This is a genomic window from Trichocoleus sp. FACHB-90, assembly GCF_014695505.1.
Classification (GTDB): Bacteria; Cyanobacteriota; Cyanobacteriia; order Cyanobacteriales; family FACHB-T130; genus Funiculus; species Funiculus sociatus.
In genome coordinates, this window is sequence record NZ_JACJOK010000073.1 from 172397 (window position 1) to 222477 (window position 50081).

Annotated in this window: 38 protein-coding genes; 22 read left to right on the plus strand and 16 right to left on the minus strand. The window is 45.8% G+C overall.

What is annotated here, in order from left to right; translation table 11 throughout:
- Positions 1 to 51 precede the first annotated feature (51 nt).
- Together H6F74_RS22110 and H6F74_RS22115 are read left to right on the plus strand one after the other, a co-directional pair.
- Entirely contained in the window at positions 52 to 747 is a 696-nt protein-coding gene (locus H6F74_RS22110) for a Uma2 family endonuclease (RefSeq protein ID WP_190444306.1), read from the plus strand.
- Entirely contained in the window at positions 744 to 1673 is a 930-nt protein-coding gene (locus tag H6F74_RS22115) for an RluA family pseudouridine synthase (RefSeq protein ID WP_190444307.1), read from the plus strand. The genes H6F74_RS22110 and H6F74_RS22115 overlap by 4 nt, the downstream gene beginning before the upstream one ends.
- A 65-nt stretch (positions 1674 to 1738) precedes the next feature.
- On the opposite strand, the gene H6F74_RS22120 is transcribed toward H6F74_RS22115, so the two are convergent.
- On the minus strand, positions 1739 to 2146 hold the full coding sequence (locus H6F74_RS22120; RefSeq protein ID WP_190444308.1) for a hypothetical protein: 408 nt from the start codon (positions 2144 to 2146) through the stop codon (positions 1739 to 1741).
- A gap of 472 nt (positions 2147 to 2618) precedes the next feature.
- Between H6F74_RS22120 and H6F74_RS22125 the strand changes: the two genes are divergently transcribed.
- The 9 genes from H6F74_RS22125 to H6F74_RS22165 all read left to right on the plus strand — a co-directional run bounded on the left by H6F74_RS22125 (position 2619) and on the right by H6F74_RS22165 (position 9311).
- On the plus strand, positions 2619 to 3137 hold the full coding sequence (locus H6F74_RS22125; RefSeq protein WP_190424722.1) for a phycocyanin subunit beta: 519 nt from the start codon (positions 2619 to 2621) through the stop codon (positions 3135 to 3137).
- An 86-nt stretch (positions 3138 to 3223) separates the two neighbouring features.
- Positions 3224 to 3712, plus strand: coding sequence for a phycocyanin subunit alpha (gene cpcA, locus H6F74_RS22130; protein WP_190424724.1), 489 nt, complete (start codon positions 3224 to 3226; stop codon positions 3710 to 3712).
- A gap of 131 nt (positions 3713 to 3843) precedes the next feature.
- Complete coding sequence (locus tag H6F74_RS22135; RefSeq protein ID WP_190444309.1) at positions 3844 to 4719, plus strand: phycobilisome linker polypeptide; 876 nt, start codon at positions 3844 to 3846, stop codon at positions 4717 to 4719.
- A gap of 125 nt (positions 4720 to 4844) precedes the next feature.
- The gene (locus tag H6F74_RS22140; protein WP_190444310.1) at positions 4845 to 5123 is read left to right on the plus strand and encodes a phycobilisome linker polypeptide; all 279 of its coding nucleotides are present in this window, start codon (positions 4845 to 4847) and stop codon (positions 5121 to 5123) included.
- Positions 5124 to 5234: 111 nt separating this feature from the next.
- Positions 5235 to 6020, plus strand: a complete 786-nt coding sequence (locus tag H6F74_RS22145; RefSeq protein WP_190444353.1) for a HEAT repeat domain-containing protein — start codon at positions 5235 to 5237, stop codon at positions 6018 to 6020.
- Positions 6021 to 6101: 81 nt separating this feature from the next.
- The gene (locus H6F74_RS22150; protein WP_190444311.1) at positions 6102 to 6719 is read left to right on the plus strand and encodes a HEAT repeat domain-containing protein; all 618 of its coding nucleotides are present in this window, start codon (positions 6102 to 6104) and stop codon (positions 6717 to 6719) included.
- A 96-nt stretch (positions 6720 to 6815) separates the two neighbouring features.
- Positions 6816 to 7649 carry a phycobilisome rod-core linker polypeptide gene (locus H6F74_RS22155; protein ID WP_190444312.1) on the plus strand — a complete coding sequence of 278 codons (834 nt, stop codon included), beginning with the start codon at positions 6816 to 6818 and terminating at the stop codon, positions 7647 to 7649.
- 71 nt (positions 7650 to 7720) lie between these two features.
- Positions 7721 to 8467 carry a phycobilisome rod-core linker polypeptide gene (locus H6F74_RS22160; protein ID WP_190444313.1) on the plus strand — a complete coding sequence of 249 codons (747 nt, stop codon included), beginning with the start codon at positions 7721 to 7723 and terminating at the stop codon, positions 8465 to 8467.
- A gap of 82 nt (positions 8468 to 8549) precedes the next feature.
- Positions 8550 to 9311 carry a phycobilisome rod-core linker polypeptide gene (locus H6F74_RS22165; protein ID WP_190444314.1) on the plus strand — a complete coding sequence of 254 codons (762 nt, stop codon included), beginning with the start codon at positions 8550 to 8552 and terminating at the stop codon, positions 9309 to 9311.
- A gap of 133 nt (positions 9312 to 9444) precedes the next feature.
- On the opposite strand, the gene H6F74_RS22170 is transcribed toward H6F74_RS22165, so the two are convergent.
- Positions 9445 to 10146: a Uma2 family endonuclease gene (locus H6F74_RS22170; protein WP_190444315.1), complete on the minus strand. Its 702-nt coding sequence runs from the start codon at positions 10144 to 10146 to the stop codon at positions 9445 to 9447.
- 926 nt (positions 10147 to 11072) lie between these two features.
- Positions 11073 to 12953, minus strand: coding sequence for a response regulator (locus H6F74_RS22175; RefSeq protein WP_190444316.1), 1881 nt, complete (start codon positions 12951 to 12953; stop codon positions 11073 to 11075).
- A gap of 810 nt (positions 12954 to 13763) precedes the next feature.
- On the opposite strand from H6F74_RS22175, the gene H6F74_RS22180 reads away from it, so the two are divergent.
- Positions 13764 to 18173, plus strand: a complete 4410-nt coding sequence (locus H6F74_RS22180; protein ID WP_190444317.1) for a GAF domain-containing protein — start codon at positions 13764 to 13766, stop codon at positions 18171 to 18173.
- A gap of 28 nt (positions 18174 to 18201) precedes the next feature.
- On the opposite strand, the gene H6F74_RS22185 is transcribed toward H6F74_RS22180, so the two are convergent.
- The 7 genes from H6F74_RS22185 to H6F74_RS22215 all read right to left on the minus strand — a co-directional run bounded on the left by H6F74_RS22185 (position 18202) and on the right by H6F74_RS22215 (position 25295).
- Positions 18202 to 19977 (minus strand): PAS domain-containing protein, encoded by a 1776-nt coding sequence (locus tag H6F74_RS22185; RefSeq protein WP_190444318.1) that lies wholly within the window; start codon positions 19975 to 19977, stop codon positions 18202 to 18204.
- A gap of 553 nt (positions 19978 to 20530) precedes the next feature.
- A complete protein-coding gene (locus tag H6F74_RS22190) occupies positions 20531 to 21232 on the minus strand; it encodes an iron-containing redox enzyme family protein (protein ID WP_190444319.1) in 702 nt (233 codons plus the stop codon).
- A gap of 707 nt (positions 21233 to 21939) precedes the next feature.
- On the minus strand, positions 21940 to 22908 hold the full coding sequence (locus tag H6F74_RS22195; RefSeq protein ID WP_190444320.1) for an NADPH:quinone oxidoreductase family protein: 969 nt from the start codon (positions 22906 to 22908) through the stop codon (positions 21940 to 21942).
- Positions 22909 to 23348: 440 nt separating this feature from the next.
- Positions 23349 to 23711, minus strand: a complete 363-nt coding sequence (locus tag H6F74_RS22200) for a hypothetical protein (protein WP_190444321.1) — start codon at positions 23709 to 23711, stop codon at positions 23349 to 23351.
- A 176-nt stretch (positions 23712 to 23887) separates the two neighbouring features.
- Positions 23888 to 24325, minus strand: coding sequence for a DUF4079 family protein (locus H6F74_RS22205; protein ID WP_190444322.1), 438 nt, complete (start codon positions 24323 to 24325; stop codon positions 23888 to 23890).
- 216 nt (positions 24326 to 24541) lie between these two features.
- A complete protein-coding gene (locus H6F74_RS22210; protein ID WP_190444323.1) occupies positions 24542 to 24931 on the minus strand; it encodes a DUF1830 domain-containing protein in 390 nt (129 codons plus the stop codon).
- Between the two features lie 136 nt (positions 24932 to 25067).
- Positions 25068 to 25295 carry a hypothetical protein gene (locus tag H6F74_RS22215; RefSeq protein ID WP_190444324.1) on the minus strand — a complete coding sequence of 76 codons (228 nt, stop codon included), beginning with the start codon at positions 25293 to 25295 and terminating at the stop codon, positions 25068 to 25070.
- A 253-nt stretch (positions 25296 to 25548) separates the two neighbouring features.
- Between H6F74_RS22215 and H6F74_RS22220 the strand changes: the two genes are divergently transcribed.
- The 3 genes from H6F74_RS22220 to H6F74_RS22230 all read left to right on the plus strand — a co-directional run bounded on the left by H6F74_RS22220 (position 25549) and on the right by H6F74_RS22230 (position 29391).
- Positions 25549 to 27120, plus strand: a complete 1572-nt coding sequence (locus H6F74_RS22220) for a photosystem II high light acclimation radical SAM protein (RefSeq protein WP_190444325.1) — start codon at positions 25549 to 25551, stop codon at positions 27118 to 27120.
- A gap of 117 nt (positions 27121 to 27237) precedes the next feature.
- The gene (locus H6F74_RS22225; protein ID WP_190444326.1) at positions 27238 to 28656 is read left to right on the plus strand and encodes a DICT sensory domain-containing protein; all 1419 of its coding nucleotides are present in this window, start codon (positions 27238 to 27240) and stop codon (positions 28654 to 28656) included.
- Between the two features lie 93 nt (positions 28657 to 28749).
- Positions 28750 to 29391, plus strand: coding sequence for a pentapeptide repeat-containing protein (locus H6F74_RS22230; protein WP_190444327.1), 642 nt, complete (start codon positions 28750 to 28752; stop codon positions 29389 to 29391).
- Positions 29392 to 29538: 147 nt separating this feature from the next.
- On the opposite strand, the gene H6F74_RS22235 is transcribed toward H6F74_RS22230, so the two are convergent.
- Positions 29539 to 30378 (minus strand): type II CAAX endopeptidase family protein, encoded by an 840-nt coding sequence (locus H6F74_RS22235; protein ID WP_199301497.1) that lies wholly within the window; start codon positions 30376 to 30378, stop codon positions 29539 to 29541.
- A gap of 18 nt (positions 30379 to 30396) precedes the next feature.
- Complete coding sequence (gene clpS / locus H6F74_RS22240; RefSeq protein ID WP_190424767.1) at positions 30397 to 30678, minus strand: ATP-dependent Clp protease adapter ClpS; 282 nt, start codon at positions 30676 to 30678, stop codon at positions 30397 to 30399.
- 287 nt (positions 30679 to 30965) lie between these two features.
- Between clpS and H6F74_RS22245 the strand changes: the two genes are divergently transcribed.
- On the plus strand, positions 30966 to 31868 hold the full coding sequence (locus tag H6F74_RS22245; RefSeq protein ID WP_190444355.1) for an alpha/beta fold hydrolase: 903 nt from the start codon (positions 30966 to 30968) through the stop codon (positions 31866 to 31868).
- Positions 31869 to 31930: 62 nt separating this feature from the next.
- Here the strand turns inward: H6F74_RS22245 and H6F74_RS22250 are convergent, their stop codons facing one another.
- Positions 31931 to 36448 carry a CHAT domain-containing protein gene (locus H6F74_RS22250; RefSeq protein ID WP_190444328.1) on the minus strand — a complete coding sequence of 1506 codons (4518 nt, stop codon included), beginning with the start codon at positions 36446 to 36448 and terminating at the stop codon, positions 31931 to 31933.
- A gap of 526 nt (positions 36449 to 36974) precedes the next feature.
- Between H6F74_RS22250 and H6F74_RS22255 the strand changes: the two genes are divergently transcribed.
- Positions 36975 to 37139, plus strand: a complete 165-nt coding sequence (locus tag H6F74_RS22255; RefSeq protein WP_190444329.1) for a hypothetical protein — start codon at positions 36975 to 36977, stop codon at positions 37137 to 37139.
- Between the two features lie 41 nt (positions 37140 to 37180).
- Here H6F74_RS22255 and H6F74_RS22260 read toward each other — a convergent pair whose 3' ends face one another.
- Positions 37181 to 41728: a CHAT domain-containing protein gene (locus tag H6F74_RS22260; protein ID WP_190444330.1), complete on the minus strand. Its 4548-nt coding sequence runs from the start codon at positions 41726 to 41728 to the stop codon at positions 37181 to 37183.
- Positions 41729 to 41840: 112 nt separating this feature from the next.
- Positions 41841 to 43610: a tetratricopeptide repeat protein gene (locus H6F74_RS22265; RefSeq protein WP_190444331.1), complete on the minus strand. Its 1770-nt coding sequence runs from the start codon at positions 43608 to 43610 to the stop codon at positions 41841 to 41843.
- 680 nt (positions 43611 to 44290) lie between these two features.
- Here H6F74_RS22265 and H6F74_RS22270 point away from each other — a divergent pair.
- The 3 genes from H6F74_RS22270 (at position 44291) to H6F74_RS22280 (ending at position 46173) form a co-directional block, all read left to right on the plus strand.
- Entirely contained in the window at positions 44291 to 45085 is a 795-nt protein-coding gene (locus H6F74_RS22270) for a DUF2993 domain-containing protein (protein ID WP_190444332.1), read from the plus strand.
- Between the two features lie 65 nt (positions 45086 to 45150).
- Entirely contained in the window at positions 45151 to 45795 is a 645-nt protein-coding gene (locus H6F74_RS22275; protein ID WP_190444333.1) for a MotA/TolQ/ExbB proton channel family protein, read from the plus strand.
- A 30-nt stretch (positions 45796 to 45825) separates the two neighbouring features.
- Positions 45826 to 46173 carry a VOC family protein gene (locus H6F74_RS22280; protein WP_190444334.1) on the plus strand — a complete coding sequence of 116 codons (348 nt, stop codon included), beginning with the start codon at positions 45826 to 45828 and terminating at the stop codon, positions 46171 to 46173.
- A gap of 20 nt (positions 46174 to 46193) precedes the next feature.
- On the opposite strand, the gene H6F74_RS22285 is transcribed toward H6F74_RS22280, so the two are convergent.
- Positions 46194 to 46754, minus strand: coding sequence for a Uma2 family endonuclease (locus H6F74_RS22285; RefSeq protein WP_190444335.1), 561 nt, complete (start codon positions 46752 to 46754; stop codon positions 46194 to 46196).
- Positions 46755 to 46866: 112 nt separating this feature from the next.
- Between H6F74_RS22285 and H6F74_RS22290 the strand changes: the two genes are divergently transcribed.
- Together H6F74_RS22290 and H6F74_RS22295 are read left to right on the plus strand one after the other, a co-directional pair.
- Positions 46867 to 48144: an amino acid permease gene (locus H6F74_RS22290; protein WP_190444336.1), complete on the plus strand. Its 1278-nt coding sequence runs from the start codon at positions 46867 to 46869 to the stop codon at positions 48142 to 48144.
- A 131-nt stretch (positions 48145 to 48275) separates the two neighbouring features.
- On the plus strand, positions 48276 to 49940 hold the full coding sequence (locus tag H6F74_RS22295) for an IS1182 family transposase (RefSeq protein ID WP_190444337.1): 1665 nt from the start codon (positions 48276 to 48278) through the stop codon (positions 49938 to 49940).
- Positions 49941 to 50081: the final 141 nt, after the last annotated feature.

Sequence of the window (50081 nt, forward strand, 5' to 3'; positions counted from 1 at the left end):
GCGCTTCAAAAAAGATACACTCCAAAACATACCAACAACAAAGGTAAAGTTATGGTTACACAGCCGCAATCTCTTCTCAAAGAAGAAATTATCTATCCCGACAGCGACGGACAGCCAATGTCAGATAATACCAAGCAGTTTCGCTACATTGTCACCACTCAGGGGGGATTAGATGCGTTATTCCAAACTGATCCCAATGTATTCGTTGCTGGGGACTTACTTTGGTATCCCATTCAAGGCGACAACAAGACCAGAATAGCTCCAGATGTTATGGTGGTTTTTGGAAGACCAAAAGGCGATCGCGGCTCCTATCAACAGTGGCGGGAAAATAATATTCCTCCGCAAGTAGTGTTTGAAATACTATCTCCAGGCAATACTGCAAAGGAGATGATCAAGAAATACAAATTTTATGAACGCTATGGGGCGGAAGAATACTATTTATATGACCCAGATAGCGGTGAATTGACAGGCTGGCTGCGCTCTGGGGAGGAATTAGAAGAGATTGAGGAAATGTTAGGTTGGGTAAGTCCGCGATTGGGAATAAGATTTGAGCTATATAACACCGAACTCGTTCTTTATTATCCTGATGGACAGCGGTTTGCTACTTATGTAGAACTAGCTCAACAACGAGAAATTGAGCGACAACGAGCCGAAGAAGCTGAAGCTAGAGCCGAAGAAGCCCAAACCCAGTTACAAGCTTTACGTGCTTTACTTCAAGAAAGAGGAATTGATCCAACGCAACTGTGACAGAAATTAATTTAGAAGTTCAAGAAACCAACACCCGTATCGACCGCTATCTTTCTCAAGAATTATCAGATTTATCGCGATCGCGCATCCAAAAGCTGATCGAAGAAGGCAACGTGCAGATTAACGATACTGTTTGCACTTCTAAAAAAGCAGCTGTGCAAGCAGGCGATCGCATCTCCCTAGCTATCCCAGAAGCTATTCCCCTCGACCTGGAAGCAGAAGCTATCCCCCTGGATATTCTTTACGAAGACGATTCCCTGATTATTATCAACAAACCTGCTGGTTTAGTTGTTCACCCCTCCGCCGGACACGAAGCCGGAACCCTCGTCAACGCCCTTTTATCCCATTGTCCCCTCGCGGAAATTGGTGGCGTGCAGCGTCCGGGAATTGTCCACCGTCTCGATAAAGATACCACTGGGGCGATGGTTGTTGCCAAAACCGACCAAGCGCACAAACATCTGCAAGCGCAACTGAAAGCTAAAACTGCACGTCGGGAATATTTAGGCGTTGCCTATGGTTCGCCGCGCACCGAAAGCGGCACCATTGACCAACCCATCGGTCGTCATCCGGTAGACCGCAAGAAAATGGCTGTTGTCCCAGAAGAGAAGGGAGGACGACCTTCAGTGACTCACTGGCGGGTGCAGGAACGCCTGGGAAACTACACTTTGATGCTTTACCAACTGGAAACTGGTCGCACCCACCAAATTCGCGTTCACAGCCCTTACATCGGTCATCCCATCGTTGGAGATCGCGTTTACAGTTCTGGTCATTCAGTGGGAGTTAATTTACCCGGTCAAGCACTGCACGCTTGGCGACTCAGGTTGGAACATCCCCTATCAGGGGATTTAGTAGAGGTGACTGCCCCTTTGCCTGATAGCTTCAGTACTCTGCTGGAAGTTCTCCGACGGCGATTTCCCTCTTTCTAAAGAAAAATCTATTGCAAAGGTATTGGACAAAACCGCTTCGGCAAGCCAGTAAATTTGGAGTTGGGTTATGCAGTTGTGGTTTCTCTACAAGAAATTGCCACGAATAGCGCGATCGCGTTATTCGCCCTATTGCAAGCACTCACCCAAGAGCAACATGAAGTTGTGTAACTTCTCATGGAAACTGCTCTTGGGGCTAGTTTTTTCTGGGGCGGGTGAGCGATCGCGCTATTTTTAGGTGCGTTACTCAGTAGCGGTGTATTACGGCTACTGAGTAACGCACCTAAATTTTTATGCTTTTTACATAATTGCCTTTTACCTTTTTCCCCTCCCCCGGCATTTTTGACTTTTTTCCCGGTGGTGCGGCGACAGATTGCTGCATCTGAACTCAAAATCCGAGAGGTTTTTTTTAAAATATCTTTACAAATCGACTCTAGAGAAAATATGATATCTTTCTGTAAAAATGATTGCTCCATCTAGTTCCTAGCCGAATATTAAAAAAGTATAAAGATAGTAATTTTATAAGTCTTAAGTATAAAGACTTAAGGTTTTTGTAACGATATGTGTGTATTATAGGCAAGAATTAGCAGCTAGAAGCCTTATGTATAAAGGATTTGAACTTTTATTCATTGGTCTTGAAATAAATTCACAAATCTTAAAAACACAAAGTCCCAAAGGCGTTGTATAAAAATAACCGGAGGGATCAATAAAAGACAAACGTTAAACAAAACACCGATTTAGCAAGGCAAGCCTACCTCTCATAAAAGGACGAACTTTTCTCATATTTCCATGACAACCGTTTTGTTGCCCACGTGTGAAGTGACAAGCGGGATGAGAGAGCAACTTGAAAGGTGTATTTTGGCTGATGTCTGATTTTGACCTTTCCGCATCGACTAAAACCGTGTTTTAAAAATCACACTCAACGAATATCAGTAGGAGATTGAGTTCATGTTAGATGCATTCGCCAAGGTGGTTTCTCAGGCTGACTCTAAAGGTGAATTCCTGAGCACCGAGCAACTGGATGCCCTGACCAACATGGTCAAAGATGGCAACAAGCGTCTGGATACCGTTAACCGCATCACCAGCAACGCTTCCACCATCGTTGCCAACGCAGCTCGTGCTTTGTTTGAAGAGCAGCCCCAACTGATCTCCCCCGGCGGCAACGCATACACCAACCGTCGCATGGCTGCTTGCTTGCGCGATATGGAAATCATCCTGCGCTACGTCACCTATGCCACCCTGGCTGGTGATTCCAGCGTGTTGGATGACCGCTGCTTGAACGGTCTTCGCGAAACCTACCAAGCACTGGGTGTACCCGGTGGTTCGGTTGCCGCAGGCGTTCAAAAGATGAAGGATGCAGCGATCAAGATCGCCAACGACCCCAGTGGTATCAGCCAAGGCGATTGCAGCCAGTTGATGTCTGAAGTGTCCAGCTACTTCGATCGTGCTGCTTCTGCTGTTGCTTAATAACAACTAGCAAGCTTGCTGTGGGATAACGCGATAAATCGCGTTTCTTGGAAAAATCTGTAAACCATTAGGGAGATAAATCAACAATGAAAACCCCAATCACCGAAGCGATCGGAGCTGCTGATACCCAAGGTCGTTTCCTGGGCAATACCGAACTGCAAGCCGTTAACGGTCGCTTTGATCGTGCCACCGCCAGCATGGAAGCTGCTCGTGCGCTGACCCAAAAGGCTCAGCAACTGATCGACGGTGCTGCCCAAGCTGTGTACCAAAAGTTCCCCTACACCACCCAAATGCAGGGGCCTCAGTACGCTTCTGATTCTCGCGGCAAATCCAAGTGCGCTCGTGACATCGGTCACTACCTGCGGATGGTCACATACTGCTGTGTGGCTGGTGGTACTGGTCCTATGGACGAGTATCTAATTGCTGGTTTGGATGAAATCAACCGCACATTCGAGCTGTCCAACAGCTGGTATGTGGAAGCCCTGAAGCACATCAAGGCAAATCACGGTCTTTCCGGTCAAGCTGCTAACGAAGCTAACACCTACATCGATTACGCCATCAACGCCCTGAGCTAGTATTCAGGTGCTATGCCCGGAAGAATCAGCGAGTGTTGGCGGTTAGGCTAGCAGTTGCTAATTTTTCCGGGCATTGTTTTTCTCATTTTCCATAAAAAAAACTTAAAAATTGTTGCGTTGGGAGAGAAAAGATGAGCGGTTTAGTGGCGTCAAATCTAGCAGCAGCAGGCCGGTTGGGCCTTTCTGCATTTGATGATACAAAAGTCGAACTGCGACCTGACTGGACAGAAGACGATCTGCAAGCGGTGTTCCGAGCCGCATATCGTCAGGTATTAGGCAACGACTATGTGATGAAATCCGAACGCCTCACGGTAGCAGAATCTTTACTGCGACAAGGAAACATCACAGTCCGGGAGTTTATCCGGGCGATCGCTAAGTCGGATGTATACAAATCTAAGTTTTTCTATCCAAATTCAAATCAACGCTTTGTTGAACTCAATTTCAAACATTTGTTGGGTCGTCCTCCTTATGATGAGGCAGAGTTAAGCCGCCATACCCAACTGTGTGAAGATGAAGGCTACGATGCGGAAATTGATTCAATCATCGACAGCAACGAGTATGAAGGCAATTTTGGCAACAACGTAGTCCCCTATTACCGGGGATTTTTGGTAGAGCCGGGGGTGAGAACCGTGGGCTTTAGCCGGATGTTCCGCCTGTATCGCGGTTATGCAAATAGCGATCGCTCCCAAGTAGAAGGGAAAGCACCCCGCCTCACCCGCGAACTAGGTCGCAACCAAGCTTCCACAATTGTCAAACCCTCTGGCGGTTCAGGTGGCTGGAATTACGGAACTCTCTCCAAAGATGCACCTCCGAAAAAAGCTCTCGGTGGTACTCAGGAAGAAAGCGGACGGGTATATCGCATTGAAGTAACTGGTATCCTGTCTCCAGGCTTCCCGAAAGTTCGCCGCAGTACAAACGCCTTCTTGGTGCCTTACGAGCAGCTATCCCAAAAACTCCAAGAAATCACCAAAAAAGGTGGCAAAATCGTCAACGTGTCGCCAGCGTAAGGGGATTGGGGATTGGGGATTGGGAAAAAATCTTACCTAGTCCCCAGTCCCCAGCCCCCAGCCCCTAGTCCCCAGCCCCCAGTCCCTAGCCCCCAGCCCCCATAACTACAGGAGCTATATCAACAATGTTTGGACAAACTACACTAGGTAGCGGTACTCTCAGCGACGCCAGCAACCGGATGTTTCGCTACGAAGTCGAGGGTATGCGTCAGACTTACGAATCTGACAAACTCAGCTATCCCATTCGTCGCAGTGGCAGCATTTATGTCACAGTGCCATACAGCCGCATGAATGAAGAAATGCAGCGGATTAACCGTATGGGTGGCAGAATCGTCAGCATTGAGCCTTTGACGCTGGAAAATAATAGTGAAGCGAAAAGCGAAGCCACAGCAGCCCACTCCTAAAGCTTAATCTAGCAATCCTCTGTCCTTTGCATTATCCTGTCCTACGATGCTGGAGTCTACTCAAGAGTGCAGTATTCCGATCCGCCTGGTAGCGAACCGCTAACGGTGGAGATGGCGATCGCCAATCTCCACCATGAAGATTTAAGTCTCCGCTATTATGCTGCTTGGTGGCTGGGCAAATTCCGTGTTAATGAGCCTGCTGCTGTGGAAGCCTTGATTGCAGCTTTGGAGGATGAAGCAGATCGGACAGAGCTTGGTGGATACCCCCTCCGCCGTAATGCTGCACGCGCACTGGGGAAACTGGGCGATCGCCGCGCTGTACCAGGACTGATTCGTTGTCTGGAGTGTTCCGACTTCTACGTTCGGGAAGCTGCCGCACAGTCTTTGGGAATGCTAGGCGATTTGTCCTGCGTTCCAGCGCTGATGAAACTGCTCGACGGTGGTGTAGCCGCAGCCATGCGGGTACCAGGACGACCCCATTTAGAGCAACCTTCCGAAGCAGTGATGGAAGCATTGGGAACGCTGCAAGCTACCCAAGCAACAGCCCTAATTCAACCATTTCTGGAGCATCCCGTAGCGCGAGTGCAGTATGCAGCGGCGAGAGCAATGTACCAGTTAACAAAAGAGCCAGTTTATGGTGAACGCCTGGTGCAAGCCTTGCAGGAAAGCGATCTGCAACTGCGCCGGGTAATTTTGTCAGATTTGGGTGCAATAGGTTATCTGCCAGCAGCAGAAGCGATCGCATCTGCTGCAACCGAAAACAGCTTCAAGCTGATCGCCCTCAAAGGGCTGTTGGAACAGGTACAGACGGGAGCCTCGTCTGTAGACCCCCAAGATCCGCGATCGCTATCTAGGGATGCCATCCGGGTAATGACCCTGATGGACGCTTTGTTATAGTCACTGGCTAATAGCTAATACCAGTTAGCAATTAGCCATTAGCTATTAGCAATTGACAATTAGCAATCCTTCCACTGACCAATGACTGACTCATCCCAAGAACTGATTGATGCTATTGAGCAGGCGAATTCCCCCGAACGTTTAGTAGCATCAGTCCAAGCCTTAGCAGCTACTCGGCAGACCGCAGGGATTTCCACGCTAATTGCCGTTTTGGGCTACAACAACCCAACAGCAGCAGTGGCAGCAGTTGAAGGGCTGATTCAGATAGGGGAAGCAGCAGTGCAGCCGTTGTTGGAACAGCTGGACGATTACAACTACGGAGCTAGGGCTTACGCGATTCGAGCATTAGCTGCGATCGCATCTCCCAGAGCCTTAGATGCTTTAGTCGCAGCAGCCACCGACTTTGCGCCCAGTGTCCGCCGCGCCGCTGCCAAAGGGCTAGGAAACCTGCACTGGCACGAGTTAAGTCAAGAACAAATTCCCTCCGCTCAACTCTTAGCACTCTCAACCCTGCTTTCCATCTCTCAAGACCCAGACTGGGCAATTCGCTACGCAGCAGTTGTGGGCTTGCAAGGTCTGGCAACCCAGTTAGAAGTCCGTCAGCCCATCCAAAAACGTCTAGAGGAAATGACTCAAGACCCAGACATAGCTGTTCGCGCCAGAGTTCAGCTAGCTAACCAATTAGTTATTAGTCATTAGTCCTTGGTCAGTGAAGAGTTGGAATGTTAAACGTTCCCTCCTTCTAACGTCTACGGGCAGCTAACAACTAACAAGTAACAACTAACAACTAAAAATATGTCAATTCCACTTCTTGAAATTACACCCAAAACCCAGAATCAGCGCGTAGCTGGTTATGAAGTACCCGATGAGGACGACCCGCAGATTTATCGGTTAGTAGATGCAACATCTGACTCCGATATTGATGCCATAATTTGGGCTGGCTATCGGCAAATCTTCAGCGAACATTTGATTTTAGAAAGCTACCGTCAATCCTTCCTAGAATCTCAGCTGCGAAATCGCGCCATTTCCGTGCGCGAGTTTATCCGGGGACTGGGCAAATCGGAAGTTTACCGAAACTTAATAGCAGAAACTAACTCCAACTATCGGTTAGTTGACATCAGCTTCAAACGGTTTCTCGGACGCGCCACCTACGGCAAAGATGAGCAGATCGCTTGGTCAATTGTAATCGCTTCCAAGGGATTGCATGGTTTTATCGATGCCGTTGTCGATAGCGAAGAATACCGCCAAAACTTCGGCGATGACATCGTACCTTATCAGCGCCGACGGTATAATGAGCGACCATTTAACCTGGTAAACCCCCGGTATAGTGATTACTGGCGCGGTCGTTTGATTGCCCTAGATAATCGTAGCTACCATCAAGCATCACCCCAAAAAGATATGAAATCAGCAGCGGCTCGTCAAGGCATTCCTGATTCTTTCCTAGCAATGGCACGGAGTATTTCTCCCGGCGGAATGAACTACCAGCGATCGCGCGATCGGGCAATTTCTCAAGCTAATAACATGGAACTTCCAGACACAACCCGCAAAGTTGCTAACCCGCAACCTATTGTAGGTCGCACCGAGGTGGCGCTACCCTATCGCTATCTTTACCAAACGCCAAAAGTCTAGAAGCTAATCGCTAATGGTTCATCGCAATTAGCAATACTTCAATTAGCAACCCTTTAACGAACAATTTAACTATGGCAATTCCTCTGCTTGCATATAAACCCTCCTCGCAGAATCAGCGAGTAGCGGGTTACGAAGTGCCGAATGAAGACACTCCTTACATCTATCGCATTGAAGACTGCATTGATGAAACGGACATTGAAGAATTAATCTGGTCAGCTTATCGTCAGGTTTTCAGCGAACACGAAATTCTCAATTCTTTTCGTCAGGAAACCTTGGAATCTCAACTGAGAAATCGCTCCATTACAGTGCGCGATTTCATCCGGGGTTTGGCGAAAACACCAGGGTTCTACCGCTTGGTTGTGGAGAAAAACTCCAACTATCGAGTCGTAGAAATTTGCCTCAAGCGCATCTTGGGACGTGCGCCTTACAATAAAGACGAAGAAATTGCTTGGTCAATTAAGATTGCTACTCTGGGACTAGGCGGCTTTATTGATGCCCTCGTAAATAGTGAGGAGTATCAAACTAACTTTGGCGACAATACAGTGCCTTATCAGCGCCGTCGCTTCAAAGACCGTCCCTTTAACTTGGTGACACCCAGCTACGCCGACTACTGGCGCGACAAGGAAGAAAGCGATCGCTACAAGTGGGGCGATGTCAACAACTTCTTGGCAATGGCTCGGTTAATCAAGCCGAAAGCTGTAACTAATAATGTTACCGTTAATACGGCTAACATTAAAATTCCCGACATGACGCGGGATAATAAACCTCAAGAGGCACGGGTTTCAATTAATCCATCCGCGAGTTTCCCCGTCCGGTAACACAGATATCTGAATAACTCAGAAGATGTCGTGATACGGGAAAATAAGAAAGTCTCAACTACTTAAAGCAGGAGATTTTTAAATGGCACTGCCATTACTTGAATACAAACCAACAACCCAAAATCAACGGGTCAAAAGCTTTGGAAAGGCGGATCTTAACGAAGATACCCCTTACATTTATCGCCTGGAAGATGCCAATTCTCCGGCAGAAATGCAAGATTTGATTTGGGCAGCTTATCGCCAAATCTTCAGTGAACATGAAGTCCTCAGATTCAACCGTCAAATTCAGCTAGAATCTCTGCTGAAAAATGGCAATGTCAATGTGCGCGAATTCATCCGAGGATTGGCGAAATCTGAAGCATTTTACCGCATCGTTGTCTCGGTCAATAATAACTATCGCCTTGTAGACATCTGCCTGAAGCGCTTCTTAGGTCGCGCCGCTTATAACAAAGACGAAGAAATCGCTTGGTCAATTAAAATTGCTACCTTGGGTTTCAGCGGCTTTGTGGATGCCTTGCTTGACAGCCAAGAGTATATCGATGCTTTTGGGGATTTCACCGTTCCCTACCAGCGCAAGCGAATGGAAGGTCGTCCGTTTAACTTGGTGACTCCTCGCTACGGCGAAGACTTCCGCGAAACAGCTGGCACTGTCAAGACCGACTGGCGCTTTACGCTGGAGAAAATCTACACCCGCAAGTACCAGGATCAGCAACTACCAGAAGGCGACCCCCGCAAGTACCGCGATATGGCAATTTCAGTCAGCACCAAGCGCAATTACGCTCAAGGCGTGTCAGCGTTTAGTATTGACTACCTGAACAAAGTGCCTAATCGCAACAAGCGCTAAGGGTAAGACCCTAGTTTCTTAAATTACTTGCACCTGCAAGCTTAAATTGTGGCTCTGGTTGCCGCTCATCAGACATTTGGTTGTCAATTTGAGCGGTAGCCAGAGCCACAAATTTTTTGGAAGGATGCGATCGCTACCCTGAAACCTCATCAGGATTAATACCCATTGACCGTAATCTTTCTGCCAACTGCTCTACTCTAGCTTGAGCCAATTCTTTTTCTTTTCTCTCCGTTTCGGCTTGTTGCTGCGCTAATTCTCTTTGCGTTTCTAATTCCACATAAGACAAAAATTTCTGTCCATCGGGACGATAGAGTTCTAACGCGCCTGACTTAATTTCAAAGCGTATCCCTAAACGAGGACTCACCCAACCCACCATTGACTCAATCTCATCGAATCCTTCATCAGAATGCAACCAACCAGCTAAATCGCCGTCATCCGGGTCATAGATATAATATTCTTCAACTCCATAGCGTTCGTAAAACCTGAACTTCCTCAGCATTTCTGCTTTGCGATTCCCAGGGGAAAGGATCTCAAAGACAACTTGAGGGGGAATATTATCCTCTAACCACTGTCTATAAGAACCGCGATCGCCCTTCGGTCTACCAAACACTATCATCACATCAGGTGCTTGGCGAATTTTATTATCTCCCTCGACTGGATACCAGAGCAAATCGCCTGCTACAAAAACACTTTTATCGCTTTTAAATAAAGCATCTATCCCAAGTTTGATTTTCACAATATAATCAAACTGCTTGGTATTATCAGCCATCGGTTGACCATCGCTATCTGGGTAAAAAATCTCTTCTTTAGTCAGAAGTTGAATTGGTGCAGTCATGGGATATCTCCGTTTTTTCCTGCTAGCATCATGCAAATATTCTTACTGAATGCGATCGCGCACTATCTCTCCCACTTCCATTAAAAACTCCTACTCACCACAGCCCCAATAGTAATCAATCGGTTAATTCTCAACAATGGGAGCATCGCCTGATGCACCAGATTCTTTGGATCTTTGCCTCAGTGACAACTTTTTTGTTTAATATAGCAATTCAAGGGTTGGGTGCCATACGTCTGTAGGGACATGGCAATGCCATGTCCTTACCAAGGTGACGAAAACAAAACAACCGCGATATCTTCCACCCAACTGAGAAACCCTATAGCAACAGGTAGAGCCTTGTAAAATACTTGTTTGCCAAACTAAGAACGAAAACCTGAGATTTCTTTAGTTTTTGGTCTATTGCAATATCGCTCTAAGATTTCGCCTCAAAGTCATCTGCTTTATCTGGCAAATTCGTCGGATTCAGCGTAGCATTCTTGTAGAATAACTCTTTGTATTCTTCTTTCTGCCGGAAAATTTAAAAAATTTCTCTAACAGAATAACTAAGGATTATTTCAGGAATGAACACTGGTTTAGCTTCCGCACTTGGCGCTAACAAAGAACTGATTTGAGTAGTTGTATAGTCTCATCTCTTGCTTGGTCTGCTCAAGTTCCTTAGACAAAGCAGCCCCACTAACGACAATTTTACAGATAAAAACTAGGGATAGAAATAAGGTAAACTTGGTGTCAAGCTTGAATTTACTCAACATTAGTATTTATTGTGTTCTATTATAATTAGAGATTAGTGTCTTGATTATAGGTATTATTTAGTGAGGTAAAACTGAAATTCACACTATTTGTTAACAGTTTTATTTTGCTTTTTCTTGATGCAGTGACGTTTATGGGTGCTTGGTATTGAATGGACACGATAATGCCCAGAGTACCCTTTAAACATGGTCTAAATCAAACATATTTTCCCACGCTGAAAATATTTTCAGGCAATTTCTACCTTCATGTTTAGCTTTATAAAGCGCTTGATCCGCTTGATGTAATAGCTCTTTAGAGTCAACTAAATTTACGGCGCTGGCGATCGCGCCGCCGATACTGATAGTAATTGATAAAACTAGGTCGTCAGAAATTTTGAAGGGAGCGTTAGCTACACATCCGCGCAAAGATTCGCCATATTCTAAAGCAGCTTGCATACTTAAACCCAGCGTGATGCAGACAAACTCTTCGCCACCATAGCGATACAGCAAACTTGAAGGGCGGGAAGAAGATTGTAATCTGGCAGCGATCGCTTGCAGCACACAGTCTCCCACCGTGTGACCATAAGTATCATTAATCCGCTTAAAATGATCTACATCGAGCAGAAATAAACACAAATAGCGATAGCGAGTATTAGCATCGCGGTTGCCTACCTGTCGCAGCATATGAGGCAATGCTTGATCCATTGCGCGGCGATTCAACACACCCGTTAGCTGATCTGTCAGAGAGAGAGATTCTAATAATTCAGTCCGCGCCGTCAGTTGCTGATTCACTTGTCTGAGTGCCTGATTAGTTTCGCTCAATTCTTGCGTTAACCGTTGCAACCGCAATCCAGCTCCCACTCTTGCCCGCAATTCACTCATATCAATCGGCTTTGGTAGATACTCATCTGCTCCTGTATCTAAACCCTCAACTCTGTCTTTTATATCGCCACGAATCGTTAGTAAAATAAAAAATGCCAGCGATAATTCTGGATCTGATTTGACCTGGCGACACACTTCTAGCCCATTTATTACTGGCATCATCCAATCGCAGATAATTAGATGAGGGCGTTCTGAGTGTGCTTTCATTAATCCCTCTTCACCATCACTGGCTACCGTGACCTCGTGCCCCATAAGCTGAAGAGAATTCTTTATTACTAATCGAACGCTCGGATCGTCATCAATAATTAAAATTCTTGCCATAGAGCCGACCTGCATCCTTACAGTTTTATCGGCAGGAATAATTAATGGAGTTTCAGGGTCCATATTTTCACACTCAATTATTTTATCCAAAAAAGATTGGATACGTTGCAAATAATTTTCTATTTTGTGCAATAACTGACTAGCTGCCTCTGGCATTTCTTGTTGAGCTTGAAGTTCTAACTGACCGGCTAGAAATTGCAGGTGTTTGACACCTACATTTGCACTGGCACCCCTAATTTGATGAGCACTATGCGCTATAGTTACAAAATCATTGGCCAATAGTGCTGTTTTTACAGTTACTAAATTATTTTGGGTGTCTTGCACAAAAGCTTGTAATATTTCTCTCTGCAATACCCTATCGCCAAGAGCTATATCGTTTAATCGGTTTAAATCCACCAACAGATTTGCGTTTGACTCATCTGTGACGATAGCAGTCGTAGGGATATCTTTAATTGCCTCTGGCAATTGGAATGCCAACTCTTGTTTATTTTTAAAAATTACCCCAATCCAAGTTTCTAACTTAGCGGCTAATTCTTCTTCACTAACAGGCTTAATCAGGCAATCATCCATGCCAACACTCAGACATTTTGTTCGGTTGGCTGTCGTTCCATTCGCAGTCATAGCGATCGCAATTATCTTTCGCTTCGCACCTTCTAAATGACGAATTCTTTTAGTCGTTTCATAACCGTCTAGCACTGGCATCTGACAATCGATTAGCACAAGCTCATAATTAACTTGTGATATCATCCATAAGGCTTCTTGACCATTCGCGGCTACATTGGCTTCATAGCCTAACTTTTTTAACTGTTTTAGGACAACCTTTCGGCTCACAAGGCTATCTTCTACTAACAGAATTTTTATGGCTGTATGCTTTGTCATATAAATGTTTAAGAATTTAACTCTTGATATGGGCAATATGCCGATATGGGTTGTATAATATTTTACATAAAATGGCAGGATTTAATATTTATTATTGTGGTTAATTTATTAACTTACCTGTTTTTGCTCCGCGTGTAGAAACTTGGCATCTAACGTTTCTTTACTAGCATGGCAAAAAAAATTAATTTTTAGAATAAATTTCTATGGCACCTACATTTACACTATTTTTATATAAATTAAAAGTAAGATGCCCATAAACTGTGCTGGCAACAAAGCATGGAAGAGCATGAGAACACTCCTTGCCCTTATACCATTTTGGATTTTAGATTTTGCTCCCGGCGAAGGAGTTTGTTGGCCTCCGATGATTTTAGATTTTGAAAATCTTACCCGTAGGTAGTTTCAGAAATTGAAGTGTTGCACGTATAACAGCAAGTGGTATTACCCCTCTTCTTGTAAAGCAACATAAGTGCTTCCTTATTTACACTGGACTCACCACTTTCAAGATAGACACCCAAACGCGATCGCGCACAACAAAACATGAAAATCTCTTTTCTCGGACTCTCACCCCCTGCCAAGAACTCTTCCCAATTAGTCCACCAAGCTCAAGCGCCCCAAATTTTAAGATAGAAGTTTCCGTTTATTAGGTATTTTTATGGGGGATTAGGATCTAAAAAATAGGAACCAGCCCGCTTGAAGGTGCTATTAGGTAGCTTTTCTGAGGGCGGCCGCTCTTTATTTCAGTAACTTTATAATATCGCGCGTTTTCACTACACCAGTACAAATGAAGATGCCATCATCAGAGCAAGAGAAATGAAAGCACCTTTACCAGATAACGAACAAGAACGGATAGAAGCGCTGCGGCAGTATGAAATCCTCGACACAGAGGCCGAAGAAGCATTTGACGATCTCACACGGTTAGCGGCATACATCTGCGGCACACCAATTGCTGTAGTCAGCTTAGTTGATACAGATCGGCAGTGGTTTAAATCAAAATTTGGTCTAACAGCACCAGAAACTTCCCGCGATATTGCATTTTGCGCCCATGCTATCCTGCAAACCGAACTATTCGTGATTCAGGATGCAACCCGCGACTCGCGGTTTGCTGATAATCCCCTAGTGACCAACGACCCCAACATCAGATTTTACGCGGGTACTAATCTGACAACACCAGAGGGATTGCCAATAGGAACCTTATGTGTAATAGACTCTGTAGCGCGAGATTTGAATCCCGAACAGAGGCTGGCATTAGAAGCCCTGGGTCGCCAAGTAATGACGCAGATAAACTTGCGGCGAAATAATCGCGATTTGATACAGCTACAGGAGCAGTTGCGTAAGAGTAAAGAACGCTACGAGATATCAGTCCAAGGCTCCAGAGACGGATTATGGGATTGGGATATTGAAACTAATCAAGTTTATTTCTCGCCTGCTTGGAAAAGTATGCTGGGTTTTACAGAGCATGAAATCGAAAATAATTTTTCTGAGTGGGAAGCACGCCTGCACCCCGAAGATCGCGATCGCGCTCTTGCAACCATTCAAGCTCATTTCGAGGGCTTAACACCATATTACGAATTAGAACACCGCTTGCTGCATAAAGATGGCACCTATCGCTGGATTCTAGCTCGTGCATTATTGCGAAGAGATGCCAACGGCAAACCCTCTCGCATGGCGGGTTCCCATACCGATATTACTGAGCGCAAGCAGTCGCAGGACAAGTTGCGAACAAGCGAAGAGTCTTTCCGGTTATTGGTAGATGGAGTTAAAGATTATGCAATCTATATGCTCGACACCACCGGACACATCGTCAGTTGGAATGCGGGAGCAGAACGTATTAGTGGTTTCAGCACCGAAGAAGCCATTGGTAAGCACGTTAGTTTTCTTTATGAGCCTGGAGAAAACCAGGAAAGTAAAGTACAACAAGAATTAGAGATAGCGATCGCCAACGGTCGTTTTGAATCAGAAGGCTGGCGCATCCGGAAAGATAGAACGCGGTTTTGGGCAAATGTTGTAGTCACCCCATTACACGATCAAGCAGGACTTGTGTGCGGCTTCTCCAAAGTGACGCGAGACGTCAGCGAGAGAAAGCGCCAAGAAGAATCACTGGCTCTAAGCGCCCGGCTTGCCAACTTTCGTGCCGATATCGATTCTGCCCTCGCCCAGAGCGACACGTTTGCAGGCATTTTGCACCGCTCTAGCGAAGCAATGGTACAGCATCTGGATGCAGCCTCAGCTCGGATCTGGACACTCAACCGGGAAGAAAACGTCCTGAAACTGCAAGCCAGTGCTGGGATAGACGTACAAATTGATAGTTTCTCTAGCCGTGTTATTGTTGGCAAATCACAAATAGGCGCGATCGCTAAAAGTGGCAAACCCTACTTGACCAATTACGTCATCCACGATCCTCTTCTAGGCGATCAAGATTGGGCAATTCAGGAGGGAATAGTCGCCTTTGCTGGATATCCCCTCATAGTCACGGGAACTCTAGTGGGCGTGCTGGCAATGTTTTCCCGCCAACCGCTCAGCGAATTTGTTCTCAAAGCCTTAGAATTTGCCGCCGACGAGATTGCACTGTGGATAGAGCGCAAACAAGCACAAGAAGAAGTCAGACGGCAGAATTTGCGAAGTCAAATCTTCGCGGAAATCACCCTAAAAATCCGCCAGTCCTTACAACTAGAAGAAATTCTCCAAACCACAGTCAGCGAAGTGCGACAATCCCTGCAAGCCGACCGAGTAGTGATTTATCGGCTTTGGACAGATAAAACTGGAAAAGTCGTAACCGAGGACGTAGTTCCTGGCTGCTCTGCGATCTTGGGGCAAGATATCGCCGACAATTGCTTTCAAGCAGATTACTACCCTTTATATCGTCAGGGAAGAATTCGCGCGATCGCAGACTTAGAAGATTCTGACATCCAACCTTGCCATCTCGAACTACTGCAAAAATTTCAAGTCAAAGCCAATCTTGTCGTACCCATCTTGCAAAAAGATGAACTCTGGGGACTGCTAATTGCCCACCAATGCGCCCGCCCCCGAAAATGGTCTAGCTTTGAAATTGATCTTTTACAACAACTAGCCGACCAACTTAGCATTGCCCTAGCTCAGTCCCAACTCTTAGAAGAAGAAACCCGCCAGCGTCAAGAGCTAGAAATCGCCCGTCGGCAAGCCGAATTAGCAAGCCATGCCAAAAGTACCTTTTTGGCAAATATGAGCCACGAAATCCGCACCCCCATGAACGCCGTCCTGGGAATGACCGGGCTGCTTTTAGACACCCCCTTGAACCCAGAACAAAAGGATTTTGTGGAAACGATTCGCATCAGCGGAGATGCGCTTTTGTGCTTAATTAATGAAATTTTGGACTTGTCTAAACTGGAGGCTGGCGAGATGGATCTTGAAGTTCTAGACTTTGACCTTTCCACCTGTGTCGAAGAAGTATTAGACTTACTCGCTCCCCAAGCCCATGCTAAGGGGTTGGAAATTGCCGCCTTAATCTACCGCAATGTTCCCACCCAACTTCAGGGCGATGTCGGTCGTCTGCGGCAAATTCTCACCAACCTGATTGGCAACAGCATTAAGTTTACCAGCATCGGGGAAATAGTCGTGCGGGCAGAACTCCAATCAGAAGCCCCCACCCCAGCCACCATCCGCTTTTCTGTAACCGATACCGGAATTGGCATTGCCACAGAAGACCAAAACGAACTGTTTCAACCCTTTTCTCAGGTAGACTCCTCCGCCACCCGCAAGTATGGCGGTACTGGCTTAGGGTTAGCCATCTGCAAACAGCTTGTTACCCTCATGGGAGGAGAAATTGGCGTTGAGAGTCAGCCTGGAGGAGGCAGCAAGTTTTGGTTTACCATTCCCTTCACAACCCAGAGTAAACCAATCGCAACCCTTCCATCTTCTACAAGTCTTATGGGGCGGCGGCTGTTAGTTGTGGATGACAATGCCACTAACCGCAAAGTTGTCCGCTCCCAAGCGGCGAACTGGGGGATGCAAGTAGATGAGGCGGATGGTGCAGCTACCGCCATCAAAGCTTTGCAGGAGTCTGTGGAATGGGGAATGCCCTATGACGTTGCTGTGATTGATATGCAGATGCCTGTAATTGACGGCATCACCTTAGGAGAAAGAATCAAAGCAAATCCCACCTTCGCTAAATTACCCTTAATTATGCTGACTTCCGCTGACGGGCGGGGAGAGGCACAACGGGCAACACAGGCAGGATTTGCCGCCCATTTGATTAAGCCAGTCAAGCCATCTCGTTTATTAGATATCATCCTAAACATCTTAGAGAAGCAAGAGGTCGCGGTTACACAGTTATTAGCTAATGACCTAGCACTAAAAACTCCGGACTTTTCTGCAACAGGCCATAAACAACTGGCAATAGGGGCGCATAGCAGTACATCCCTACCAACGAACAACAAACAAGGGACAACAGAGAAAAAATTAAGAATTCTCCTAGCTGAGGACAACCTGATTAATCAAAAAGTGGCACTCAAGCAGCTAGGAACTTTAGGTTACGAAGCTGATGTCGCTGCCAATGGTCAAGAAGTCTTGGATTTATTAGCAAAAATTCCCTACGACTTAATTTTGATGGACTGCCAAATGCCCATCCTTGACGGTTATGAGGCAACGCGAGAGATTCGGCGGTGGCAACAAAATGGTTTTCGTCGCACTGCGATCATTGCTCTGACGGCTAACGCGATGAAGCAAGACCGAGAACGGTGTCTCAATGCTGGGATGGATGACTATCTCAGCAAGCCTGTATCGCGGGAACAGTTAGCCGGACGGCTTGAGCATTGGAAACAAGAGATTTTTCAGAAGCTAAATCCCAAGGTAAATCCCAGCAATGCGGATGTTGTCACACCTGAAAAAAGTGAAAATTTGCCAAATTTAATTGACTGGGAGCATTTGCATCATCTCTCTGAGGGTAGCGAGGAGTTCGAGATGGAACTTTTGCAAATGTTTGTTGAGGAAGTTCAGAGTCATATAGAGATCGGGAAAAGAGCGATCGCTATTAATGACTTTACCAGCATTCAGCAAGAAGCCCACCACATCAAAGGTGCCAGCGCTAACGTCGGCGTAAAACAGATGCGGCTTTGTGCAGAAAAGCTGGAACAACTAGCTTTCCAGAAGCAGATTCAGGAAGCGGCTGACACAGCATCCGAGTTAGAAACATTGCTGTGGCATCTTCAATCGCTTGTGGATGCAAAACTGAAATCAAGTTTTTGATATTTTCTCGTCATGAATTATCAAAAAGTTACTGAGAGCATCGAACTGGAATTTCAATCCAAAACTCAGTTCCTTGCTCTGGTTCTGAAAAACACTTCAACACTCCACCATGCTTTTCAATAACAATTTGGTAGCTGATAGATAGTCCCAAACCTGTACCTTGACCAACTGGCTTAGTCGTGAAGAAAGGGTCAAAAAGACGGTTTCTAACATCTTCCGTCATTCCTAGCCCATTGTCTTTTATTTTTATTACCACCCGTTCAGCGTTCAAAACCTCAGTCTGAATCCAGATAGTAGGTGGTTGTCTGCTGTCAGTTGTCCGTTGTTCCTTGCTGGAGGACTGACAACTGACAACTGACGCTTCCACAGCATCAATCGCATTATTGAGAATATTCATAAATACCTGGTTCATCTGTCCAGCATAACAATCTATGCTGGGCAAATTGCCATACTCTTTAATGACTTGAATCGCCGGATGTCCGGCTTTCTCTTTCAGCCGATTCTGCAAAATTAATAAAGTGCTATCTAATCCTTCGTGAATGTCAACTATCTTCATTTCCGCTTCATCCAAGCGGGAAAAGTTGCGTAGAGATAGAACAATTTGGCGAATGCGGTCAGCTCCCATTTTCATCGAAGACAGCATCTTGGGTAAATCTTCCATGAGAAATTCAAGGTCGATAATTTCAATTTCCTCTTGAATCTCAGGAACCGGATGGGGATAGTGCTTAGCATACAGTTGCAGGAGGTTTAGCAAATCTTGAGCATATTGATTGGCGTGAACCAGATTACCGTAGATAAAGTTGACAGGATTGTTAACTTCATGGGCCACACCAGCAACCAATTGACCCAAACTGGACATTTTTTCAGTTTGAATTAATTGACCTTGTGTATGTTGCAATTTTTGCAAGGTTTGCTCCAGCTGGTTTGTTTTTTCTCTCAACTGGCTTTCCGATTTTTGCATTGCTTCTTCGGCAAGTTTGCGCTCGGTAATATCAGTAGAAATACCGCAGACTGCATATGCAAAACCAGCAGAATCATATAAAGGAAACTTGAGTGAAATGTAGGTATGTAAGCCGTCTTCGTGAATAATATTTTCTTCCCAGGAAATTTCACTTCCAGCTTTCAATACTTCTTGATCATTTGCTGTAACTATATCAGCTGCCTCTTTGTCAATTATATTGTAGTCAGTCTTACCTTTTATCTGCTCTCTGGTGATGTTGGATAAGGTTTCAAATCGGCTGTTAATCAGAGTATATTTGCCCTCAGTGTCTTTAACGTAAATAACTGCTGTGGAGTTATCGATAATATCTTGTAGCTGCTTTTGGCTTTCCCGCAGTGCTTGCTCCGAATGCTTACGGCTAGTGATTTCAGTATTCAAACCAGCTATACGATAAGGCTTTCCCAGTGCATCTCGAAACAAGCTACCGCGAGAAATAACCCACCGATAAGAGCCATCCTTGTGTCGTAAGCGGTGTTCTGATTCGTAATAAGGATTTATTCCATCCAAATGAGCTTGGAGGGTGCCTAATACCCGTTCGCAATCGTCGGGATGCAGGCTTTTTTTCCACTCGTCAAAGTTATTAGGAAATTCATGTTCCAAGAAGCCAAGCATCCTTTTCCAAGAAGCTGAAAAAAAGACTTGGTTGGTTTCGAGATTCCAGTCCCACACTCCATCTTTAGACCCTGTAACAGCCAGCTCCAAACGCTCTTTGTCTTCAGGCGATAACGCTTCCGTTTCTTTGGGTGCTATTATTTCACCTTTTAATTTTTTAGGGTGCAATAGCTCATTTGTAAGATTTGTCATTAGGAACTCCAGCTCAGTTTTTGTTATCAGTTGGAACCATTTTGTATCACTTGATACTGCAAATTTAATTAAAATCTGTTCTTGTTGTTAATAAAAAAGACGCGATTATTATTGATATGAAAGTTAAGCGATCGCATACTCACCCATTTGACTTAACTTGTTTGGATAAACAAGTGACAGAATCATATTTATTGTCATGCCATCAACGTACAAAAATTTGGGGCGGCTATATTTTATGCACCCCATGAATGTAGCACTCTGAAATTAGGAATCTACTATATATTAGTGCATTATTATATCTAAACATATCTTTTTTGGCAAGATAAATATTACTAGCTTCTGGAAGCTCCCTGTGGAAAAACTTATGCACTATTCTATTCTCTATTTAATTCCTCAAGTTAGGTCTTTATTTAGAATTCCCGAAATGAAGAGCGCGATCGCTATCTCAAAGAAAAATTTTATAAATTGCATAAAAAATAGGAAGCGAATTTGCAACTATCGCCTCCTATCTTCTCACTATTACTACTGAATTATAAAATTGTGTGCATGAAATCTAAGGAAAAGAAACGCGGTAAACCCCATCTAAGAAAGCTATGATTGCATCCCGCATCTCTTGTGCGCCTCGCCATACAGCTTCTAACTTTTCTCCGGAAGTCGGTACTAAACGAGCAAGTTCAACAACTTCTCCAACATGATCGACTTCAAGTTCTTCGTGAAGGATAATCCAAGTCAGTTTCTCAGATGCGATCGCATTTTGTCTGCGAATTTCCTGCCCCAAACATTGGTCAATTTGCAGTGCGCTGACTTCACTAGCAATAAAACCCCCAAGTCCTTCGTAAGGATCTTGGATGAAGAAAAGCTTTTCACCGCGTTGACCGAATTCGCGACCAGGTGCCAGAAGTTCTTCAGTATAATCACCTAAACACCAAGGTTCCAGACCATCAACCATACGCTGTAGCATGACGCTGTGAATGCGAGAAAAGTCTCCCTCGCCAAGTTCCTCGTTCAACTGTTTGGCAATGATACTACGCATATAATTGTCATCTATCCGAGCAGCCAAATTGGCAAGCCAACGCACGAAATTTTTGGATACTCCCCCTTCTACATTCATATTCATGGTGAAGATCCAAATCGCAGTAAGATTGACTGGTTCTTGCTTAAGCCTTTGGAAAATCGGGTGTTCCGCAAGAGTTTGCTGTTCGTAAAGGCGAACAATTTCTTCTGCTGGAGGTAAGGTGCGCTCTAGTATTTGCATTATTTACCCTGACAATAGGACTCGGAATTTGACAACGAGCAAACTTCAAGGTTTAGTCAAAATTTCCACACAGTCTCTTAAACTTATGTAGTTTTAGATTGCCCGTACCTTTATAATTACTTTGTATTAGAGTTATGTCATCCGAAATTTCACTGAGAGTAAATTTATTGATATTAATTACTGACAGTGCAAATAATCTCAGTAATCTTCCTTAATGTGGGCTTAATGTGGAGCGATCGCACTAATTAATGGGAGCATCCCGTTTTTGCAAATATAAGCGCACAGGCTAGAAGCCTACGGCTAGACAAACAAAGCGTTTGCGTTGGCAGGATTTGTGTATTTAGCCGCGACTTTACTCGTCGGACATTTTTACAAAATTGCGATGCTTCCCTAATTAATCGCGTAGCGCTCCTTTTTTAGCCTGCTTACCCCAGATAAGTTGTCTGCCTTACGGATATTGTAAAAAGCTGCAAATCGTACACCCTTAAACGATTAAGCAATTAATACTGTTCACGAAAAGCTAAAAAGCCAAAACCTGCGTAGGTTGGACATCCCTAAGAAAAGCGAGTGAAACAGAAAACTTCAATTAGGCGCTCCAACTTAACTGTGCTTATCTGGATAATTTACCCGCCATATAATGTTTGCGGAAAAGTGAGATTATCCTAAATTTATTCAGGTTGGCTAGATATTAGCAACCTACCGATTGTCTAAGGTTGTAAGATAAATTTTCCTTGACTGCTGCGGCTTTCAATTAAGTGATGCACTTTGCTGGCTTCTGCTAATGGAAACCTACCACTTATCTGTACATTCAGTTTTCCCTGTTTGATATATTCAAACAACGTATTCAAGGATTCATTATATAAAGTATTTTCCAAAAACCCGTACAAGCCAAAGCCAATAACAGTTTTATTTTTAGTGAGTAAAATTGTTGGGTCGAAAACACTACTACCGCTGGAGGAACCGTATACAATCAACTTACCAAAGTTAGCCAGACATTCTAAACTTTTGAGAAATATTTCGCCTCCCACTGCTTCAAGAATCACGTCAACGCCTTTGCCATCAGTAGCACGCAATACCTGTTCATGCCAGTCAGGTTCCCGATAATTTACCAATGTATTAGCGCCTAAAGATTGGGCAAATTCCAGCTTTTCAGGTGAGCCTGCTGTTGCAATTATCTGACTAGCACCGAAGATTTTCGCTAGCTGCACGGCTACACTTCCTACACCCCCTGCCGCTGCATTAACCAGTACACTTTGTCCGGGCTTCAGCTGAGCTACTGTTTTCAGCATATGAAATGCTGTCAACCCCTGTATTTGAATTGCGGCTCCCGAAACAAATTCTATTTCTTCTGGCAAAATTGCCGTTAAATTCTGCGGTGCAGTTGCATATTCAGCGTAGCCACCATTAGAGATAAAAGCTACCACTCGCTGCCCTATAGAGAAACCTGTAACTTCAGTTCCCAATTTCTCAATTGTTCCTGCTACTTCAAAACCAGGTATGAAAGGTAAGCTGGGAGTGAAAATGTATTGGTTCTTCCGCACTAAAGTATCAGCAAAGTTTACTCCGCAAGCGTGAATTTTGATTAAAACTTCCTCTGATTTCGGCTCTGGTAGAGAGATATCTTCTAGGCGCAAAACATCACTATTTCCATATTCAAAAAATTGAATTGCTTTCATTTGTAACTTTTTGTTTGTAGGTTTACAGATTAGTTTAAATGAACAAGGATATTTTTACTTGTTCATGACTTGTTTAGAAAACGGCACAATTTTCCAAACAGCAGGGCGACTGTCTCCTCGTTTCACCCGTTCCCTATTTGGCGATGTTCGGGTGCAGAAAAAGTATAAAAATTATAAAAATTATAAAAGGTACGACAGTGCAAGGGCAATAATGCAGCGCTAGATGAGATACCCCCCAGCTCTACTGCCGAGTAAGAGCGCACATTGCTATTAGTTAAACTTAGTGGCTCTTGCTTTGAAGAGGGTGCAGTTGAGCGCGATCGCAAATTGTGTAAAGGTGCCTTTGTTAAAAATAGCGCCTAGAATCTTCAATATCAATTGCTTCAGCCGCGATTAATTACGTCTGAAGCAACATACTCCTGAAGCTTTCCAAGGGAATATCACCACAACGCCCGCACTGGTGGCTCCTCTTCATCATCATAATATGGGCCACCACCTGTGGTATTCCTCCCGGTGCGAGTGGGAGATGGTGTTGCTGTGGGAGATGGTGTTGCTGTGGGAGATGGTGTTGCTGTGGGAGATGGCGTTGCTGTGGGAGATGGCGTTGCTTGTGGAGTTGTTTGTGGAATTTGGGCAGTTTCGTTGCTTGCTGGTGCAGGGGAAGCGGTGGAATTTGATGTTCCAGCCCTAGGAGGAATCACTTCGTTGCCATTGCTACCAAGGGGAGATCGTAAACCTACCGCGCTGCCTACTAAGGCGGCAATAAGCATTACTAGAATTACGGCGACGAACGGACTACTCATTAGAAGGGTGGGGTAAGCCTACATTTTCATGTTAACTAAAGATGGCTCGGTGAAGATAGAAGAAGTGCGATCGCGCTTTTGTTGCGGATGGCAATTGGTTTTTAAGGAATTAGCTGGTTTGTGAAACCTTTGCCTCTATCTATTTGTATAAATTTAAGTGTTACAAAAATGAGAATCTAAGGTAAATATTTTTGCACAACGCTCCAGCCTGTCAGCGTTACCCAGACGAATCCAACCAGCAGAACCAGATTAGTTGCGACATGAACCGAACGCGCCCAAGCTCGATTCGAGCTAATTAAAGTAGCACTCCCAGCTGAAAGTAACACCAGCGCCACCACCGCCCCTCCAGCGATTAAATGCGCCGAGTGACCCAAGCTGCCATAATGACCTAGTGTTCCTACAATCCCAATGGCTAGCAGCAGCAAGACCAAACCCACCATTATTGCGCCAGTAGTGTAGTGAAAAGGTCGCAACCATTGGGGTCGGGAATGCTCTTGCTGACGCGCCCTAAACATCCAAATGCCAGTTACGCCCAGCAGTAGATAGGCGACGAGTGACAAACCCATCGACCAAGCAGCAATTTTCCAAAGCCAAATAAAGGAAGGTAGATTCACTCTTTAACTCATCCAGCGCCAAATATAGCAGTTTCCGCATACTATCTTAATATTTTAGCTGATTATTAGTTATTCGTTGGCGTTGGAACGTTGTCAGGTTGTTAGAACCTAATAAAATCTCAATTTGACAACCTTACAACTCTTACTTGACTAATGACTAAAAAAAAGGCTGTCGATACCGACAACCCTTGGCAACGCTCAAATTTTGCAAGCTTATTACCCTATAGAAGTGGTTGTTAAAGATTCAGTGGTTTCTAGGATTTTCTTTTTCTGAACTGCCACTTTTTGCTTGTTATCCTCTGTTTGTTCTTTGTGTTCAAAAATTTTATTATTAAAATCAGAATCCTTTTTTTCGTCGATACACAGGCGATCGCACGGTATGTTATCTGAGATAATTGCACTTGCCATCATGCCTGAATGAATTTCCAGAAGTGCTTCTGGCAGTCCTTCAAACACTAAGCGTTGTCCGGGAAACACAACACGCTCAAAGTACCAGTTCGGAATGTTACTAATCCGAGCAATTTGAATGTGGCTTGTAGCATTGACGTAGCAGCAGAGAATGTAATTGGTTTTACCAGAAGGGAGGGGATCAAGTATTTGAGCCATAACTGCCGAGCAGCTTTGCGCCACTAGAATTAAACTACATTAATTAAGTTAACACCGAGCGATCCCCGTTTGCTGTAAACTCCACTACCAACTGAGTATTCTTCTCATAATTATTTCTCAAGATATAAAGAAAACATTAAATTTTTAGAAATTGCAACTTGCGATCGCAAGCATGAATCGGCATCCCGCAGGGGGGAGACTTGGGATTCGAGACCAACGCTTTTTCTCCCAAGTTGTAGGCTGCGCCCTTGGAACCCCAACCCAACAAATCCCAGTTTTGGATTTTTGACTTGTCTTCCTTGTCCCCCAAGTCCCCTTTTTCGCCTACACAGCAAAAATTAGCGCTACGCTCTTGTGAACTCAATGTTATCGTAAAGTTATATAAACAGATTTCAGAAACTTAATAGCTCAATAGTGCTGCTGTAGCCGATGATACTGGGCTAAAAATGGCTTCTTAAGCCGCTGTAGTAGGCAAAAATACCAAAAATGGCTCAAATCTCGATCAAGTCTTAGTCAAAATAATTCTTGAGAACGTTCTGGGAAAGCGAGAAGCTTTCTTAGACGGCATCCGTTAGCCAAGTTTGAATAGTCGTGAATCTGAATACAAAGAAAAAATAATGGAAAATCGAATTCTCTACGTCCGCCTACCCTGCAATCCCATCTTTCCAATTGGGGTTGTGTACTTAGCAGATCACGTACACAAACTGTTCCCAAACGTACAACAACGGATATTTGACTTGGGAACAGTACCGCCTTTAGATTTCGCCAGTGCGCTAGATACCTGCGTGGATGAATTCAAACCAACACTGTTAGTCTATTCCTGGCGCGATATTCAGATTTACGCGCCGGTAGGAGGCAGAGGTGGCAACCCACTGCAAAACGCTTTTGAATTTTACTATGCCCCAAATCCCTTAGTGAGATTGCGGGGAGCATTGGGCGGCTTGCGAGTGACGACGGCATACTACACCGAACTTTGGCGCAACCAGGGATTAATTAAACGGGGGCTGAAACGCGCTCAGAAATACAACCCAAACGCTCAAACTGTTGTCGGTGGCGGTGCTGTCAGCGTGTTTTACGAACAACTGAGTAAAAGCTTACCAACGGGGACAATAGTTTCAGTAGGTGAAGGCGAGGCGTTGCTGGAAAAAATGCTTCGAGGGCAAGAATTCCGGGATGAACGGTGTTATGTGGTGGGAGAGACAAAGCCACGCGATCGCATGATCCACGAAAGCCCCACTTCCATCGAAAAAACCGCCTGCAACTACGACTACATCGAAACCATCTGGCCTGAATTTCAATATTACCTGCAAGACGAAGATTTCTATGTTGGCGTGCAGACAAAACGCGGCTGTCCGCACAACTGCTGCTACTGCATTTACACCGTCATCGAAGGTAAGCAAGTACGCATCAACCCAGCGGATGAAGTTGTAGCCGAAATGCAACAACTTTATAACCGAGGTATCCGTAACTTCTGGTTTACCGATGCTCAATTTATCCCAGCCCGGAAATTCATCGACGATGCCGTTGAACTATTGCAAAAAATCATCGATGCCGGGATGAAAGATATACATTGGGCAGCTTACATTCGGGCAGACAACCTGACACCAGAATTATGCGACCTGATGGTGAAAACAGGGATGAACTACTTTGAAATCGGCATCACGAGCGGTTCTCAGGAACTGGTGAGGAAAATGCGAATGGGCTATAACCTCCGCACAGTATTAGAAAACTGCCGCGACTTAAAAGCAGCTGGATTCAACGATCTAGTATCTGTCAATTACTCATTTAACGTAATTGACGAAACTCATGAAACTATTCGCCAAACCGTTGCCTATCACCGGGAACTAGAGAAAATTTTTGGTGAAGATAAAGTCGAACCAGCCATCTTCTTTATAGGACTGCAACCGCACACCCATTTAGAAGAATACGCTTTCAAAAATGATATCCTCAAGCCAGGATATAACCCCATGAGCATAATGCCGTGGACAGCCAAAAAACTGCTGTGGAATCCAGAACCCCTTGGCTCATTCTTCGGTGAAGTTTGCCTCCAAGCATGGCAACAAAATCCCAACGACTTCGGACGCGAAGTTATGAAGATTTTAGAACAAAGACTTGGATGTGCAGACTTGGAATCAGCCCTGGCTGCACCAATTGAGCCAAAGCCGAAACAGCTGGCAACAGTCTCCTAAAATATACTGGGGCAGGCATATTGCCCACCCCACAAAACCTCAAAATCTCTCCCTCTCTTTTGTCTATATTTAGCGCACTCTGCGCCGGAAGCGGTTAGTTTAACAAAAGTCCAAACCATGTTAGAAGGCTCAATTCTCCAACAGCTAGAAGCAGCCCACAAAACGGGCAAAAGACCAATAAGATTTGGGGTGTACTACAAAAACACCCTAGTATCCTTGTGCCATGCCCTGGAAGACCACATTTTAACTGAGGACAGTTTACCTCTAGTAATCGCAGCCTTCCAGCGGGGGAAATGGTATCTGCAAGAAGCGGATCGCTATGGAGAAATAGCACAAAAGGCGGGTCAGATTGTGATCATGGCGGCAGGGGAAGCGGGTTTTAAAGAACACCCCACCAGCCAGATGCCCAACGTGGCATTAGTGGGTTTAGATCCAGCCGATCCGGTAGCTGAAGAATGGCACCTGATCATAATTTCGCCTACATACACAGCAATGGTGCTTTGTCAAGAACTGTCTGCGGAAGATTATGGTACAGCAGGACAACCAGCGTCAGACTTAGAGCGCAAATTTTATGGATTATGGACATTTGAGCCAGAGTTAGTAAAAGAGACAGTAGATTTAGCGATCGCGCACATCGCCCCCTACGATCCAGAACTTGAGAAAAAACTACTCGCCACAAGAGACAAAATTAATCCATCTTTAGGTTCACCAGAGCAGCTAAGCGCGGTTGTGTCTCGCGTGGTAGATTATCTCCAAGATGGGCAAGAGGACATATCTACAGGCGAGCATTCAAATATCCCTACAGGTTCTCGCCAACAAGCGCTGGATCGCAACTTGCTTGCCAACGAAGTCCAAGCATTTCTACGAATGGCGCAGCTGATGGATATGGCGGATGTCACTAACCCAATGGCAGCTGCTGAAGTCGTGGCGCTCTCCGAAATGATGGGACAGATTCTAGACTTACCTGCTTGGCAGATGAAGCGTCTGCGCCTTGCGGGGTTGCTGCACCGCATCGATCCTTTGCAGGGGGCGGAAAGTATTTTGGAACCCAGTATGTCGAGTATGTCGAGGAGTTACGACGATGAAGCACCGAGTTGTCCCCTGACTTGTCCTTTGGTGCAGGGGGCGCAAGCGTTGCGAACCATGCCACAATTACGGGCAGTGGCTCAAATCGTCACTCACCAGTCTGAATGGTGGAATGGTATGGGAACGCCTGCGGGGTTAGCTGGGGATGAAATTCCCTTGGAATCGAGGATTTTAGCGCTATTAGCAGATTTTCAGTGGCGATTAGCTAAAGCTAGAAAATCTCATCCTGACAGTGAAGAGAATTTGTCCAAAGCTTTAGATGCGTGCAGGCAAAAACAAGGCGATCGCTTCGATCCCAAACTTGTTGAAACTCTATCTCTGTTAGTCATGGGTATGCAGCAGGGTTTGATTCTACCAGTTACCCCAACTAAAGTAACAACGGCAATGTGGCTGTTAGATGCTAACTTGTATAGCGGTACAACTACACAACCCAACCGCGTTGCAAATTAGGGCAAAAGGTAAAAATACATCAAGCTAATGGCTAATAGTATTAAAACAACAATTAGCTATCCTTCAATCCTTCAATCCTTCAAATAGGAATCAATGGACATCGAAGCAATTCGCTTAGGCAAACTCAAGCAACTACCAGGTGCAGATTTAGAAGACGAAGACCTCTCTAGCGTCGATTTGCGGGGGATTAATCTCGCTGGTGCTAATCTCGTCGGTACAAATTTTAGTGGCTCAAATTTAGAACGCGCCCGTCTAGATGGCGCTAATTTAATCGAGAGTCTTTTAGCAGGGACAGATTTGCGGGCTAACTTGTTGGGCGCTAACTTGATGCAAGCTGACTTAACTGGTGCTGACTTGCGGGGAAGCAACCTGCGGGGCGCGAATTTGATGGGAACTAAGCTAACTCAAGCGTCTTTTGCTGGTGCTTTCTTAAGCGGCGCTAACTTGATGAGCGTGAATTTGCAGGGGGTAGATTTACGCAGTGCTGATTTGCGAGGCGTAAACTTGAGCGGTGCTAATCTCCAAGGTGCAGATTTGAGTCAAGCAGATTTGCGAGGTGCTTTGCTTACTGATGCAAATTTGGAAGAAGCCGACTTAAGGGGTGCAAATCTCGCTGGTGCTAATTTGTCAGGAGCAAATCTGCTTTGTGCTGAGTTAGATGGTGTTAATTTGACTGGAGTGAATTTGGAAAGAGCGTGTTTGGTTGGTACATCTGCGGCGCAAATGGTTTTTTAACCTCTTTCTTGGCATAAATTCTGGTATAAATTTCCGGTGCTAATTTTAATGAAAGTAGCGGCGGAACTGCATTACCAACTTGGGTGCGGTTAAGTTACAAAATACACAATTATCGGGGAATGTTTGCTATCAGAAAAGCGCGATCGCTCAAGAGGAGATTTTTGGCGATCGCGATCGCATCCTCATCAACAACGCCAAAACCCCCAAAAACATCAACCCCATCGCCCCAGCCAAAGGATTCTTATCAACACCAGTAATCCAGTCAGAAACCCGACCAGAATATTGCACCATTTGCCCTACATTAATGATGTAATATCCCCAAACCATACCAGCGTGCAGGCCAATCGATAAACCGAGGCGACCTTTGCTCCCACGCTTCGCCCACACTAGCGTTAAACCAAACAATATCAACCCCGGAAACCCAGGTAAAGTCCGCAAAATCTCCGCTGGCGGCTTCAGAAAGTGCAGCAAGGCAAATATTAAAACATCTGCCCATAGAACTACGCCAGGGCGATAATCCCGTTCCAGTTCATCCAGCAGCCAGCCCCGAAATACCAATTCCTCTGCCAAACCAATACCCAAAGCGCTAGCTAAACCTTCGACAACCAACCTGGGTAAAACAACTGTGGGACTTTGCCAAACCAGCCAACCCAACAGCCCCTCCAGCCAAAACAAACTGAAGGTAATAATCACACCAACACCAAGCCCAGATAAAATCTCTAATCCGTTTCGTCGGGTTCCTTGCAAACCATAGCTTCGTAGCAAATTGGACTGCTGATAGACATTCTGACCCCAAAACCTCAGCAGCAACAGAAACTCGACGAACAACAGCCCCATAGTCAGGATAGTGGCCAAGTTACTATCCTTGACAAATATGTAAATTGGTGCTGCTAGAGGCAACCAGATTGAGAGCAAGCTTAGGACAAATAAGCCCAGCCGCACGGGCGCTGGATACTGGGCTAAACGGACGAGGTTTAATTTAAACAACCTTTGCCTCTTAAGCCGCTACTCGTCTGGTTCAATTGTGCTGGTCAGACCGTGATTTTTCAAAGTTTCGCAATAAAACTCCGCGTGTTCCTGGGCGCAGGTAATTACTAAGGCAAGCCCGTTAGTGTGAGCTTCCATCATAATGCTGACGGCCTGAGGTTGCGTGATATTTGGCACCGTCGTTATCAATATCTGCACCACGTACTCCATTGGGTTGAAGTCATCATTATGGAGCAACACACGATAACGAGGCGCGAGTTTACGGACTGTTGAACGCTTTTCTACAGTTTCGACAGACACTGCTCTCCCCTCTTTTGTGTTATTTACAGTTATCTACAAGTCAGCAATTTTACTTGAAATCTCCTTTTTTCTGCCCCAGCAGCGATGCGAAGAGAGTGCGTAAGCGTTGCGAACGAGCTTGCGACTACCGCTTCTGGGTTGGATCATTCAAGGCAAACTTTAAGATTTGATCGCTGCTTTTTTTATATTACTCAACACTCGCAAAATCTGCTATCTCAATGCCCAAAACCACTAAACCCTTCGTCCAAGCTAAAATAAAGAAGTTAACATTACTTAATATTATCCTAATGCAGGCAACCCCAGCGGCTTCTACTGCCCCCATCCCTGGCACTTATTGGCAATGGCGAGGGCAGTCCATTTATTATGTGAAGGCGGGACAACGGCACCCCGAACGCCCACCGCTGTTATTGATTCATGGCTTTGGTGCCTCCACAGACCATTGGCGCAAGAATATTACTGGACTTAGTAAAGATTTTGAAGTTTGGGCAATTGACTTGCTAGGCTTCGGACGTTCCGCCAAACCGGAATGGCAGTACAGCAGTGACTTATGGCGCGACCAGCTGCATGATTTCATTACCAGCGTCATTGGTCAACCTGCTGTAGTGGCAGGGAACTCTTTAGGCGGCTATGCGGCGTTGTGTGTGGCAGCTCAATGTCCGGAGCAGGCGGCGGGTTTAGTATTGCTCAATAGTGCTGGCCCGTTTACAGTTAAAGATCCTGCCCCCGAACCTCATCCCTTTCAAAAAGTGCTGGGTGAGGCAACGCAATCAATTTTTCAGCAACCGTGGGCAAGTTTTCTGCTGTTTCAGTACGTGCGGCAACGCTCGGTGATTCGCAATACGCTAGAGAAAGTTTATCTCGACAAGAGTGCGATTACAGAGCAGTTGATAGACGAAATATATCGTCCTTCCTGTGACGATGGTGCTGTGCAAGTGTTTGCCTCGGTATTTAGAACCTCCCAAGGCGAAAAAGTTGATGTTTTATTACAGCAGCTGCGCTGTCCGTTGTTAATGCTCTGGGGAGAAGCAGACCCTTGGATAAATGCTAAAGAGAGGTCAGAGAAGTTTCGCAAATTCTACCCTCAACTGACAGAGCATTTTCTGCGGGCGGGTCATTGTCCCCATGATGAGGTGCCAGAACAGGTGAATGCGCTGATTCGCGACTGGGGATTAAACAATGTTGAGTGTTGAATGTTGAGTTTTGAGTTTGTCAAGAAATTTTCTTAATTGAAAACTCAAAACTCAAAACTCTATTACCAGGGATTCCCAATTATGGTGAAAGCTGCCCAGTAATAGGGATGCGCGAGACTTTTACTTCCTGGTCTTGACAGTTCTGGAGGTAGCACCATATTTCCCTTGAGAGTAACCATTTGATTGCCCTCAATGCGTATTTTCCCATTGAGCATCGCTATCTGCGCCTCTCGTAATGCCTGGGCTTTGGTGGGGGTTTTTTTCAATTGTTCGTAGAAGTTGCTCATCAGTCCCAGTGTTCCGGCATCGTTGACGTACCATAGACTGCCCAGTGCCGACTTTACGCCTGCCTGAATAGCTAAGCCAGCAAAGCCCATCTCTGCTTCTTCGCTGCCTAGTGCTGTCCGACAGGCACTCAGCACTAATAACTCCACCGGCGGATCGTTCCAGCCCATTTGTCGCAGTTGGTCTAATCGAAGTTTTGTGTCCCACAGCTGAATGTAAGATTTGCTGGGGGGGCCAAACTCAAATTCGGCATGGGTTGCCAAGTGGACGATGGCAAAGGGCTGCGAACTGCTGCGCTGCGACTTGAGATTGTTTAGGGTGAAGGTATCGTTTAGGAAGGACTTGCCCTCCCAAAGATTTGGTGTAATGGTAGCCAACTCCAGAGGTACTGCTGGTAAGGGGCTGTTGTTGGGGAATTTCGCCATTCCCATTGCCAGGACTTGAGCGTTTCTGATGTCTTTGTGTGTGGTATCGGTGAGGCTGAGACTGGGCATCATCCCGACGCTGTAGTTCTGCACGAGAAACTTTTGACCATCGTGGAGAGCAGCCATAGGGATAGAGCGTAAGCCTGTATCTGGGATAAAGACCAGATTCTGGATACCTTGCTGTTGTAAATCGGCGGCGATGGGTGCTATCAGCCACTTATAGAGTTGTTGGGCTGGAGCTAGGTAGCCGTTCTGTTTTCGGGGGTTAATGACTTGGGAGCGGAATTTATTGGCAATGTTGAGAACTTGAGATCGCATTGTCCCATCAACCCGCTTGCGAATTGGTACACCATCTGATGTCACCACCATTAATTCCAGCTGGTCATTATCATGCACAGTCCGAATTTGAGTTTCTGTGCTAGGGGAACCAGAGTGTTGCTGGGTTTCTGGTTTCTTTGACTGTTGCTCCTGTACCGTGTTTGTCCCATTGGGTGCAGCCGTCTGAGGGACAAAAGCTATATATATGAGTGCAGGCTTAACCCCAGTTGCTTGCTGAATTTTTTGTAGATTTGCCTGGGCATCTGCCAGTGTTGTAATTCGAGGTTGAGCGTCCAGCCCTAAATATTGCTCAAATTGCCGCGTATAGGATTCATCAAGCGCAGAAATTGAGTCTCCACTTCTATCTGAAACTGATGGCGCGTTTGCCTGTACCGATTGTTTCGGTGATGAATTAGCCTCTTGGGAAGAGTTGAGAGGGCGGTTTGCCTGATCTGTTTTACCATCGCCGGAGCTTGCTTGACCATCGCCGGAGCTTGCTTGACCATCTCCGGAGCTTGCTTGACCATCTCCGGAGCTTGCTTGACCATCTCCGGAGCTTGCTTGACCATCTCCGGAGCTGGCGCGATCGCTGCCAGCGTCAGTTTTGCTACCTCCGGAGCTTGGTTTGTTGGTAGTCGTGCCACCAGTACCGCTACCACTGTTACTACCCGTGCCGCCAGTGCTTCCCGTGCCACCATTAGAGCTGTCTGTACTGCTGCCACTACCTTGGTTGCCGCCCGTGCTGCCACTACCTTGGTTGCCACCTGTGTTGCCCGTGCCACCTGTGTCACCACCTGTGTCACCACCTGTGCTGCCTCCGCCCGACGGGTTTTGGTTGCCCCCCGGTGGGTTTTGGTTTCCGCCCGTGCTGCCACCTGTGTTCCCTGTATTGCCGCCTGTATCCCCACCAGGCGGTGGGTTTTGGTTGCCGCCCGTGTTCCCTGTGCTACCGCCCGTGTTGCCGCCCGTGTTCCCTGTATTGCCGCCTGTATCCCCACCAGGCGGTGGGTTTTGGTTGCCGCCCGTGTTGCCGCCCGTGTTCCCTGTATTGCCGCCTGTATCCCCACTAGGCGGTGGGTTTTGGTTTCCACCTGTGTTCCCTGTGCTGCCACCTGTGTTGCCTGTATTGCCGCCTGTATCCCCACCAGGCGGTGGGTTTTGGTTGCCGCCTGTGTTCCCTGTGCTACCGCCCGTGTTGCCGCCCGTGTTCCCTGTATTGCCGCCTGTATCCCCACCAGGCGGTGGGTTTTGGTTGCCGCCTGTGTTCCCTGTGCTACCGCCCGTGTTGCCTGTATCCCCACCAGGCGGTGGGTTTTGGTTGCCGCCTGTGTTCCCTGTGCTACCGCCCGTGTTGCCTGTGCTACCGCCCGTATTCCCACCAGGCGGTGGGTTTTGGTTGCCGCCTGTGTTCCCTGTGTTGCCTGTGTTACCTGTATTGGTATTAGTACCTGTTGTTGGTCTTACGTTAGCCGAAGCTGCCGCATCACCCGGCCCCTGCTCAGACTGATCTATAGTTTTATGTGTAATGTTTCCAGAGGCGGTGAGATTCACAGCACCCGAATCACCCGGTCCCTGCTCGCTTGCATCTAAGTTGCCGACGTTAATGTTGCCGCCAGTTGACAAAACCGTTATTGAACCAGCATTGCCGTCGGCTTTATCTGCTGTCGTTATATCGCCTGCGGTAATGTTGCTTCTGGCAGTTAAATTTACAGAACCTGCATTACCGGGGCCTTGATCGCTTGTGATTATATTCCCGGCGATGATGTTGCCTGAGCTGGATGTCAAAGATACACCTCCAGCATTGCCTTGGCTCTTAGCTGAAGTATCTATATTTCCAACAGTTACACCTGTTGCTCCTGAAATTGATACAGTTCTACCCTCGGCAACAATGGTGTCTCCTCGATCCATAGAAAACGCTCCACCCGCAGTAAAGACGATCCTTCCTGTGCCAGGGTCAAAGGTCAAAGCGTTGTCTGTTAATTTCTCGATTGTAATATTGTTACTAGCTTGTAGACTTATGTTGGTACTGCCAGAAATACCCTCTAGTTCTGACTCGTAGATGATTGTAGGCCCGGGGTCGCCAGAGAGTATGCGAGCAGTAGTGCCGGAAGGATCGCCTGCAAATGTGTTCGTTCCGTCCGCCGCACCGTCCTCGCTGCCGCTCTTGATTGTGATGTCTACTGGATCTAGTAGCAAGGTTCCCATAGTACCTTTCGGTGCTTGGGTATCAACTGCGCCTTTGAAATTCAGGTTTACCTTGCCTGATACTTCGACAAAGCCACCATTACCTGAGTTATCGCCACCACGGGCGCTGATGTTGCCAAAAAACTCTGTAGCTTGATCTGCCCAGACGATGACACGCCCACCGTCTCCGTTAAGAAGAGTGTTGGCATTAATTGTAGAGGTGCTATCAATGTAGGTGCGTTCGGCGTTTGGTGCTGTACCTTTACCTTGATAGTCGCCGCCGATTAACACGCTTCCACCGCCATTTGTGCCAGAGGCGTTTATATTTGCACCTACCAGCCCAACTTGGTTGCCTAGAACTTGCACTTTGCCGCCAGTTTGTCCGGAAACATTGAGATTGCCGGAGGCGATCGCTACTCCTGGTTCTGCGGGAATGCTAATGTTAGAACCTGTTAGCACCACTTGACCGCTGCTATTGACTTTTAGCCCTGTGGCATTAACCCCACCGCCTCCAGTTAACAACTGGGGAAGCGAGGGGGCTACCGAGGGAGATGGGGCGATGGGAACAGACGGGGGAAGCGGTTGAACTTCTAAACTCAGTACATTCCCTGGTTTGCTCAGACGTACCATGTTTTCACCTGGTACGGCTGTCACGGTGATATTACCCTCTGGGGCTGTCAGGGTTCCTGTGTTTACTACAGTGCCGCCCAGTAATGCTATATCTTTTCCTAGTGGTACGCTCAACTGCCCTGCGTTGACAATCGCACCGGGTTGAGAGTTGGTGAAGGCAAAGGCGTTGGGATTCCCATTCAGGGCTGCGTAGTTATTATTACCATATGCACTTAACCAGCTGTTGCCAAAGCCTATTCCTGTGGCAGTGGTAGCGGTAAAGCTGGCTGGGACATTCAGGCTTGCTCCTGAGCCAAATACAATTCCTGCTGGGTTCATCAGGAAGAGGTTGGCGTTGCCATTTGTTACCTGTATAACCCCGTTAATTACGGAAGCGTTGCCACCTGTGACGCGACCTAGTATATTTTGAATTCCTGGTAGCGATATAAAATTGGCAATTTGGTTCGCATCCAGACCAAACTGCGTAAAGCTGTGGAAAAGGTTCGTTTGATCGTTGGAAAGTTTACCGCCTGTGATATCAAAGCGATCGCCATTGGTATTGACTTGGGTGCCAGTGTCCGCATCCGGTACTATCGGTGGTGGCTGTGCGATCGCCAAATTTGTCCCCATAGGGCTGTTTACAGGCACAAAGCTCAACGCTAAAGGCAAAATTAGGTATCTTAGCCCTTTTCCTGTTTCCTTCCCTACTTGATTTTTGGCTTTCAGCAACAAGCTGATTGAGCAAACACCGACTTTCATCTTACTAATTCCTGCAAAGAAACACCCGACTCGTTTCAGAATCTGGAACTGTTACCCCAACGGCTTGCGGGTAGCAGGAAACCAGAAATTTGGTAAGATTGCACCGAGTCTTTCTGGCACTATTAGGTAGTAGATGGCTGGTAAACTTTTAATTAGCTGCCAGAGAGATGATACTATCTCTCTTGTTTTCCAGACTATCGTGCGAAAGCATCCTAACCATATTTTTAACATATTAATCTTAATAAGATGTGTTACTATAGTTTTACTTATTTAGGTATATACACTTAGGAAGATATAGATTTCCTAAAGTAAGTGGATATAACTTTAAAATATGTATTTACTAAAATTAAGTTGCTTTAGAGATGTCCCCTTCCAGACCTGTATCTGGGGGTTGCCAAACTTCCTCAAGGTCGCTGTCACCAGGGATAGGGAAAAATTATACTTCCCACCTTGCTTAGTTTAGGCTGCTTGGTTGTCCGTACCAACGGTAATTATACTGACTATTTATTGTCGGCGCAACTATCCTTTGGTAGAACTATCAGCGCCTGAGCCTAAATTTGATGTTGACTGGGGATTGGGGACTTCTGTGATTCAACCACGCCGAGTGTCGCCAGCACTCAAGACAAATAATTCGGAGATTCGACTGGCTAGAATTCTAGCCAACCGCGATCGCTTTCTCCAGGGGAAATAGCGATCGCGCGAGTAGCGCCCGGTATTTACAAAATTCCGCCCCTACCAAGGGTTCCCAATCATTGTAAAAGCTGCCCAGTAGTAGGGATGCTCAAAGTTTTCGTCTCCCCCAGAAACAAGAGACGTTGGCAAAGGGAAGTTGCCATTAGAAGTGCGAATTTGACCACCCTCAAGGCGTACTTGCCCTTTGAGCATTGCCAGCTGAGTCCTACGTAGCGCTTCTGCTTTAATCGGGGCTTTTTTCAATTCCTCGTAAAAGTTACTCATCAGCCCCAAAGTACCTTCATCTGACACGTACCATAAAGAAGCTAGCGCTGATTTCACTCCAGCTTGCACTGCTAATCCCGCAAAGCCTAACTCTGCTTGTTCATCTCCCAAAGCTGTACGACAGGCGCTTAGCACTAATAATTCTACTGGGGGATCGTTCCAGCCGAGTTGCCGCATCTGGTCTAATCGCAGCTGAGTGTCCCAAAGCTGGATGTAGGAGTTGCTGGGAGCGCCTGGTTTAAATTCTGCGTGAGTGCCTAAGTGTACAATTCCGAAGGGTTGTTTTTGGCGCTGTGTCTTGAGATTATTTAGGGTGAAGGCTTCGTTCAGGAAAAATTTGCCTGGCCACAGAGTATCAGCGACGATGGATAATTCTGCTGGAACTGCTGGTAAGGGGTTTTGCGTGGTAAATTTGGCAGCACCCATTGCCAAAACTTGGGAATTTTTGATGTCGCGGTAACGAGTATCGGTGAGACTGAGACTCGGCATCAAGCCGACGCTGTATTTTTCTATCAGAAATCCTTTACCATCGTGGAGGGCGGCGACGGGTAGACTTCGCAACCCGGCATCCATGAGAAATACTAGATTATTTATTTTGCGATCGCCTAAATCTCCTTCCAAAGGTGCGATCAGCCACTGATAGAGTTGCTGGGAAGATTTCAGGTAGCTGCGCGTTCTCAGAGGTTTGGTCAGTTCGCCACGAAATTCTTGGGCGAATTTGAGAACTTTACCTCGCGTTGCTCCTGCTATTCTCCGGCGAATTGGTGGTTTCTTGGCTGTCACAATCAAGATTTCCAGTTGGTCGCTATCCTGTGACAGGGTATTTTCTGCGCCCGTTGTTGCAACTGCCTGGGGTACAAAAGTTACATATACTAGGGCAGGTTTAATGCCTGTGGCTTCCTCAATTTCGGCAGTAATTTCCCGCGCCTCGTCTAAGCTGGCAAGTCGAGTATCGGCAATTGCTCCCAAATATTGTTGAAATTGCAGCGTGAAACCTTGGTCAATTTGTGCAAAAAACGGGTCAATTTCAACAGACGCAAGTTGAATAATCGGTTGTAGTTGGGTAAGGGGTTGTTCCTGGGGTGGTGATAAATCTCTAGACAGTCGCCTTGGTGTTGGTAATGGTGTTGGTACAGGTGTTGGTGGTGGTGGTGGTGGTGGCGGTACAGGTGTTGGTGGCGGCGGCGGCGGTGGTGGCGGTACAGGTGTTGGTGGCGGCGGCGGCGGGGGTAGCTGAGAAACATTGATGGAAAGCTGTAGTGGTGCGGAGAAGGAAACGCGATCGCTGGCGCTAATCGTCAAAGCATTAATCTGACCAATAACCCCTACTGGCGGCGTGTAAACTAAAACGTCGTTAACAGACAAAACCGTACCAGGGACAATTGGCGTGCCATCTTGTCTTGTTAGCGTTCCCCCATTAATTGCATCCAGACGTACTGAGGTAAAGTCATTATTTGTATCGTTCACTCCTGTACTTAAATCTGCCAATGTGAAGGTAATTGACTGATTTTGTTGCACTTCTGGTAGCAGGGAATTTGCTGTTATTGTCGGTGCTTGGTTGATGAAGGTGATTCTGATACCATTGACGGTGGGATCGCCGACATCAAAGGTGTTGTCATTGGGAATCAAAGTATTGACATTCGGAATGGTTTGTGTAGGCGAAATTATCTGACCGTTCCCACTACTTCCACCCGTATCAATAGAGCCTGCTGTACCGTTATTCGTCGCATCACCGACGATAAATCTAAAATTATCTCGCCCTCCATTGTGTTGAATTGCCACAGATCCGCCTTGAGCTGATCCCGGAGCAAATTGGCTAAATGCCTGAGTCTGAATGGTAGCACCACTGTCGAGTAGCCCGGTTCCTTGAACAACTCCGGAAGCCGTGATAATTACATCTCCACCTATAGTATCTCCACCATCTACATCTGTAGCTTGGGTGTTTATGGTTGTAAACCTAACATTGTTTCCCGCATCTAAAGTTACAGCGCCACCTGTAATATCAAACCCTGTAATTGAGGTATCAATAGCCCCAGTTTCTATATTGCCTGTAGCAGTATTGCCTGTAGCCGTTAAGCTCACTGCACCACTGGTATCCCTATCGCCAGAAGTAGTAATATTGCCTGTAAAAATGTTGCCGTTGGTGGCATCAATATTTACGTTTCCACCATCACCATTTTCACCAAAAGCAGTAATGTTGCCTGTAAGAATGTTGCTGTTGGTGGCATTAATAGTTACATCTCCACCATTGCCAGGACTACCAGAAGTAATAATGTCATCTGTAGTAATGTTGCCGCTGGTGGCATTGAGGAGAACATTGCCAGGATTACCATAAAAACCAGAAGTGTCGAGAGTGCCTGTGGCGATCGCGCCGCTGTTGTTGATGATTGAAATTGGCCCACCTTGGATGTCATCTGTAGTAATGTCGCCGTTGGTAGCAGTAATGGTAATAGGAGCGTCCTCAAAGCCAGTAGTGGAATCTAATATGCCAGTCTCGATCCCGCCGTTGTTGTTGGTGATTGAAATTGGCCCACCTCGTGTGATGACATCATCTATAAGAATGTTGCCGTTGGTGGCATTAATGAGAAGACTACCACCAAAACCACCGTAGAAAGGAGCGGTGTTGATAGTGCCAGTAGCGATCGCGCCGTTGCGACTGGTGAGTTGAAGATCCCCCGCACCTGTTTGGATATTTCCTAAAGTCAGACTTGCTCCGGTAATTAATAAATTTGCCTCATTACTATTGATGGCGTTTGCTGGATTCATTACAAACGAACCCACACCATCTAGATCGGCATCAGCAAGAAAAGTAATTGATGTAGCCTGCCCAAAGTCAAAGTTCAGAGTGCCGTCAGTCGTAAGATTATCAATTGTGATATTGTTAGTCGCTTGCAAAATCACATCGCCAAAGTTAACTGCTTGCTCCAGTGCAGTTTCCGAGATAATGAAATCAGCCGGAGGGGTATCATTAAAAAGAATTTGACCATCTGCTAATTGAGCATCTTGCGCTCCCGGCCCCGCACTTTGATCCGTAACCCTGATATTCACTGGATCGAGTAGCAAGGTGCCTGCACTGCCTTTATCAGCACTCGTATCCACCTTCCCTGTAAAACTTAAACCCTGCTTACCCGACACTTCCACAAACCCGCCGTCGCCGGAATTGCTGCCGCCACGGGCGCTGATGTTGCCATGAAATTCTGTTGCATCGTCTGCCCAAACGATGACGCGCCCCCCATTGCCATTGATTTTGCTATCGGCATTAATTGCCGAGTCTTTACTGACATAAGTTCTAGAGGCATTCGGCACCGTCCCTTTACCTTGATAGTCGCCGCCTATTAGCACCGTTCCCCCGCCGGAGTTCCCGGAAGCGTTGATATTGGCACCAACTAACCCCACTTTGTCGCCCAAAACCTGCACTTTGCCGCCAGTGTCGCCTTGCACGTCTGCGCTGCCAGATACAATCGCTGTACCTGGATCTGTCGGTATCCCAATGCCAGATCCTGCGAGTACCACCTGACCGTTGCTGTTGACTTTTACGCCTGTGGCGTTACTAATATCTCCACCCGTCAGCATCTGAGCTAAGGATGAATCTGCCGCCTTTTGCGTCGCTGGAACCTCTATACTTAGTAAATTTCCTGGTTGAGCAATCCGCACTAATCCACCGGGAACCGCTGCTACGGTGATATTTCCCCCTGGTGCTGCGAGTCGCCCGGTATTAACTACCACACCACTAAGTAAGGTGAGGTTTTGATTTTTTCCTACCGCCAAGTCGCCACCATTGACTATTGCACTCGCTTGAGTAGCACTCAGATTAAAAAGGCTGGGAGTTCCCGATAAATCTGCATAATTATTGTTACCAATAGCATTAAACCAATTGTTGTTACCAAAGCCGATGCTAGTGGCGGTCGTGGCGGTGAAAGAAGCAGGCACGTTTAATCTGGCGTTGTTGCCAAATATAATGCCTGCGGGATTCATCAGATAAAGGTTGGAATTGCCGCCAATGACTTGAATTAAACCATTAATTCTAGAGGCATCTCCTCCCACAACCCGCCCTAAAATATTCTGAATGTTTTGGTTGGTGAGAAAGTTGGCGGTTTGAGCGGAATTTAGGTCAAATTGGTTAAAGCTGTGAAAGAGATTATCTCCTTGTCCTGAGAGTTTACCGCCGCTGATGTCTAAGCGCTCGCCTGCTACGTTGACAATGGTTCCAGTGCCATCAGCAGCTGGGACAATGGGTTGCGCGATCGCTTGTTTTATTCTTATAACTCCCACAAAAGGCAATATTACCAGCAACCATTTTATTCTTTTTGCTACCAGTTTCATGTTGCTCTCACTTTCACGGCTACTAAATACAGAATGATTTTTATTTATTCTGGTTATTTAATATTGTTATTTTTATAGGATTATCTATCGTGTGAAATACTTTAATGCTCATCTAATGACATATTTTCTGTAGTAAAACTTGGTGACATTGATGAAGAACTTTAACTTTGCTAGAAAAAACTGAAATAAAAGCGTCTATAGCAACTTTTGGATTTTGCACGTTACTTTCGGGAAATACAAAATCATAATCATCAAAAATGATAATACCGCCAACCTTGACCAGTCTCCAACTTAAAACGGCATCTTCAAGGACATCGCTGGCTATATGTGAACCGTCAATGTAAACAACATCATAGGGTTCTAGCGATAACGAGCGCAGTATTTCCTGAGACTTACCTACTATTTTGCATACTTTTTCCGGATAGTCTGTTCGACTGATGTTATAGTTAAATTTGCTTTCGATGGATCTTAAATAACTTGGTTCGTACCGACTCTGTTCTAAACTTCCCTCGAAGGTATCTATACAAGTAATCTTACTATAATCTTGAATTAAGAGATTGTCTACAAACCAACAAGTAGACCTTCCTTCCCAACTTCCGATTTCTAAGATATTTAATCCAGAAAGCTGAGAAAGATGTATTAAATATTTTTGCCAAATATCAAGATTTATGGAGAACCAATCGGTAGTAAATTCGTAACCTTTCGATATAGTATGAAGTTGATAGCGTGCGGGAGCAAATTCGGGGTTAATTTCCAGCGACTTTTGGTAACAAGTTAAAGCTTCATTAAGCTTACCTTGCCTAGAGAAAGTGATTCCCAGGTTAAAATGTGCTTCTGCGAGGAGATTATGCGATCGCTTGTAATTCTCCACATCCCCTTGCACAAGAAACAAATTAGCCGCTTTGTGTAAATCCTCAATTGCGGCTAGATGTTCGCCCATCCTCAAACGGGCATTACCTCGATTATTGTAAGCTTGGGCAAAGTTAGGGGTTCGTAGCAATGCTTGAGAATAGTCTGCGATCGCGCCTGGGTAATCTCCGAGATCAAAGCGTGTCACACCTCGGTTGCTGTAAGCTTCAGTAAAGTTAGAATTAAACTGTAACGCCTGAGTGTAATCCTCAATTGCTCCTTGGCGATCGCCCAATCTAGATCGGACATTACCTCGATTGTAATAAGCAACAGCATCATCAGGATGAAGCCGCAACATTTGACTACAATTCTCCAAAATTCTTTGATTATAAATTTGCCAAATTTTCTGCCCAACTACAAGTCTTTCCTGGTGGTGTTGTCTGTAGGTTTGCGCCTCGTGCTGTCTCCAATGAATTACCTTATCGGTGACAGAAATACCTGTTTGACGAGTTAGAAACAAACCCAAAAATAAAGTTCCGGTTGTTAGATATTCGGTTTGCACCATTTGGAGAAGCCTAGGTAATTCTTCAACCCAGTCTCCCACTTTTAAACTAAAGCAAGGAGGGCAAAATTTTAGATTGGCAACAGCTTCCTGAAATAAATCAGTTCCCTGGCTTTTGTAAATTGGGGAAGGTTCATCTCGGAATTGCCCAATAACAGCCGTGTAAGGTAATTGCAATGATGAGTTGAGAAAATCTGGCAGACACTCTTGCGCCTCATCATCGCCATCTAGAATAAATACTTGCTGTACGTTTTCTCTCTTGGCATCAATCAAAGCTTGTATGAGAGTAGAAGTTGGCCCCCGATGCTCTAAACGTCTGATTTGGCATCGATTTTTAACCGATTTCAAATCCGGAAAATCGTGGCTACCGTCATCGTATACAACGATTTCAAAATCTCCCTTTATCGACCTTATAGCCGACTCTAAATAGGGATAGCTGGGATCGTAGTAGCGAATAATTATTCTGGTCATATATTTGATATTTTTATTGTTAAGTTTCTCGTTCCCAGGTCAGCATGGGAACGAAATTTAAGGAGGCTATGCCTCCCCTTCTAGTAACAAAGCTCAAGACAAGAATAGATAAGGCAGATCCTCATTTATAGCATTCCGAGGGTTAGCCTGGGAACGAAAAAAAGTGGATGAAACTGTGAAGCCAATTAACTTATTTGCTTGACGTATGGATGCAAGTATGGTATTAATTTAAATCATCATTACTAACAATCGTGCCAGTAATGTCAGCAGGTGAGATAATTTATTGCGCCTGCTAAACTTGGCGCAGATAAAGAGGCTATTAGCGACAGCCAAGCGACAAGCCCCTGATTCTCAACTTTTGCTCTCTACCTTTTTCGGAAAAGACTGCACCAAGGTAAATTTTGCGGTTATAGGTGGTGATGAGTGAGGAATTCAGTATATAAATGGGTATAGTTTCCCATTGTTTGCCCGTAGCGATCGCTACCTTATTGAGAAAATACCGCCCTTATTGATTTAACTAATCGCAGAAGTCAGAAAATTATATATATTTTGACATTTTAAGGCTGATAACCTTGATACATAAGCGCTTTAGCACCCTTTAGCGCTTTTTTCTCGATTGCACATTCCTTAATATTTTGTTACAAACAAGAGAGTAAGCACTCTCGCGGACGTTAAACTTTATGTTAGGCGGCCTTACTGGTTTCACCAACAATACAGGCACGGATTGGGGAGAACGCCTTCTCAATACAGTAGCCAGCAAGACAATTCGCCACTTGTTTACCCAGAGTGAGTCTGTAGAAGTTGCTGTTCGCTGCTATCCCTCCAGCAAACTTCTACAAGGAAGTATTGACAGTTTCAAGATGAATGGCAGTGGTCTGGTAATTCGCCGCGAGTTTCGCGCCCAGGAGGTCTCTTTTGAGACAGATGCCGTCTCAATTGACTTCAGCGGTCTAATGAACGGTAAGATTCTGCTCAAGCAGCCCACCCAAGCGGTTGCCCAAGTAACGCTATCAGAAGCAGATATCAACCAATCCTTCCAAGCGGAACTGGTAAAAAAGCGGCTACAAAATCTTGAAACACCTGAATTGACAGAATTATCTGGCGGCCAGCCTGTATCCTTTAGCGAAGTAAACGTACAGCTGCTACCCAATAACCAAGTGCAAATTTTTGCCCAAGCAGATTTAGGCGAAAAAGGAATGGTGCCAGTCAGCATGACGGCAACCCTAGCAGCGGAAAGGCGGCGGCGCGTTCGTTTTAAAGATGCAAAATTTCAATCTGAAGCGGTGCCTGAATCGTTAAGGGATATTTCTGATACCTTGACAAAGGTATTCTCTGAGATTTTAGATAACATGGTCGATCTGGATCGCTTTAATCTCGATGGTGTAACGCTGCGAATCAATCGCCTGGAAACACAAGGGGAAACGCTAGTTTTCAGCGGTTACGCCCAAATCGAGCGCGTTCCAAATAATCCCTAATCTTAGCTAATGGCTAATGGCTCTTAAACAATTAGCGATTAGCACTCAGCCATTAGCTAATTTTTATGTCAGTCCTGCGTCTATTTTTTCTTGGTGGGGTGGTCATGTTGCCGCTTCTGGGATTCTCTATCCTGGCAGTGGCATTGATTTTAGAAAGGATTTTTTTTTGGCAGCAGCTTATCATCCGCCAAAATCGTTTCGTGCGCGAAGTTTTGGCGCTGTACCGCAGTAATCCGCAGCCTGCCGATGTCAGGGCGCAAGCGATCGCAATTTTACAGCAAAATGCAGATTTACCGATGGCGCGGATATTTCTGGCAGCTTTGGAATTAGAAAAGCCTACCCCAGAAGACTTTCGACTGGCTTTAGAAAGTGCCGCTCAAGCAGAGTTGCCCTTGCTGAAGCGTTTTAATACAGTGTTTGATACGATTATCAGCCTTGCCCCGTTGTTAGGCCTTTTGGGGACAGTTTTAGGGTTGATTAACTCTTTTGCCTCTCTGAGATTGGGAGATGTAGGAGGTACTCAAACCGCAGATGTCACAGCCGGAATTAGCGAGGCTTTAATTTCCACAGCATTTGGGCTGATAGTGGCTATCTTTACGCTGCTATTTGCCAATACGTTTCGCGGGTTATATCAGCGACAACTTGCCTTTATTCAGCAGTATGGAGGTCAGCTAGAATTGCTGTATCGTCACGGCTACGGGCTGCGCTAGAAACTTCGGTCTTGCGGGATCATAAACCAGATGCTGAAAACTGCCATACCCAAATTCGCGGCGACTGACATTGAAAAAGCTATCAATTTTTATGAGCAACAGCTTGGGTTTACAACGCTTTTTAACTATGGCGATTATGCAGGCTTGAAACGCGACGCTGTCGAAATACATCTTTGGCAGTGTAAGGACAAATACATTGCAGAAAATACTGCCTGCCGTATCAATGTTGAGGGAATTGAGACGTTATATGAAGAATATAAATTTGCTAAAGTTATTCACCCACATGGAACATTGGCAACGCAATCTTGGGGATTGAAAGAGTTCACAATTCTCGACTTGGACGGCAACGCCATTACATTTTCCGAACCAGTTAGTTAAGTGACGACAGTTTCCAGCAATTATCCCAGCACTTCATCTACAGTAAAAATAACGTCAGGAAAAGCTTGCACAGATAGGGTTTGACCTCGTTGGTACTTCAGAATTTCTTGGTAGCCATTGGGTGAGGGCTGTCGGTATACTTCCAAACATTCCTTTTTGATATCTACCAGCCAAACTTCTCTAATGTTGTATTCAGCATAAAGGGGGATTTTCACTTCACGGTCAGTTTCAACTGTAGTATCGGCAACTTCAACTAACAAAAATATATCCTCTGATTGAGGATGTCCCCCTGCATAAAAATCATCGCGCAGTTGCAGCAATGTCAAATCGGGTTGAGGTTCAGAATTGTCTTCTAATTCCACCGGATCTTGAGCATCGACTAAAGCGCGATCGCCCAAGCGTTGAGAAAAAAGTCTGATCAATCTCCTCACGCAAGCTGCATGAAACCTGCCAATAGGCGACATTTCTACAATTTCTCCTCGGATTAGTTCCACTCGGTCGTCTTCTGTGAGAATACCCGATGCCGCCATCTGGTGATATTGTGCTACTGTAAATTTCCGCCGGAGTAGCTCAACAGACATCACAACTTCCCCATAACAACACTCAATTAATCATTATTAGCGATCGCTATGACAACCCAGCCTTAACCTGTGGGTAGTAACATATCGGTAGTTTTTACCTGGGAGATGGCTTGTGTCTGCTAGAACCTCACCCCCACAGCTGCAACGAGAGTTAGGGGTTTTAGGCGCAACCATGATGGGCTTAGGTTCGATTGTCGGTACTGGGGTATTTGTCAGTATCGGCATTGCAGCCGGAATCGCTGGCCCTGCGGTAATTTTAGCAATGGCGATCGCTGCTCTTATAGCAACCTGCAACGGTCTTAACAGCGCTCAACTAGCTGCAAATCATGCTGTCAGTGGTGGAACCTACGAATATGGCTACAAGTACCTAACTCCGAGTTTGGGGTTCACCGCAGGTTGGATGTTTCTCTTGGCAAAGACTGCTTCGGCGGCTACTGCTGCTTTGGGTTTTGCCAGTTACTTGTTGAATGCTACTGGTTTGTACGGGCGAGGATTTCTCATTCCCACGGCTCTAGCGGCTGTAGTTATTTTTACCTTAATTGTTCTTGGTGGCATCCGTCGCTCTAATGTCACCAATATTGCAATAGTATCGGTAACGCTACTATCTTTAACTTTCTTTATCTTTGCTTGTCTGCCGAGTGCGATCGCGAACCGCGCAGAAAATCTCACTCCCTTTTTCATCGGTTCCCCAGCGACGGTACTAGAAGTGACTGCGCTGATGTTTGTCGCCTACACAGGTTATGGACGCATTGCCACAATGGGGGAGGAAGCGCGGGAACCCAGAAAGACGATTCCCAAGGCGATGATTGTGACCCTGGTATTGACAATGCTGCTTTATATAGCAGTGGCGGCGGTTGGTATTGCCGCAGTAGGGTCTAATGTTTTGGGTAATACTACTAACCAGTCAGCACCGCTTGAGGCAGCAATTCGCAACGTGGGGAGTGCGGGTGGTGCTGCAATCTTAAGTATCGGTGCCATGACTGCCATGTTGGGCGTGTTACTTAACCTGATTTTAGGCTTATCTCGCGTGTTGCTGGCGATGGGACGGCGGCGGGATGCACCTAGAGTTTTGGCGCGTTTGAACCCGCAAGGAACGACACCGAATTTGGCAGTGCTGGTTGTCGGAATTGCGATCGCGCTTTTGGTGCTAGTTGGTAATGTTAAAACAACCTGGTCGTTCAGCGCCTTTAACGTTTTGATTTACTATGCAATTACAAATTTGGCAGCATGGCAACTGCCAAATAATCAGCGACTCTATCCCAAATGGTTAGCCATATTAGGTTTAGTATCTTGTCTATTCCTCGCTTTTTGGGTAGATCCGCAAATTTGGCAAATCGGTCTAGGATTAATTCTCGCTGGACTAATTTGGCACAAAATAAGGCAGTTTTAAATGATTCGTAAAAGCGAGATACCCGACTTCTTAAAGGATACCGCTGGCGAATAGGGGGTAGCACCCCTCAGCAGGGGTGAAATCCAGAAGAAAGAAGATACTAACAGTAGAGTTAGCCACATCCTCTGGATATGACACTGCATCCAAAAAATCATTGGGAAGTCCCAAAAGAAACAGCACGAGTAGCGCGGGCCTCGTTTGCGAAGGGAAACGTTTACATAAAAATGTACGACGAACTAGGAACGATATACTCTGACAGTGATTTTTTGGAGTTATTCCCAGCGCGGTGCGGAAAATCAGCAATATCGCCAGCGAAGCTAGCATTAATCACACTCATGCAATTTGGGGAGGGACTAAGCGATAGCCAAGCGGCAGATGCAGTCCGGAGTCGAATTGATTGGAAATACGTACTAGGCCTAGATTTAACAGATTCAGGATTTGACTCAAGTGTGTTGAGTGAGTTCCGAAATCGATTATGTGAGCAGGGATCAGCGAACAAACTGTTAGATTTAATGGTATTGCGCTTTCAAGAAAAAAATCTAATCAAATCAAGAGGCAAGCAGCGAACCGACTCGACGCAAGTAATAGCAGCAATCCGTCAAGTGAATCGTTTAGAGCTGGTAGGAGAAACATTAAGAGCAGCCCTCAACGAAATTGCCACAGTTACCCCGGAATGGTTAAAAACAATCATTAGTCAGGATTGGTATGAGCGTTACAGTTGGCGCTTTGATGATTACCGCTTACCAAAAAAGAAAAACGAGCGGGAAGAAATGGCGCAGCAAATTGGGTTAGATGGGCATTATTTATTAGACCAGGTTTGGCGGATAAATGATCAAGGATTAGGGGTGCGACATCTGTGGAGTGTTGAAGTCCTCAGGCGGGTGTGGATACAACAGTATACATTGCTCAATGAGCAATTGGTTTGGCGAACTCCTGACTCTACTGGCTTGCCACCGAATTCAATTTGTATTGAATCCCCCTATGATATTGAAGCTAGAAATAGTAGCAAAAGGGGGATGAATTGGACAGGATATAAAGTCCACTTCACCGAAACCTGCGATCAGAAAAGCCCTAACTTAATTACAAATGTAGAAACAACACCTGCAACCACTCCAGATGGGGAAGTGACATCAACTGTTCATCAAAAGCTAGCTGATAAAAACCTGCTCCCAAATGAGCATTTTGCCGATGCCGCCTATGTTGATGCCTATCAGTTGGTTGAAAGTCATCAAGATTATCAAGTTTCGCTGATTGGCCCAGTGGCTGTTGATACCAGTTGGCAAGCCAAGTCCCAAACGGGTTTTGATGTCTCTACTTTTATCATTGATTGGGAGCAGCAAATTGTTCAATGTCCTCAAGGGCATTTGAGTCGGTTATGGCGCTCCTCTGATGACACCAATGGCAATCCCTTGGTTGAGGTTGTGTTTGACCGCCAGACTTGTGGAGCTTGTAATGTTAGGCATAATTGTACTTCATCTTCTAGGGCACCCAGAAAATTGAAGCTGAGACCTCAGGCTGAATATGAGGCGCTTGCTGCACGTCGAATTGAACAACTTTCAATAGAATTTAAGCGAGCTTACGCTTGTCGTGCGGGAATTGAGGGCACTATTTCCCAGGCAGTGCGTAGATTTGATTTACGACGAACTCGGTATTTGGGACTGGCGAAAACCCATTTGCACAATGTTGCTACGGCTTGTGCCATCAATTTAAGCCGTTTTTTTGCCTCATCAAATCATTATGCTAAAGCTCAAACTCGCCAAAGTGCTTTGGCTGCATTACGCTTTCAGTCGGCTTAATTAATTGCTTGTTTGACATCTAAATCTGGGTAGTCCTAAAGATGTAAGGATAGGAGAAATACAGTTCCATCAGAAGCTCTATGTCTGATTCCCAACCAACTTGCCCCGTTTGTCAGTCAACTCACGTCGTCAAAAACGGCA

Bases quoted from the DNA above. Each gene is read 5' to 3' on its own strand.
- cpcA (WP_190424724.1), top strand. From the start codon at position 3,224: ATGAAAACCCCAATCACCGAAGCGATCGGAGCTGCTGATACCCAAGGT.
- H6F74_RS22135 (WP_190444309.1), top strand. From the start codon at position 3,844: ATGAGCGGTTTAGTGGCGTCAAATCTAGCAGCAGCAGGCCGGTTGGGC.
- H6F74_RS22125 (WP_190424722.1), top strand. From the start codon at position 2,619: ATGTTAGATGCATTCGCCAAGGTGGTTTCTCAGGCTGACTCTAAAGGT.
- H6F74_RS22175 (WP_190444316.1), bottom strand. From the start codon at position 12,953: ATGACAAAGCATACAGCCATAAAAATTCTGTTAGTAGAAGATAGCCTT.
- H6F74_RS22155 (WP_190444312.1), top strand. From the start codon at position 6,816: ATGTCAATTCCACTTCTTGAAATTACACCCAAAACCCAGAATCAGCGC.
- H6F74_RS22170 (WP_190444315.1), bottom strand. From the start codon at position 10,146: ATGACTGCACCAATTCAACTTCTGACTAAAGAAGAGATTTTTTACCCA.
- H6F74_RS22230 (WP_190444327.1), top strand. From the start codon at position 28,750: ATGGACATCGAAGCAATTCGCTTAGGCAAACTCAAGCAACTACCAGGT.
- H6F74_RS22260 (WP_190444330.1), bottom strand. From the start codon at position 41,728: ATGAAACTGGTAGCAAAAAGAATAAAATGGTTGCTGGTAATATTGCCT.
- H6F74_RS22160 (WP_190444313.1), top strand. From the start codon at position 7,721: ATGGCAATTCCTCTGCTTGCATATAAACCCTCCTCGCAGAATCAGCGA.
- H6F74_RS22190 (WP_190444319.1), bottom strand. From the start codon at position 21,232: ATGCAAATACTAGAGCGCACCTTACCTCCAGCAGAAGAAATTGTTCGC.
- H6F74_RS22265 (WP_190444331.1), bottom strand. From the start codon at position 43,610: ATGACCAGAATAATTATTCGCTACTACGATCCCAGCTATCCCTATTTA.
- H6F74_RS22295 (WP_190444337.1), top strand. From the start codon at position 48,276: ATGACACTGCATCCAAAAAATCATTGGGAAGTCCCAAAAGAAACAGCA.
- H6F74_RS22280 (WP_190444334.1), top strand. From the start codon at position 45,826: ATGCTGAAAACTGCCATACCCAAATTCGCGGCGACTGACATTGAAAAA.
- H6F74_RS22120 (WP_190444308.1), bottom strand. From the start codon at position 2,146: ATGGAGCAATCATTTTTACAGAAAGATATCATATTTTCTCTAGAGTCG.
- H6F74_RS22285 (WP_190444335.1), bottom strand. From the start codon at position 46,754: ATGTCTGTTGAGCTACTCCGGCGGAAATTTACAGTAGCACAATATCAC.
- H6F74_RS22110 (WP_190444306.1), top strand. From the start codon at position 52: ATGGTTACACAGCCGCAATCTCTTCTCAAAGAAGAAATTATCTATCCC.
- H6F74_RS22270 (WP_190444332.1), top strand. From the start codon at position 44,291: ATGTTAGGCGGCCTTACTGGTTTCACCAACAATACAGGCACGGATTGG.
- H6F74_RS22180 (WP_190444317.1), top strand. From the start codon at position 13,764: ATGAAAGCACCTTTACCAGATAACGAACAAGAACGGATAGAAGCGCTG.
- H6F74_RS22220 (WP_190444325.1), top strand. From the start codon at position 25,549: ATGGAAAATCGAATTCTCTACGTCCGCCTACCCTGCAATCCCATCTTT.
- H6F74_RS22200 (WP_190444321.1), bottom strand. From the start codon at position 23,711: ATGAGTAGTCCGTTCGTCGCCGTAATTCTAGTAATGCTTATTGCCGCC.
- H6F74_RS22165 (WP_190444314.1), top strand. From the start codon at position 8,550: ATGGCACTGCCATTACTTGAATACAAACCAACAACCCAAAATCAACGG.
- H6F74_RS22195 (WP_190444320.1), bottom strand. From the start codon at position 22,908: ATGAAAGCAATTCAATTTTTTGAATATGGAAATAGTGATGTTTTGCGC.
- H6F74_RS22210 (WP_190444323.1), bottom strand. From the start codon at position 24,931: ATGGCTCAAATACTTGATCCCCTCCCTTCTGGTAAAACCAATTACATT.
- H6F74_RS22140 (WP_190444310.1), top strand. From the start codon at position 4,845: ATGTTTGGACAAACTACACTAGGTAGCGGTACTCTCAGCGACGCCAGC.
- H6F74_RS22145 (WP_190444353.1), top strand. From the start codon at position 5,235: ATGGCGATCGCCAATCTCCACCATGAAGATTTAAGTCTCCGCTATTAT.
- H6F74_RS22185 (WP_190444318.1), bottom strand. From the start codon at position 19,977: ATGACAAATCTTACAAATGAGCTATTGCACCCTAAAAAATTAAAAGGT.
- H6F74_RS22250 (WP_190444328.1), bottom strand. From the start codon at position 36,448: ATGAAAGTCGGTGTTTGCTCAATCAGCTTGTTGCTGAAAGCCAAAAAT.
- H6F74_RS22225 (WP_190444326.1), top strand. From the start codon at position 27,238: ATGTTAGAAGGCTCAATTCTCCAACAGCTAGAAGCAGCCCACAAAACG.
- H6F74_RS22245 (WP_190444355.1), top strand. From the start codon at position 30,966: ATGCAGGCAACCCCAGCGGCTTCTACTGCCCCCATCCCTGGCACTTAT.
- H6F74_RS22275 (WP_190444333.1), top strand. From the start codon at position 45,151: ATGTCAGTCCTGCGTCTATTTTTTCTTGGTGGGGTGGTCATGTTGCCG.
- H6F74_RS22150 (WP_190444311.1), top strand. From the start codon at position 6,102: ATGACTGACTCATCCCAAGAACTGATTGATGCTATTGAGCAGGCGAAT.